General features: G+C 57.2%; 73 protein-coding genes and 1 tRNA gene (1 of these 74 cut by a window edge). 50 read left to right on the top strand and 24 right to left on the bottom strand.

Translation table 11 applies throughout. From position 1 onward, the window contains the following. A protein-coding gene (sohB, locus tag HP566_RS04810) for a protease SohB (RefSeq protein WP_249976126.1) crosses the window boundary here: on the top strand, positions 1-721 show its 3' portion. 326 nt of this gene lie to the left of the window's left edge; 721 of the gene's 1,047 nt are visible here — the last part of the coding sequence; its start codon lies off the left edge, out of view; its stop codon occupies positions 719-721. 16 nt (positions 722-737) lie between these two features. Here the strand turns inward: sohB and HP566_RS04805 are convergent, their stop codons facing one another. After that, positions 738-1,058, bottom strand: coding sequence for an ArsR/SmtB family transcription factor (locus tag HP566_RS04805; RefSeq protein WP_249976125.1), 321 nt, complete (start codon positions 1,056-1,058; stop codon positions 738-740). A 365-nt stretch (positions 1,059-1,423) separates the two neighbouring features. Here HP566_RS04805 and HP566_RS04800 point away from each other — a divergent pair, with 365 nt between their 5' ends. From HP566_RS04800 to HP566_RS04790, 3 genes are all read left to right on the top strand, one after another. Continuing rightward, the gene (locus tag HP566_RS04800) at positions 1,424-3,340 is read left to right on the top strand and encodes a propionyl-CoA synthetase (RefSeq protein ID WP_249976124.1); all 1,917 of its coding nucleotides are present in this window, start codon (positions 1,424-1,426) and stop codon (positions 3,338-3,340) included. Between the two features lie 151 nt (positions 3,341-3,491). Continuing rightward, positions 3,492-4,160 (top strand): 7-cyano-7-deazaguanine/7-aminomethyl-7-deazaguanine transporter, encoded by a 669-nt coding sequence (locus HP566_RS04795; protein ID WP_249976123.1) that lies wholly within the window; start codon positions 3,492-3,494, stop codon positions 4,158-4,160. 16 nt (positions 4,161-4,176) lie between these two features. Then, a complete protein-coding gene (locus HP566_RS04790) occupies positions 4,177-4,980 on the top strand; it encodes an alpha/beta fold hydrolase (protein WP_249976122.1) in 804 nt (267 codons plus the stop codon). A gap of 119 nt (positions 4,981-5,099) precedes the next feature. Here the strand turns inward: HP566_RS04790 and HP566_RS04785 are convergent, their stop codons facing one another. After that, on the bottom strand, positions 5,100-6,233 hold the full coding sequence (locus tag HP566_RS04785) for an ABC transporter substrate-binding protein (RefSeq protein WP_249976121.1): 1,134 nt from the start codon (positions 6,231-6,233) through the stop codon (positions 5,100-5,102). Between the two features lie 151 nt (positions 6,234-6,384). Here HP566_RS04785 and HP566_RS04780 point away from each other — a divergent pair, with 151 nt between their 5' ends. After that, the gene (locus tag HP566_RS04780) at positions 6,385-8,091 is read left to right on the top strand and encodes a potassium/proton antiporter (RefSeq protein ID WP_249976120.1); all 1,707 of its coding nucleotides are present in this window, start codon (positions 6,385-6,387) and stop codon (positions 8,089-8,091) included. Between the two features lie 58 nt (positions 8,092-8,149). Beyond that, a tRNA-Ser gene (locus tag HP566_RS04775) sits at positions 8,150-8,240 on the top strand. A gap of 42 nt (positions 8,241-8,282) precedes the next feature. On the opposite strand, the gene HP566_RS04770 is transcribed toward HP566_RS04775, so the two are convergent. The 20 genes from HP566_RS04770 to HP566_RS04675 form a co-directional block, all read right to left on the bottom strand. Then, positions 8,283-9,425, bottom strand: a complete 1,143-nt coding sequence (locus tag HP566_RS04770; RefSeq protein ID WP_249976119.1) for a tyrosine-type recombinase/integrase — start codon at positions 9,423-9,425, stop codon at positions 8,283-8,285. Continuing rightward, on the bottom strand, positions 9,332-9,640 hold the full coding sequence (locus HP566_RS04765) for a helix-turn-helix domain-containing protein (protein WP_249976118.1): 309 nt from the start codon (positions 9,638-9,640) through the stop codon (positions 9,332-9,334). The genes HP566_RS04770 and HP566_RS04765 overlap by 94 nt, the downstream gene beginning before the upstream one ends. Position 9,641: 1 nt before the next feature. Further along, positions 9,642-10,154 carry a hypothetical protein gene (locus HP566_RS04760; protein WP_249976117.1) on the bottom strand — a complete coding sequence of 171 codons (513 nt, stop codon included), beginning with the start codon at positions 10,152-10,154 and terminating at the stop codon, positions 9,642-9,644. Continuing rightward, entirely contained in the window at positions 10,151-10,870 is a 720-nt protein-coding gene (locus HP566_RS04755) for a hypothetical protein (protein ID WP_249976116.1), read from the bottom strand. Before HP566_RS04755 ends, HP566_RS04760 begins: the two co-directional genes overlap by 4 nt. Next, a complete protein-coding gene (locus HP566_RS04750; RefSeq protein ID WP_249976115.1) occupies positions 10,867-11,163 on the bottom strand; it encodes a hypothetical protein in 297 nt (98 codons plus the stop codon). The genes HP566_RS04755 and HP566_RS04750 overlap by 4 nt, the downstream gene beginning before the upstream one ends. Beyond that, positions 11,160-11,423 carry a hypothetical protein gene (locus HP566_RS04745; protein ID WP_249976114.1) on the bottom strand — a complete coding sequence of 88 codons (264 nt, stop codon included), beginning with the start codon at positions 11,421-11,423 and terminating at the stop codon, positions 11,160-11,162. The genes HP566_RS04750 and HP566_RS04745 overlap by 4 nt, the downstream gene beginning before the upstream one ends. Further along, positions 11,420-12,037, bottom strand: coding sequence for an HNH endonuclease signature motif containing protein (locus HP566_RS04740; RefSeq protein WP_249976113.1), 618 nt, complete (start codon positions 12,035-12,037; stop codon positions 11,420-11,422). Before HP566_RS04740 ends, HP566_RS04745 begins: the two co-directional genes overlap by 4 nt. Next, the gene (locus HP566_RS04735) at positions 12,034-12,717 is read right to left on the bottom strand and encodes a hypothetical protein (protein ID WP_249976112.1); all 684 of its coding nucleotides are present in this window, start codon (positions 12,715-12,717) and stop codon (positions 12,034-12,036) included. The genes HP566_RS04740 and HP566_RS04735 overlap by 4 nt, the downstream gene beginning before the upstream one ends. Then, entirely contained in the window at positions 12,710-13,009 is a 300-nt protein-coding gene (locus HP566_RS04730; RefSeq protein ID WP_249976111.1) for a helix-turn-helix domain-containing protein, read from the bottom strand. The genes HP566_RS04735 and HP566_RS04730 overlap by 8 nt, the downstream gene beginning before the upstream one ends. After that, positions 13,006-13,953 (bottom strand): recombination-associated protein RdgC, encoded by a 948-nt coding sequence (locus tag HP566_RS04725; RefSeq protein WP_249976110.1) that lies wholly within the window; start codon positions 13,951-13,953, stop codon positions 13,006-13,008. Before HP566_RS04725 ends, HP566_RS04730 begins: the two co-directional genes overlap by 4 nt. Before the next feature lies 1 nt (position 13,954). Further along, on the bottom strand, positions 13,955-14,140 hold the full coding sequence (locus tag HP566_RS04720) for a hypothetical protein (protein ID WP_249976109.1): 186 nt from the start codon (positions 14,138-14,140) through the stop codon (positions 13,955-13,957). Between the two features lie 82 nt (positions 14,141-14,222). Next, complete coding sequence (locus HP566_RS04715; RefSeq protein ID WP_249976108.1) at positions 14,223-14,435, bottom strand: hypothetical protein; 213 nt, start codon at positions 14,433-14,435, stop codon at positions 14,223-14,225. Beyond that, positions 14,432-14,749, bottom strand: a complete 318-nt coding sequence (locus HP566_RS04710; RefSeq protein ID WP_249976107.1) for a hypothetical protein — start codon at positions 14,747-14,749, stop codon at positions 14,432-14,434. Before HP566_RS04710 ends, HP566_RS04715 begins: the two co-directional genes overlap by 4 nt. Further along, positions 14,746-15,357 (bottom strand): hypothetical protein, encoded by a 612-nt coding sequence (locus HP566_RS04705; RefSeq protein ID WP_249976106.1) that lies wholly within the window; start codon positions 15,355-15,357, stop codon positions 14,746-14,748. The genes HP566_RS04710 and HP566_RS04705 overlap by 4 nt, the downstream gene beginning before the upstream one ends. A 7-nt stretch (positions 15,358-15,364) precedes the next feature. After that, positions 15,365-15,673, bottom strand: coding sequence for a hypothetical protein (locus tag HP566_RS04700; protein ID WP_249976105.1), 309 nt, complete (start codon positions 15,671-15,673; stop codon positions 15,365-15,367). After that, complete coding sequence (locus tag HP566_RS04695) at positions 15,670-15,975, bottom strand: hypothetical protein (RefSeq protein WP_249976104.1); 306 nt, start codon at positions 15,973-15,975, stop codon at positions 15,670-15,672. The genes HP566_RS04700 and HP566_RS04695 overlap by 4 nt, the downstream gene beginning before the upstream one ends. After that, positions 15,972-16,307 (bottom strand): hypothetical protein, encoded by a 336-nt coding sequence (locus HP566_RS04690; RefSeq protein ID WP_249976103.1) that lies wholly within the window; start codon positions 16,305-16,307, stop codon positions 15,972-15,974. Before HP566_RS04690 ends, HP566_RS04695 begins: the two co-directional genes overlap by 4 nt. Further along, complete coding sequence (locus tag HP566_RS04685) at positions 16,304-16,579, bottom strand: hypothetical protein (RefSeq protein ID WP_249976102.1); 276 nt, start codon at positions 16,577-16,579, stop codon at positions 16,304-16,306. The genes HP566_RS04690 and HP566_RS04685 overlap by 4 nt, the downstream gene beginning before the upstream one ends. Next, complete coding sequence (locus tag HP566_RS04680) at positions 16,576-16,911, bottom strand: response regulator transcription factor (RefSeq protein ID WP_249976101.1); 336 nt, start codon at positions 16,909-16,911, stop codon at positions 16,576-16,578. The genes HP566_RS04685 and HP566_RS04680 overlap by 4 nt, the downstream gene beginning before the upstream one ends. 393 nt (positions 16,912-17,304) lie before the next feature. Beyond that, on the bottom strand, positions 17,305-17,766 hold the full coding sequence (locus HP566_RS04675) for a hypothetical protein (RefSeq protein WP_249976100.1): 462 nt from the start codon (positions 17,764-17,766) through the stop codon (positions 17,305-17,307). A 168-nt stretch (positions 17,767-17,934) separates the two neighbouring features. Between HP566_RS04675 and HP566_RS04670 the strand changes: the two genes are divergently transcribed. From HP566_RS04670 to HP566_RS04490, 37 genes are all read left to right on the top strand, one after another. Beyond that, complete coding sequence (locus tag HP566_RS04670) at positions 17,935-18,222, top strand: carph-isopro domain-containing protein (protein WP_249976099.1); 288 nt, start codon at positions 17,935-17,937, stop codon at positions 18,220-18,222. Between the two features lie 13 nt (positions 18,223-18,235). Continuing rightward, entirely contained in the window at positions 18,236-19,096 is an 861-nt protein-coding gene (locus HP566_RS04665) for a DNA adenine methylase (RefSeq protein ID WP_249976098.1), read from the top strand. Further along, the gene (locus tag HP566_RS04660) at positions 19,093-20,100 is read left to right on the top strand and encodes a helix-turn-helix domain-containing protein (RefSeq protein WP_249976097.1); all 1,008 of its coding nucleotides are present in this window, start codon (positions 19,093-19,095) and stop codon (positions 20,098-20,100) included. The genes HP566_RS04665 and HP566_RS04660 overlap by 4 nt, the downstream gene beginning before the upstream one ends. Next, positions 20,091-20,822: a hypothetical protein gene (locus tag HP566_RS04655; protein WP_249976096.1), complete on the top strand. Its 732-nt coding sequence runs from the start codon at positions 20,091-20,093 to the stop codon at positions 20,820-20,822. Before HP566_RS04660 ends, HP566_RS04655 begins: the two co-directional genes overlap by 10 nt. A 63-nt stretch (positions 20,823-20,885) precedes the next feature. Beyond that, positions 20,886-21,392, top strand: a complete 507-nt coding sequence (locus HP566_RS04650) for a VRR-NUC domain-containing protein (protein ID WP_249976095.1) — start codon at positions 20,886-20,888, stop codon at positions 21,390-21,392. Between the two features lie 23 nt (positions 21,393-21,415). Continuing rightward, positions 21,416-22,039, top strand: a complete 624-nt coding sequence (locus HP566_RS04645) for a hypothetical protein (RefSeq protein ID WP_249976094.1) — start codon at positions 21,416-21,418, stop codon at positions 22,037-22,039. Between the two features lie 197 nt (positions 22,040-22,236). Next, on the top strand, positions 22,237-22,791 hold the full coding sequence (locus HP566_RS04640; protein ID WP_249976093.1) for a glycoside hydrolase family 24 protein: 555 nt from the start codon (positions 22,237-22,239) through the stop codon (positions 22,789-22,791). Positions 22,792-22,818: 27 nt separating this feature from the next. Then, positions 22,819-23,181, top strand: coding sequence for a hypothetical protein (locus HP566_RS04635; protein WP_249976092.1), 363 nt, complete (start codon positions 22,819-22,821; stop codon positions 23,179-23,181). Continuing rightward, the gene (locus HP566_RS04630) at positions 23,178-23,624 is read left to right on the top strand and encodes a hypothetical protein (protein ID WP_249976091.1); all 447 of its coding nucleotides are present in this window, start codon (positions 23,178-23,180) and stop codon (positions 23,622-23,624) included. Before HP566_RS04635 ends, HP566_RS04630 begins: the two co-directional genes overlap by 4 nt. Continuing rightward, on the top strand, positions 23,587-23,745 hold the full coding sequence (locus HP566_RS04625) for a hypothetical protein (protein WP_249976090.1): 159 nt from the start codon (positions 23,587-23,589) through the stop codon (positions 23,743-23,745). Before HP566_RS04630 ends, HP566_RS04625 begins: the two co-directional genes overlap by 38 nt. Beyond that, positions 23,738-23,917 (top strand): hypothetical protein, encoded by a 180-nt coding sequence (locus HP566_RS04620; protein WP_249976089.1) that lies wholly within the window; start codon positions 23,738-23,740, stop codon positions 23,915-23,917. Before HP566_RS04625 ends, HP566_RS04620 begins: the two co-directional genes overlap by 8 nt. Next, positions 23,917-24,279 carry an HNH endonuclease gene (locus tag HP566_RS04615; protein WP_249976088.1) on the top strand — a complete coding sequence of 121 codons (363 nt, stop codon included), beginning with the start codon at positions 23,917-23,919 and terminating at the stop codon, positions 24,277-24,279. The genes HP566_RS04620 and HP566_RS04615 overlap by 1 nt, the downstream gene beginning before the upstream one ends. Positions 24,280-24,385: 106 nt before the next feature. Then, complete coding sequence (locus HP566_RS04610) at positions 24,386-24,847, top strand: P27 family phage terminase small subunit (protein WP_249976087.1); 462 nt, start codon at positions 24,386-24,388, stop codon at positions 24,845-24,847. Between the two features lie 54 nt (positions 24,848-24,901). Next, a complete protein-coding gene (locus tag HP566_RS04605) occupies positions 24,902-26,569 on the top strand; it encodes a terminase large subunit (protein WP_249976086.1) in 1,668 nt (555 codons plus the stop codon). Beyond that, on the top strand, positions 26,570-26,752 hold the full coding sequence (locus HP566_RS04600; protein ID WP_249976085.1) for a hypothetical protein: 183 nt from the start codon (positions 26,570-26,572) through the stop codon (positions 26,750-26,752). Continuing rightward, on the top strand, positions 26,749-27,978 hold the full coding sequence (locus tag HP566_RS04595) for a phage portal protein (RefSeq protein WP_249976084.1): 1,230 nt from the start codon (positions 26,749-26,751) through the stop codon (positions 27,976-27,978). The genes HP566_RS04600 and HP566_RS04595 overlap by 4 nt, the downstream gene beginning before the upstream one ends. Beyond that, positions 27,975-28,574, top strand: coding sequence for an HK97 family phage prohead protease (locus HP566_RS04590; protein ID WP_249976083.1), 600 nt, complete (start codon positions 27,975-27,977; stop codon positions 28,572-28,574). The genes HP566_RS04595 and HP566_RS04590 overlap by 4 nt, the downstream gene beginning before the upstream one ends. Positions 28,575-28,583: 9 nt before the next feature. Beyond that, positions 28,584-29,819: a phage major capsid protein gene (locus tag HP566_RS04585; RefSeq protein ID WP_249976082.1), complete on the top strand. Its 1,236-nt coding sequence runs from the start codon at positions 28,584-28,586 to the stop codon at positions 29,817-29,819. Between the two features lie 11 nt (positions 29,820-29,830). Beyond that, positions 29,831-30,169, top strand: a complete 339-nt coding sequence (locus tag HP566_RS04580; RefSeq protein ID WP_249976081.1) for a head-tail connector protein — start codon at positions 29,831-29,833, stop codon at positions 30,167-30,169. Positions 30,170-30,177: 8 nt separating this feature from the next. Then, positions 30,178-30,561, top strand: a complete 384-nt coding sequence (locus tag HP566_RS04575; protein WP_249976080.1) for a hypothetical protein — start codon at positions 30,178-30,180, stop codon at positions 30,559-30,561. Beyond that, positions 30,562-30,903 carry a phage head closure protein gene (locus tag HP566_RS04570; protein WP_249976079.1) on the top strand — a complete coding sequence of 114 codons (342 nt, stop codon included), beginning with the start codon at positions 30,562-30,564 and terminating at the stop codon, positions 30,901-30,903. Next, positions 30,896-31,462 carry an HK97-gp10 family putative phage morphogenesis protein gene (locus tag HP566_RS04565; RefSeq protein ID WP_249976078.1) on the top strand — a complete coding sequence of 189 codons (567 nt, stop codon included), beginning with the start codon at positions 30,896-30,898 and terminating at the stop codon, positions 31,460-31,462. The genes HP566_RS04570 and HP566_RS04565 overlap by 8 nt, the downstream gene beginning before the upstream one ends. Before the next feature lie 10 nt (positions 31,463-31,472). After that, the gene (locus HP566_RS04560; RefSeq protein WP_249976077.1) at positions 31,473-31,838 is read left to right on the top strand and encodes a DUF3168 domain-containing protein; all 366 of its coding nucleotides are present in this window, start codon (positions 31,473-31,475) and stop codon (positions 31,836-31,838) included. Positions 31,839-31,850: 12 nt separating this feature from the next. Beyond that, complete coding sequence (locus tag HP566_RS04555) at positions 31,851-32,366, top strand: phage tail tube protein (RefSeq protein ID WP_249976076.1); 516 nt, start codon at positions 31,851-31,853, stop codon at positions 32,364-32,366. Next, positions 32,363-32,830 (top strand): phage tail assembly chaperone family protein, TAC, encoded by a 468-nt coding sequence (locus tag HP566_RS04550; RefSeq protein WP_249976075.1) that lies wholly within the window; start codon positions 32,363-32,365, stop codon positions 32,828-32,830. Before HP566_RS04555 ends, HP566_RS04550 begins: the two co-directional genes overlap by 4 nt. Next, a complete protein-coding gene (locus HP566_RS21830) occupies positions 32,764-33,018 on the top strand; it encodes a phage tail assembly protein T (protein ID WP_425348173.1) in 255 nt (84 codons plus the stop codon). The genes HP566_RS04550 and HP566_RS21830 overlap by 67 nt, the downstream gene beginning before the upstream one ends. 329 nt (positions 33,019-33,347) lie before the next feature. After that, complete coding sequence (locus HP566_RS04540; protein WP_249976073.1) at positions 33,348-34,217, top strand: phage antirepressor N-terminal domain-containing protein; 870 nt, start codon at positions 33,348-33,350, stop codon at positions 34,215-34,217. A gap of 15 nt (positions 34,218-34,232) precedes the next feature. Further along, positions 34,233-34,526 carry a hypothetical protein gene (locus HP566_RS04535; RefSeq protein WP_249976072.1) on the top strand — a complete coding sequence of 98 codons (294 nt, stop codon included), beginning with the start codon at positions 34,233-34,235 and terminating at the stop codon, positions 34,524-34,526. A gap of 254 nt (positions 34,527-34,780) precedes the next feature. Beyond that, the gene (locus HP566_RS04530) at positions 34,781-35,551 is read left to right on the top strand and encodes a hypothetical protein (RefSeq protein WP_249976071.1); all 771 of its coding nucleotides are present in this window, start codon (positions 34,781-34,783) and stop codon (positions 35,549-35,551) included. Between the two features lie 12 nt (positions 35,552-35,563). Then, complete coding sequence (locus tag HP566_RS04525; protein ID WP_249976070.1) at positions 35,564-35,866, top strand: hypothetical protein; 303 nt, start codon at positions 35,564-35,566, stop codon at positions 35,864-35,866. A 57-nt stretch (positions 35,867-35,923) separates the two neighbouring features. Further along, a complete protein-coding gene (locus tag HP566_RS04520; RefSeq protein ID WP_249976069.1) occupies positions 35,924-38,374 on the top strand; it encodes a hypothetical protein in 2,451 nt (816 codons plus the stop codon). Further along, positions 38,374-38,853 (top strand): hypothetical protein, encoded by a 480-nt coding sequence (locus tag HP566_RS04515; RefSeq protein WP_249976068.1) that lies wholly within the window; start codon positions 38,374-38,376, stop codon positions 38,851-38,853. The genes HP566_RS04520 and HP566_RS04515 overlap by 1 nt, the downstream gene beginning before the upstream one ends. 59 nt (positions 38,854-38,912) lie before the next feature. Further along, on the top strand, positions 38,913-40,934 hold the full coding sequence (locus HP566_RS04510; protein ID WP_249976067.1) for a hypothetical protein: 2,022 nt from the start codon (positions 38,913-38,915) through the stop codon (positions 40,932-40,934). Continuing rightward, a complete protein-coding gene (locus tag HP566_RS04505) occupies positions 40,927-41,697 on the top strand; it encodes a hypothetical protein (protein WP_249976066.1) in 771 nt (256 codons plus the stop codon). Before HP566_RS04510 ends, HP566_RS04505 begins: the two co-directional genes overlap by 8 nt. 7 nt (positions 41,698-41,704) lie before the next feature. Beyond that, positions 41,705-42,196, top strand: a complete 492-nt coding sequence (locus HP566_RS04500) for a DUF1833 family protein (RefSeq protein WP_249976065.1) — start codon at positions 41,705-41,707, stop codon at positions 42,194-42,196. Further along, entirely contained in the window at positions 42,093-42,599 is a 507-nt protein-coding gene (locus HP566_RS04495; RefSeq protein WP_249976064.1) for a hypothetical protein, read from the top strand. The genes HP566_RS04500 and HP566_RS04495 overlap by 104 nt, the downstream gene beginning before the upstream one ends. After that, entirely contained in the window at positions 42,596-45,292 is a 2,697-nt protein-coding gene (locus tag HP566_RS04490) for a host specificity factor TipJ family phage tail protein (RefSeq protein WP_249976063.1), read from the top strand. Before HP566_RS04495 ends, HP566_RS04490 begins: the two co-directional genes overlap by 4 nt. Positions 45,293-45,439: 147 nt before the next feature. Here HP566_RS04490 and HP566_RS04485 read toward each other — a convergent pair whose 3' ends face one another. Further along, positions 45,440-45,835, bottom strand: a complete 396-nt coding sequence (locus HP566_RS04485; RefSeq protein ID WP_249976062.1) for a hypothetical protein — start codon at positions 45,833-45,835, stop codon at positions 45,440-45,442. A gap of 254 nt (positions 45,836-46,089) precedes the next feature. Next, positions 46,090-46,368, bottom strand: coding sequence for a hypothetical protein (locus HP566_RS04480; RefSeq protein ID WP_249976061.1), 279 nt, complete (start codon positions 46,366-46,368; stop codon positions 46,090-46,092). 466 nt (positions 46,369-46,834) lie between these two features. Between HP566_RS04480 and HP566_RS04475 the strand changes: the two genes are divergently transcribed. The 7 genes from HP566_RS04475 (at position 46,835) to HP566_RS04445 (ending at position 52,492) form a co-directional block, all read left to right on the top strand. Continuing rightward, complete coding sequence (locus tag HP566_RS04475) at positions 46,835-48,118, top strand: tyrosine-type recombinase/integrase (RefSeq protein WP_249976060.1); 1,284 nt, start codon at positions 46,835-46,837, stop codon at positions 48,116-48,118. After that, on the top strand, positions 48,111-48,965 hold the full coding sequence (locus HP566_RS04470) for a hypothetical protein (protein WP_249976059.1): 855 nt from the start codon (positions 48,111-48,113) through the stop codon (positions 48,963-48,965). The genes HP566_RS04475 and HP566_RS04470 overlap by 8 nt, the downstream gene beginning before the upstream one ends. 72 nt (positions 48,966-49,037) lie before the next feature. Next, a complete protein-coding gene (locus HP566_RS04465) occupies positions 49,038-49,223 on the top strand; it encodes a helix-turn-helix transcriptional regulator (protein ID WP_249976058.1) in 186 nt (61 codons plus the stop codon). Next, entirely contained in the window at positions 49,220-49,663 is a 444-nt protein-coding gene (locus HP566_RS04460) for a hypothetical protein (protein ID WP_249976057.1), read from the top strand. The genes HP566_RS04465 and HP566_RS04460 overlap by 4 nt, the downstream gene beginning before the upstream one ends. Continuing rightward, the gene (locus tag HP566_RS04455) at positions 49,653-50,180 is read left to right on the top strand and encodes a hypothetical protein (protein WP_249976056.1); all 528 of its coding nucleotides are present in this window, start codon (positions 49,653-49,655) and stop codon (positions 50,178-50,180) included. Before HP566_RS04460 ends, HP566_RS04455 begins: the two co-directional genes overlap by 11 nt. Beyond that, positions 50,173-51,708 (top strand): YfjI family protein, encoded by a 1,536-nt coding sequence (locus HP566_RS04450; RefSeq protein ID WP_249976055.1) that lies wholly within the window; start codon positions 50,173-50,175, stop codon positions 51,706-51,708. Before HP566_RS04455 ends, HP566_RS04450 begins: the two co-directional genes overlap by 8 nt. Positions 51,709-51,853: 145 nt before the next feature. Next, positions 51,854-52,492, top strand: a complete 639-nt coding sequence (locus tag HP566_RS04445) for a hypothetical protein (protein WP_249976054.1) — start codon at positions 51,854-51,856, stop codon at positions 52,490-52,492. Positions 52,493-52,654 lie beyond the last annotated feature (162 nt).

The raw sequence follows: 52,654 nt of genomic DNA, 5'->3' as shown, positions 1-52,654 counted from the left end.
GGCGTCGCAAACGGAGCAGTTTGCCCAGGAAGTGTCTGCCATTATTGATGTTGCTGGAGCTGACGATGAAGTGATTGTACGCCTGGAGTCCGCCGGTGGGCTGGTTCATGCCTATGGTCTGGCGTCTGCACAGCTTGACCGCCTTCGTTCAGCAGGTTTAATAACCACGGTATGCATCGATAAGGTTGCTGCTAGCGGCGGTTACATGATGGCATGCACCGCCAATCACATTAAAGCCGCTCCGTTTGCGGTGATCGGTTCCATTGGTGTTGTCGCTCAGGTGCCCAATGTACATCGCCTGTTAAAGCGCCACGATATTGATGTTGAGCTGCTCACCGCTGGAAAATATAAACGTACGCTGACGGTGTTGGGAGAAAATACCCAGGAGGGGCGCGAGAAATTTATTGAGAATCTGGAAAATACACACCAGTTGTTCAAGGACTATGTTTCTGATCATCGTCCGGAAATGGATATCGATAAGCTGGCCACCGGAGAAATATGGTATGGCAGTGAAGCCCTTGAGCAGCAACTCGTTGACAGTGTAGGTACCAGTGAAGCGTATTTAGTAGAGCGAATGGCAGAAGCGGATGTGTACCACGTTAAACTGGAGCCGCCGAAAACCATCAGCCGTAAAGTAGGCCTGGCGATTTCGGCGGGTGTTGAGCAGGCCGTTATCAAAGGACTGGGCCTGATTGACGCAGCTGGCTGGCAACGTCGATGAGCTTAGGGTTGGCCTGTTAAGCGGCGTAGTGATGCGCCAAGGTATTGATAATTGCCTTGGCGCTTTCGCTGCTGAGGGAGTAGTAAATAGTTTGCGATTCCCTGCGGGTATTCACGAGCTGGTCACGACGCAAAATTGCCAGGTGCTGTGAAAGCGCTGATTGACTCAGTTCCAGCTGTTGATTGATTTGAGTTACCGAAAGCTCTTTTTCAGCGAGCAGGCAAAGAATTTGCAGGCGTTTTTCATTGGCCAGGGCTTTAAGCAAATTAGTGCCTGCTTCAATGGCATGGCAATTATGCTCAAGGAGGCGTGAGGCGGCGCTTGTAGAAGCTGACATGGGAGATCTCCTTGCCTACACTGTTGTGACAGCGTTGTTATGGTTGTTTAGGCACTTTTAGTTAGTCACTGTTTTATAGACGCTGTTGCGCCGTAAAGACTATATTCAGCGCGAAGACTATGTTGAAGACTATGGTTCATGAATATCTATGTTATTTAATGATCAGTAAATTAGCGGGTTTTGTCCAAACCCCAGTTTAACGATTTATCAATGGTAGGGTTCTTACCATATTTGTCGACAATTCCTGTTATCCTGTAAGGCTTTGGTCGCATTTCATCCCATAGTATGAGGGTATGATCAGTTTTTACTTTATAAAGTGTCAACAATCAGTTTCGCTTCGTTGACACTATAAAGACAAGGTCACCATGAGCCATTATCAGCGCACCTACCAGCCGTCTGTAAAGCACCCCGAAGCCTTTTGGTCAGAACAAATCAAACGGGTTCCGTGGTACACACCTCCCACCACCATCCTAAGTTACGATGAACAGCAGCATGCGCGTTGGTATGGCGATGGCGAGCTGAATATCTGCTATGCCGCTATCGATCACCATGTCGCACAGGGACGAGGCGAGCAGCCGGCTATCTTCTGGGACTCACCTGTTACTCAGTCCAAGCAGACCATCACTTACCAGGAGTTGCGTGATCGCATTGCTTGTTTTGCCGGTGGCCTTGAACGCTTGGGTGTTACTAAAGGTGATCGAGTCATCATCTATATGCCGATGGTGCCTGAAGCCTTGATTGCCATGTATGCCTGCGCACGTCTTGGGGCTGTGCATTCGGTTGTCTTTGGTGGTTTTGCATCTCACGAGTTGGCCGTGCGCATTGAGGATGCTGAACCCAAAGTGGTGGTAATGGCATCCTGTGGTATCGAAGTCGATAAGGTGCTGCCTTATAAACCGATAGTTGAGCAGGCCATTGCGCAGAGCAGCTTCAAGCCTGAAGCGTGTGTTGTTTACCAGCGAGATCTTCATCGGGCGGTTTTAGGCCCGGATGATTATGATTGGGATCAACTGATTACCGATGCTCCTTTTGTGGACTGTGTGCCCGTCAAGGCGACCGATCCGCTCTATATCCTCTATACCTCGGGGACTACCGGCAAACCAAAAGGAGTGATTCGGGATACGGGGGGCTATGCGGTAGCGTTGGCGTACTCAATGGAAGTCATTTATGCCTTGAATCCGGGTGATGTGATGTTTACTGCTTCGGATGTGGGCTGGGTAGTGGGGCACTCCTATATTGTCTATGCACCGCTGTTACGAGGATGCACGACGGTCATATACGAAGGTAAGCCGGTAAAAACCCCGGATGCGGGGAGTTTCTGGCGGCTCATTGATGAGTACAAAGTAAAAAGCTTTTTCACTGCGCCGACGGCTTTTCGGGCGATTAAAAAAGAGGATCCTGATGCCCGCCTGCTGGATTGTTACAATATCAGCTCGCTGCAGCACCTTTATGTCGCTGGAGAGCGTTTGGACCCACCGACATTCCACTGGTTGGAGGGTTTGCTGGATGTACCGGTGATTGATCACTGGTGGCAAACAGAAACCGGCTGGCCGATCGCTGCCAATCTGCCAGGCATTGAAGCCGTGCCCGTTAAGGCGGGTTCGGCAACTTACCCGGTGCCGGGGTTCAATGTGCAAATACTTGACCGGGATGGAGAACGTGCTGGGCCGATGCAGCAGGGCAGTGTAGTCATTAAACAGCCGATGCCTCCCGGTTGTTTAGCCGGTATATGGCGTGACCCTCAGCGCTTTCATAGTGCGTATATGGCTGCATTTCCTGGTTACTACCTAACTGGTGATGGTGGTTATTTTGATGAAGACGGTTATCTATTCATTATGGGTAGAACCGATGATGTCATTAATGTGGCAGGCCATCGACTCTCCACAGGTGAAATGGAGGAGGTTGTGGGTGGGCATCCTGCAGTTGCTGAGTGTGCGGTTATTGGCATTCATGATGAGCTAAAAGGGCAATTACCTATTGGCCTGGTGATCCCTAAGGATACCTTTGATGGAAATGACGTGACGCTGGAGGCGGAGTTGATTGCCCTCGTCCGTGATCGCATTGGTCCGGTAGCCTGCTTTAAGCAAGTTCTGGTGGTGAGCCGCCTACCCAAGACCCGCTCTGGGAAAATTCTGCGCAAGCTGCTGCGAAATATTGCCGATGGCAAAACCTATGGCATTCCCTCCACCATTGATGACCCCACCAGCCTGGAAGATGTATATGTCGCTATGTGTGAGCGCTCCGTTGGAGCTGCTGATCAGGCCAAGCCCATAGACCCCTAAAGTGGTCACTGTGCCAATCACAAAGCTGCCCAATTGATCGGGCGGCTTTTATTACATGTCGGAAGGCGTATAATGCGCGCCCCAGTGGCGTTAAAGACGCATTTGTGAGGGTTCCCTAACCCCTCGTGGCATTAATAAAAAGGTCGTCTGCATGTTTGCACTAACCGATACGCAATACCACCGTTGCCTGCTGGTGATGGTCACCTTTCATATTGGCATCATCGCTGCTAGTAACTATCTGGTTCAGCTACCTTTTACGCTGTTTGGTTTTCACACCACCTGGGGAGCGTTCAGCTTCCCCTTTATTTTTCTTGCCACCGACTTAACCGTACGGTTATTTGGCAAAGGCCCTGCACGCTCCATTATTCTACGTGTGATGTTTCCGGCATTGGTGATTTCCTATCTGGTTTCGGTTGTTTTCCCACGGGGAAGTTTTGCAGGCATTGAAGCACTGGGCGAGTGGAATATGTTTGTCGCCCGAATCGCTCTGGCCAGCTTTTTAGCCTATGTGTTAGGTCAGTTGCTGGATGTCCAGGTCTTTGACCGCTTGCGTCAGTGGTCATGGTGGGTAGCCCCTGTATGTTCAACGGTATTAGGCAATTTGGCGGATACCTTTGCCTTTTTTTCGACTGCCTTTTACAACAGCCCGGACCCCTTTATGGCCAAGCATTGGGTTGAAATTGCCGCTGTTGATTATGTGATCAAACTCGGCATTAGCCTGCTCTTCTTTTTACCTTTATATGGCCTGCTACTCGCCTGGCTAACCCGCCGTCTGGTGGTATGGACAAGTCAAGACGATGTGTCACCTCGCACCGCATAGCGGTTAAGGAGTCTGCATGACTGAATTTGCCACTGTTGATCTCCATGTGATCGATCAAATGAACGAGACAGCAAGCGAAGATCAGCTTCCATTAGTGGTAATTCATGGCCTGTTGGGCAGCGCTGATAACTGGCGGTCGCATCTCAAAGTGTGGCAACGTCGCCGCCGGGTCATTGCGGTCGATTTGCGTAATCATGGACGTTCACCCCATGCCGAGGGCATGAGTTATACCGTGATGAGCCAGGATGTATTGAAAGCGCTGGACAACCTGTCTATTGAGCGTGCTCATATTCTGGGCCACTCTATGGGTGGAAAAGTAGCGATGACGCTTGCCTGTATGGTGCCGGAGCGTTGTGCATCACTGATCGCTGCGGATATAGCTCCTGTGGCGTATCAACATGGCCATGATGATGTATTTGCCGCGCTTGAACGGGTAAGGAAGGGCAAGCCCACCAACCGCCGTGATGCAGATGCATTGCTTGCAGAGCATGTGGCGTCGAGACCGACGCGGTTGTTTCTTGCCACCAATCTGGTGCGTAACAGTGATGGGGAGATGACCGTACGGGTTGGGCTGGATGAAATCCAGCGCGGTTATGAGTCTATTATCGGCAAGCCCGATGGAGATCCCCCTTTCGAAGGGCCAGCGCTGGTACTGCGCGGAGCTGATTCTCGCTATGTCAGCGACGACATGTTGCCTGCGTTGCGCGGGGTGTTGCCCAAGGCTAGAGTCGTTACGCTTAAACAGGCTGGCCATTGGCTCCATGCCGACCAGCCTGAAGCATTCCAGCAGGCGGTTGAGGCATTTATTACCGCCCAGTAAGAGGGTTAAAGCGGCATAAGCGTTAAGTTTATGCCGCTCTAGTGGGTGTAAAAAACGATGCAAAATACGCATCCTCGAAGGAGGGACAACGTGGGTGTTCAGGTGCTTGATGTTAAACGCTATAGTGAATGTGGATCGATAGCCAGCCGAGAAATGGGCAATACCTCGTCGATAAGACCATTCTGCAGCAGAAAGCTTTCAAATGCCTTATAGCGTCTGGCGTCAAGCGCGGCGGGGCTTAGGGCCATCCGTCTCAATAGATCTTCCCAGGCAGCAGCATTGATAGTGTTATCCAATACGGGGTGGGAGGTGGCTAATAAAGTCCAGGCTGCATCAGGATTGTCAATAATCCAATAACTTGCTTCTTCCAACGCAATCAAAAAGCGTGCCCATGTAGGCGCCCTGCGAATCACTGAGTCACTATTGGCAAGCACAATTAACCCATCATGATGAGGTATTTCTACATCGTGGTATTGAATGACATGGGTAGTGATGCCTTCGGTGGCAAGCTGCGGGGGTAAGTAGTGGAAGTAGCCATCGGCAATGGCATCAATCCTGCCTTCCCGTAGTGGGCTGGCCGCATCAAAGTGAACGCTTTCGGGTGGAAGAAAACCATCTGTTTGCCTTATTGAGCGGGGCAATAGTCGCTCTATCACCACATCTCTACCCTCCCTGGTAGCAAACCCATAATGCAGGCCCGCTAGAAGAGTCGGGGTATCCTCTATTTGCTCTGAGCCTGCCACGATAACCGCATTTAGCGGGGTTTCAAACAAGGTGCCGATGCGGCTGACCGGCACGCCATCGTGGGCATTGAGATGAAGTAATGGCTGGCGTGATAACGCAAGATCCACTTCACCCGCTGCCAGTAATTTGATAGCAATGGAAGGGTCAGCAGGGGTTTGCAGTTCCACCTCCAGCCCTTGAGCTGCAAACAGTCCGCGTTCCTGCGCAACTATTAATGCCGCATGCTGGGGGCTCAGGTACCAGTCCAGCATCAACGTAAGTTGCTTGAGCGGCGGAGGCTCTAAAGGCGGTGGTGGTATTAACGCCATGGTTGGTGCTGCTTCATCAATAGAGTCCTCTGGCGGCTGCCAGAACGTTTCTGGAACCACTACCTCACTTTCGAGGCTGAGTATCTCAGTGGTGAGAGCTTCTTCATTGTTCTCTTCATTTGCGTAAACAATTGAATTTGAAAATAATAAGCATAGTGCTAGAAGCACCAGTGGCCAGGAGCGGGAAATAGAGTGCAACATAAACAGTAACTCCAAACGTCGTGACGGCGGAGTGTAGCCGGGTGATTAAGTGTCTGACCAGCCCTTTGATACGCAAACGATTCTAGATGACACAGTAAATTAACGGGTGACATGTAATAATAGGGCAGTATTGATGTAGAGATGGAGAGACATGGACGCAATTTATACGTTCTTTTTAGTTGGCGGTTCCCTCATGGCGCTCAGTATTTTAGCGAGCCGCCTTTCATCAATGGTGGGCGTGCCACTGTTGTTGATTTTCCTCGGGCTTGGCATGCTGGCCGGCGAAGAGGGCGTGCTGGGCGTTGTGTTCGATGATTACTCAATGGCCTTTACGATCGGCCACCTGGCGCTGGCCATGATCTTGTTAGATGGTGGCTTGCGTACCCGCTTAAAAACGTTCCGTGTTGGTTTCCGGCCTGCACTTTCTTTAGCTACTTTCGGGGTTTTTATTACCAGCGCCATCGTTGGCATTATTGCGATGTGGGTGTTTGACCTGACCCTGGTTCAAGGCCTGTTGGTCGGGGCCATTGTAGGCTCAACTGATGCGGCCGCCGTTTTCTCCATGCTTAGCGGCCGCGGTGTTAACCTTAACGAGCGGGTGGGTGCGACGCTGGAAATTGAATCGGGTACCAACGACCCGATGGCCATCTTCCTGACCTTGATGTTTGTTGAGCTGCTGGTGGGGGATATCGGTGGTGTCACCGAGACGACGTTATTCTTTATTGCTCAATTTGGTATTGGCCTGCTTGTTGGTCTGGGGGGGGGATGGGTAAGCGCGAAAATTCTGCGCTGGCTTGACCTCGCACCGGGCCTTTACTCCATGCTCGCACTGGCGTTTGGGTTCAGTGTGTTCGGCCTTACCAGCGTGCTGGGAGGCAGTGGCTTCCTGGCCATTTATCTTGCAGGTCTGATGATTGGTAACCAGCCTGGTCGCCATCTCAACTTTATTCTGCCGGTGCACGATGGCCTGGCATGGCTAAGCCAGATTGGCCTATTCCTGGTGCTGGGGTTGCTGGTAACCCCCAGTCAGTTGTGGGATGTCGCGTTACCCGCCAGTTTGGTAGCCCTGGCCCTTATTTTTATTGCCCGGCCATTGGCGGTGCTGATCACCATTAAGCCTTTTTTCAAGTTTCGTTGGCGCGAAACGCTATTCATTGCCTGGGTAGGGTTACGTGGCGCAGTACCTATTGTCCTGGCTATTTTCCCTGTGATTGGCGGGGTGGAAAATGCTTCGCTCTACTTTAATGTTGCCTTCGCAGTAGTGTTGATGTCGCTGCTGATACAGGGCGGCTCGCTAACGGTGATGGCGCGCTGGCTGAAGGTTGAGGTGCCGGTAGGCACCACGCCTGACCGCAGGGGGCCGTTAGGGGTCCTGCCTGAAAACGACTTTGAAATGTTTGTTTACGTGGTGGAAAACCAGGATCTGGAAGATGTACCCATCAGGCTGCTGCGTTTTCCATCAGGCGCGCTGATCTCTGCACTGTTTCGTAATCATGTCATGCTTCATCCCAAGGGCAGCACACGCCTTAAGTTAGGTGATGTCCTTTGTGTGATCGGGCGTTCGGAAGACTTGATAGCGCTAAACCGACTTTTCAATGGCGATGCCAAGCTAAAGCAAGAACGCGCGTTCTTCGGCACCTTTACCCTCGAAGGTACCGCCCAAATGCAGGATGTTGCTCAGGCGTATGGTTTAACGCTCAGTCCTGGCGAGCAGAATATGACACTGGCGGAATTCGTCTCTCTTCGCGTAGGTGGACACCCTGTAGTGGGTGATGACGTTGACTGGCATGGCATACACTGGGTAGTTAGTGAAATGGAGGGCGGAAGTATCACTCGCGTAGGTCTCAGGCTGTACTGATGTGCGCAAAAGGCGTTGACTTCCAAGGGAAAGCTGTTAGTATACGCACCCATAAGCCGGAGGGATGGCAGAGCGGTTGAATGCACCGGTCTTGAAAACCGGCATAGGTGAATAGCCTATCCAGGGTTCGAATCCCTGTCCCTCCGCCATATTGATACTAAAGCCTCGTTTTTACGGGGCTTTTTTCATTTCTAGGCTCTACGCTTCCTGTTCAATAGCCCTTCGATTAAATGTACCGGTTTTTCAGTGTGTCCAGATTGTGTCTGGGAATGCTCGACCACCTCTGCCGGTGTGCTGCCTGTTGTGCGTTTACCCAACTGATTAACTGCATCGCGGGCGCGGTGGGGTGCTAAGTGTGCATACTTCTCTGTCATCTTGATGGTCGAATGCCCCAGCACTTCTTTTACATCCAGCAGAGGGACGCCTTCGCTGACCATCCAGCTGGCGCAAGTATGTCTTAGGTCATGAATGCGGAAGTTCTTAATCAGCGCTTTTTTGCACGCACTCTTAAACCCTTCACGTAGACACCCAAGCCGCTCGCCGTTCGATTTTGCAAATACCCATTCGCTGTGCGGGCAGACATTAGCTACCCATGTCCAGCGCCGCTTTAATGCTGCTAATGCCGCATCGTTCAGCGGTATCGAGCGGCGCTTAGCGCTCTTGGTGTCTTCACCTTCCAGGTGAAGTAGGGCATTATCGAAGTCGACCCGTGACCAATTCATCTTTAACAGCTCGTTCATTCGAGCGCCGGTGTTCAGGCCCAAAAGAATGAAATCTGCAAGTCGCTCTCCGTTTCTCTGCATTTTGGCTTTTGCTACTAGCCGATCCGCTTCTGCATGAGTGATCCATCTCACGAGTCCCTCTGGCTCCTTGAGCTTCCTGCCGCGAACAGGATTGCTCATGGGCCACTCTAATTGCTCAATCGCGTGATTGATCATCGCGCTGAGAATCGATAGCTCCCGGTTAATAGTCGCAGGCTTAACGCCATCGGCTTGCCGAGCAGAGATAAACTCCCGCACGTCCTTTCCTGCCATCTCTTCCATGATTACGTCTGGCCCAAAGTGGTCATACAAGCGTCCGACGCGACGCTGTATATCCTTAAAGGTGCGCTTTTCCTTGCTGACCACTAAAAACTCGGTAGCAACCTCGGCAAAGCTGTGCTGGGGCGATTTACCCCAGGCATTCTGTTGGTAGAGTTCTGACCGCCACTTTGCTTCCAATGCTTTCGCTTCCCGGTAGTCTACCGTCCCAGTAGAGCGTCTAACCGGCGCACCGCCTCCCGGCGGGGTGATTTTGGTCCACCAGTACGGTGAACCCTTACGTTTGTGGGGCATGGTGTTTCTCCTTTCACCACGCCGGGCGCGTAATTAGTTTGCTGCCCAGCGCAGTCGGCGTCCAGTTTTTGCCGCAATCGCTCAGCGTGAATCATCCGGCGCTTACCCATCCGCACAACGGGAAGGGTGCCGTCATCCATCCAGCGGTACACGGTGGCCACCGACACGCTCAGCGCTTTGGATGCCTCTTTTGGGGTGTAGGTAAGCACCGACATATCAATCTCCTGTATACCGCTGGCCACCGGGGCCGTGCCCCTGACCGTCTCGCCATGCTTGTTCATTGCGCGCCGTGCTGTCGTTAACCACCTGCTGGCGCTGCTGTTCGATGATCGCTTGTACGGTGTCGTTGTCGGCGAGCTTGCGCAGTTGGTATAACTCAGCCTGCTGGCGCTCGATGATTAGTGCGGCAATGCCTGCCACGTCCCACATTTCAGTAGGCCGCGCGCCGTTATCCATCACTTTTCCCAGTCCGTAGCAGTGGCCGCAGGGCATCTTTGCGTTGCCTTTGATGTGATCGGTGCCGGTACCCATGCATACCGTGCAATCGTCTGGGGCGATTTCTCGCCAGTTTTCTAACCAATCCTCCTGCGTGGTCACGCTTTGTATGCTCAGGATCAAGTCTTCGTAGGCAACTAGCCACTGCCCCTCTAATGGGCCGGTTCCTTGGTACTGCTGCAACTCGGCGTATTTCCCACCGCTTTCGCGGTGGGTGTGGGTGGGCTGGGTCATTGATGGCCCTCGGCTTGCTTACGAAACTTCTTCTCTTCCCGTAGCAAATCATCAACGCAATGCCCCGCGCCCATCGCCTTGTTGCTGTACGGAATGCCGTATTCGTCAACGTATTCTTCCCCGTCAGGGGAGACCGCTTTGTGCATCCAGGCGAGGCTATTCTGGCCTTTCTGCACCTTGCGGCAGATGGCTGCCGCCTCAGTGAAGGCGTCGGCCTTTGTCATAAAATCACGGCGATCGAGGCTGGTTTCTGGCGCCGCCCCAAGGGCCGCTTCGGCATCACTCATCATCGCCCGGTGGTCGCGCGGCGGTGGATAGTCCGGGTCGGCATCCATCTCGTAGTTGCGCATTGCTGACACCAGCCTGCGCAGCAGCTCGGACTGCCGCTCTACATGCGCCGCCAAGGCATCGCGCTCCTCGACAAGCTCTCTCACCAGCGCTGGTTCTATGCCTACTACGGTGCTGCCCAGCGCCTGCTGGATGCTGCCCAGCGCCTGCTGGATGCTGCCCAGCTGCTGGCATGTCGCAGCAAACAGGCGCTTATGCCTGGCCAGCTCTTCCATCAGTGCATTCACCCCTTCATGGGCGGCGCCAATGTCGCCCGCGTTGCCTGTCATTTCAGCGATGACGGCTAAGTGGTTTCGGTATTCGTCGCGCTCGGCTTTCACTTCTTCCAGCTCTTTCAGAGCATCGGTGTACTGTTGATCCATGCTCATACCGTCATTGCCTCCTGGATGGCCTCGCGTGGCTCAGGCCGATTGACCACCTCAAAGCATTTGATGTGGGGGTCAGGCGCGTGGGCGTTGCAGATCTGCGTGGCGAACACCTGCACCCCGTGGCGGCTGCATTGGCCGTAGGGGGTGCGGCTGGGCTTGGCCAGCAGGCTGGTGCGCTGCTGAAAAGGGCAGTGCTTGTCTTCATCGAAGCCCTGGTGTTCGTAGCTCTGGCAGCTAACGCACGCCTTGGGCGAGTGCATGAAGGGCTCTACGTTGGGCTTTTGGTAGTTCACTTCCCGCCTCCCAGCGCGGGCAGGCCGTCGCCATTGATCAGTTCGCCGGTGGGCATGAAATCGCTACCAGGTGCGCGGCGCAGAAGCTTGAGCCGTTCGTTTTCGGCGCGGGCGCTGTCAACGATCTGGGCGGACACGTCGCTGACGGCCCGGGCGCGCTGGATCTCTTCTTTCAGCGCGTCGCCCTTGAGGTCTTCATCCCCCAGGCGCTCGAGCTGGGCAAACAGGTGGTTGCGTAGGTCGTCGATCTTGTTCTTCATGCCTGCTGGCTCCTGCGGTTGATCTTGCGGTTCAGGGCCCCGCGCAGCTGCACGATCTGGGGCAGCGGCTCGGGAAGGTTGAGGTAGCTGTTGCGGCGCATCAGGTCGGCACGGCTGATCAGCTCAAGGTTGCTGGGGGCGAAGTTGCGGCTGTTGCCGTCGCGGAACACTATGGCGTGGCCCTCGGGCACTGGTTTGCCGTGGTGCTTTTCCCACTCGATGTGGCTGACTGGCACCCAGTCGCGCGGCGGGTAGCCGGTATCGGTCATCTTGCGCTGCAGGTAGCCGTCCTTGGTGACCCGCTCGCTGCCGATTGGCTGCCAGGTATGTGGCTTTTGCCCTTTGCGGAAGCGTGTATGTTCGCTGCCCGGCGCGACGTAATGGGTGCCCTTGTTCCAGGGCGTTAGGCCAGGCTTGAAGCAGCCGGGATTTTTGGCCATGTGGGCGGCAGATTTACGCCAGCCGTGGTTGGTCGCCTGATTCTGGATGCTGGATTCACTGCGCCGGAAGATGCGCCCCAGGGTGGCGTTGTCGGTGTCTGGGTACACCTTCGCCAGCGCTTCCAGGTCTTCCGGAGACCAGGGCTTGCCATTGTGTGCGAGGTAGTCGGTCATTGGCGGGCCTCCACGTCTTCGGCGGTGATGATGTACTCCGTCACGTTGCCGATGGTGTAAAAGTCCGGAGTGCAGTAAGTCGTTGCCCATGCGTCGATCAACGCTTGCAGCACTTGCTCTTCATCCTTGCCTACTTCCGGATAACCTTCCCCCACTTCGCCTGCGTCGTCTTCGGCCTGCACCTGCATATTTTCAATTACCGATTCAGCCAGATTGATGGTGTGGTCGGTCGCCTGTGCGGGGCGCTTGGTTCCTGTGTATATAACGTCGCCCGCTTCGCGTTCTCGGTCTTCGATTAACTCCTGCAGGTCGCCATAGATGTCGCTTTGCCATTCATCGTCTGTAGAGAAAAGCTCGGGCGCTGTTGGCGATTCAGTAGCAGCCGCATCTGCCCGTTCGATGCGGTCATATTCAGCAGCCAACAGCGCCATGGCTTTGATGATGTTTCGCTTGGGGTCGGGGCTGGGTTTCCACCATGCTATATGCCAAGGCCAGTTAGCAGGCTGCGAATGACCAACTAGCTCAGGGTGATTCTGCTGAAATACTGAATGGTTAGCGTAAGCGGCCGCAGCGATTGCCATCTTCCCATCGGTATTATTATCGTCGTGTTTAGCGGTGAAGCCTTCTTCGTCAATCTGACGAAGGCGCTCTTCCATCGCTTTGATAATGGCTTTAGACATGATGTTTTCCCCCAACCATTTTGCTGGCGCTGGCAATATGCTTTATCGGGCGCAATAGGGCGGCGCTGTTAGCCTCGATGATGACCTGCTGGCGCTCGGCCTTGGCCCGCCATTCGGCGTGCTTGGCTTTGGCGCGATCTTCTTTGCTGGCCAGCGCGACCAGCTCGGTACCGCGATAGCCGCGACGGTACCGGCGTGACAGAGCACCAGTGGAGATGCCATAGCGGCGGCTCAACTCGCTGAGCGTGACGCTTTCGCCGTTGGCAGGGTCGTTGACGTAGATGGCAGTCATGACTGGCCCTCACTGTTCGCTGGCGCCTCTACCCGTTGCGTTTCACCGCCCAGCCATTCCACTAGCCGTTCGACGCTGGCGCGCAGGCAGCCCGACATGATGACGAAATCGCTTTCCATGCGAGCTAGAGCGTCGTCGTCATCTTCGGCAAAGTCGGCGACTTCTATCACTGAGTCATCAAAGCGAATGGACTTAAGCGCTAGATCGTCGTGCAGGATGAACGAAAGCTGGCCCTCGATACTCAGTGCAAGTTTGCTGGCTTGGAGTCCGCTTTCGAGCAGCTGCTGCATTTCGTCGCTGTCGAGATCCACCTGGCGCCCACACACTACGTCATCATCGCCTTTGGCTTTCAGCTCTACGTTATCGCCTAGCTGCAGGTCAGCAGGGCGGCTGGCCATGTCACCTAGCCACGTTGTCATAGCGCGGATGGGTAGCGTTTGCGTGGATAGCGGCGTGACCTTGAGGCTGCCCAGCGTTTCGCGTAGTAGGTCGAGCACGTCTTCAGCGCGTGCGCGGCTGCTGGTGTTGACGCCGATCAGCTGACGCTCGGTGTCCCACCACAAGTCTATCTTCTGGCTGCGCACGAAAGCGCGGGGGAGTAGCGCCTCTGTGACCTGTTCTTTGAGTGCCGCTTTCTCTTTGCGTGTGACCTTGCGGCCTTCTGTGGCCTCGATCTCTGCTACCTGCTCGTCGACTTCCTCTTTCACTACGGAGGCGGGGAGTAGGCGCTCTTGGCGTAGGGCGCTTATCAAACGGTGGCCTTGTATCTGGTGGAGCATCTGGCCACCACCCAAGCGCCCTGCTGGTGGCGTCCAGCCAAGGCGGCGAGCGTCGGCATTGCCAAGCGGCTTAGCCGAATGCTGTACAAGCAGCGCGTCCAGTTCGCCAAGGTTGTGAGGCAGCACGCCGTGCAGGCGGTAGAGGTGTAGGTTTTTGAACCACATGCTAGGCGTCCTCTTCTTCGAGTTCTTTTTTCACCGCTGGCCAGCAGCGCGAGCAGTAGTGATACCCGCCGTTATTAGGGTCACAATGCCAACCCGCAGCGGTTACGCTTGAGTCGTAGGCGTCTTCAATCTCGGTTTCTGCGTGGCATTTGAAACCGTCACATGTCACGTTGGTTGTAATGGTCATTTGTTTTCACCTGGCTTGTTCTGGTCAGCGCCCTTAGCTGGCGCTGGCTGTTTGAAAATTCGGTCAAAGGCGGCTTGGTCGATCATGTGCGGCTATCCAGTTCCGCCAGCGCATCGCCGCAACTAATGGCGGTGACTTCGCAATCTGGCGCGTGGCTGGGGCTCTCAAACAACGGGAAGGCTTCGACTGCTTGCTTGATGGCTGAGTCGGGGCTTTCGCTTCTCACTGCAACGATCACGGTTAAGTAGCGCGTGTTTTGCTGGCCGGTGTAGGGATGGAATTCGCTGGGCGTCATTGTGTGTACTCCTGCCAAACGGTTTTGGTAACGGGCTTATTGCGCTTCATGACCTGCACTTTTTTCGGGAACATGATGCGCAGGTCTCGCGCTCGCCCTGACCGCTTCGCGATCTCTATAAATTGCTTGGCGTACTGGGGCGCATCGAACGGCGCACTTAATGGCACCTTGCGCTTGCTTTCCATGATCACGTTGAAGCGCTCCATTACCCGTTCCTCGTATTCGCTCGCCGACTCCCCGGCTTGGGGGGGTAGAGCGCGGGCTAGCTGCAGGGCTTTGCATTCGGTCATGCCGTATACGCGGAAGGTGCTCATGCTGCCTCCTTAGCGGCGTCGTACTGCTGGATAGCCCAGACGATGGCGTAACAGCACCAGAGGTAGTGGCTTTTCCACTGCTTGCAGTCGACTTCCCAGAAGTCCTGAAACAGATATTTATCGTTGAAGCGGAATTCCAGAGCAGCGTTGATAGCGGTGTATTCGTTGTCCGCCTCGCTTAACACTTCGATCTCTACCTCTTCCCATGCTTCCCGCTTTTCTTCTTCTCCCCATTCCTCGGTGGCATCGTCAAACCAATCTTTGATCCTTGCTTGGAACTTTGAGGACGCCCATTCCTGGGCAAGATCGCCAGGTGCGGCACCTGGGCCTGCCTGTAGCTTTCCTGCCCAATAGCTGGCATTGATGCCTAGCTCTTCATTGCGGAAAAACTTGAACATGTCATCAGCGCGCTGGAAGACGTAGCAGCCCATATCACCGCTGATGCACAGGAAGCCCGGCCATGTAGTGATGTTGAAATATCTGTTGCTGCTTTGAGGACGAGCGCAGCGCAGGTGACGATGCAGGCCGTCATCGTGAATGATGGTTAACTGGTGCTCGCTAATGGATTCTTGGAAGCGCTCGAGGGGCGTTTTCTGAATTGCGGTCATCATCACCTCAAAACTGAACAATCTGGTTAACGGGAACGATGCTCGGCATCGCGTAATCATTGAGGGCGGGCAGGGCGGGGCGCATGCCTGGGCATTGCTGGGCTACATCAATACGGTTATCCCAGTCCAAGTGGCCTGCCCGCTGGTCACGCGGTACACCACGGGCCTTTTCGGCTTCCCAGATTGCAACGCCTTCGCAGTACATGAGTAGTGAGCGCTGGGCGTCTTCGGCTTCGCCCTCGGCGAGCATGCCTAGCGCGGCGATCACGGCTAGTAGGCCCACTGCCCACACGGTGTTAGTGCGTTGTTTGCTCATGCGGCTAGCCCCTGTGCTGTGCCATCGGTTTCAAGGGGGTGGCGCTGTAGGCTGATACGGTTCTCGATATGAGCGCCCCACAGCACGTCACGTAGCGCATTTCGTGCGGATAGCTCGGTGGGTAGCGGGACGTTCATGCGAACGATGATCTTTGTGCCTTCTTTGCCGATAAAAGCAGGCAGATAGCCCCCGCCTAACACCGCTTGGGCATAAATCACCGTGCTGTAGAGGGTGTAACCGTCTTGCATTGCGAATAGGCGCCAGTGATTGATGACGAATCTGAGGCTGATGACCATGCTCATTGGGCACCGCCTTGCACACGGGCATCGTTGACAACCTCTATCACGGCGCGTATCTCGCTCATGCCGATGGTGCAGCCCGTTTTTTCAGCGCTTTTGACGCAGCGCGCTAGGCTCTTCATGACGGTTTTTAGCCAAACCGTGTCGTCGTTGGTTAGGCGCTGTTCGTACTCAAACGCCACCGCGTCGCGGGCTTTATCGAGCAGGGCGGCGTGGTGCTCCAGCGCTACCGGCTCGATTTGCGCGCCATTGGTGCGCGCTTCTTCGGCCTCTTCGCGCAGCGTGCGCACGATGCCCGTTAGGCTCAGCAGCGCTTGTTGGGTGTGGTTGCTCATTGGGCACCGCCTTTGCGCGTGTAGGTGCGCACGTCTTCCAGCATTTTCTCCAGCCCTTCGAGCGCGCGCTGTGGCGTCATGCTCGGGGGAAGCGGGGTGTAAAAAGATGCTGGCAACGCATCCTCACGCTTTTCCCACAGCGACACGCCGTCGGCGGTAACAGTTAGCCCCGCTTTCCGCCCTTGCTTGATGTTCATTTCCATCACGATGTCGGAGAGGTCGTGAACGCGGTTAAGCACCAGCTGCCCGATGGTTTTGTCGGCGATGCTCATACGTACACGCTCCCCACGTCACGGCGTGAGACGTTGCGGCTTGTGCTAACGCGGGTTTGGGTGCGTGCAGGTGGGCGATGGCGAGCGGTGAGCGCGTCTGGGTTGATGCCGCTGATGAGTAGGGTGCAGACGATCATCAGGTGGATGAGCTTCTGAGCAACCGACAGTGCGACTAAGTGGGTGGTGTTGCGCGCTTGCAGCCGTTCTTTAGCAAGAAGGATGTGTCGCTGGACAGTGGCGACGGAGCGGTGAAGCGCTTCGGCGCACTGGTCAGCGGTATGGCCTTGAGCGAGGAGTAGGACTATCTGGGATTGCCGAGGGGTAAGGTTCATGGCTTGGCCTCAAATACTGTATATCTATAAAACTACGTAGATATACGTATTGAGTCAAGCATCGAACGTACTTTAAAGTTGTTGTTACGTACTTTGTCCGCCTGAAATGCTTATCAAGTCAGTATTTAACACGGTCTATAAAGGCGGCTATCGCCCTACGGCACGCAGGATCAATAGGAGCAGTGGTAGGCCGATGCTCTGATGCAGATTGTTTTTTTCCTTCTGAGATCTTCTTTTTAGTGCTTTTGATTATGGCCGGCATGCCCCTACCTCTAATGCCTGTATAGTGTATTTATATACAGTATATTGGAGTGCGTGAGAATGCCAGTCATGAAGCTAGAGACATAAAAAAACCCGCTATTTTAAGCGGGTTTAGGAAATGCTAATTTTTGGCTAGTCGGTAATATCTTCGGCTTCGTTTATGAGTGTGCCCAGTATGTAAGCTTGATTCTCGCCTTTTGAAAGCATGCTAATAGCTATAGAGCATAGCTTGGTCGCTTTTTTTGCATCGACGGGGCGGCTGGACTTTTCAATAGCCCTCTCAACTAGCGCCGCCATCACAACATTAATCTCGGAAGCGTCTTGAGGAGCTGCTTGGTCGGGGCTGTCAGTGAAACCGGCCAAATAACCGACGCCAACCTTATAGAGGTCTGCAAGCTTGGTAAGCTTTGCCATAGGGATAGGGGAGCGCTCCGCTTTCCAGTCTGACACGTACTGCGGTGAGGTTTGAGCGTCAATAGCAATAAGCTTCATGATGCCTCGCTCAATTGGATGACCATGATATTTCTGAGCACAGCTTTTGACACGCTCCCAGACCACCCCTCTATCAGGCTCCGAGAGTTTGTTGTCATCCATTCCGGCGCTACTCCTTAACCGAGCGTTATATAAAGAAGCGTTATTGCGTTATTTAACGCAGTCTAGCGGCTATAAGCGCACATGTAATTGCTCAAAAATACGCAATTCTTGCCTTAGTACGGTTATCTACGTATATTCTACGTATTAACTGTGATTGAGGCGCCTGCCGTGACTCTCCCTACTGAATCGCTAACGCCGATGATCGCTGATCACGACGTTCCTCTTCGACCCATCACTCTTTACGACGTAATCAAGGACTGTGGCGGCCCCAATGCCGTGGCGGATCTGCTTGGCGTCTCACCTAGCACGGTTACAGACTGGACTCGCCGTGGGCGCATTCCCGACTCAGACCTTCGCCTTGAGGGCGGTACGAACTACTCCGACCAGTTAGCCAAGATGCAGCAGGAGGGCAAGCTTTCGGCTGCCGTTATCCGTCGTCTTGGCCGTCGGCTTTGAGGAGGGCGAAACGATGCTAATGCTACTAAACCGCATTTCAACCGTAATTCGCCTGTCTCGCTCAGGGCGTGGTGAAGACCTTGACCGCGTTATGAGCGCAATGGAAGAGGGCGCACGGTTTGAGGGTGCCGCTGGCGTGCTGTTGCAGAAAGAACCTGCTGGCGCCGAGGTCTACAACGATATGGATAGCGAGATCGTTAACGTGTTTCGCGTCTTGCGTGATCCAGATAGCGCTAAACGCCTTTCTCATGCGTGCAGCTACACGCCGTATGCCCGTGAAGAGTTCAACCTTTCCCAAGTGCCGTGCGACGACCCGATCGAGCAAGCGCGCCGTACGCTGTTGCGTGCCTGGGCAAGCTTTGGAAGCGCTGGCGCTACTCGTGGGCGTTCAGGCATGCGCACTTACACGCGCCCAGATGGCAAGCATTCAGACGTAGCCAAGTGCTGGGCACGTATCCCGGCCGTGATCCCCCAGTTCAGTGAGCGGTTCCGAAACGTGGTTATCGAGAACCGCCCAGCCATGGACGTGATGGCGCAGCACGATACGCCCGAGACGTTACACTACATCGACCCGCCGTATCTACCGGAAACACGCAGCAGCGGCAGTACCGGCTATTACCGCCACGAAATGACGCTGGCTGACCATGAGGCGTTGTTGGAGTTCGTGAAAACCCTAAAGGGCTTTGTGCTCATCAGCGGCTACGATTCCACGCTCTACAACAACCGCTTGAGTGGCTGGCGCCGTGTAACGCTGCCCACGTCCGGAAGTTCACGCTATGGCAGCGTGCCGCGTACTGAGTGCTTGTGGCTGAGCCCCTGCATCGTTGAGCAAGAGCGTCAGTGCGACATGTTCGCGGCAGGGGGTGCGCTATGAGCGATGAGCGCGCCTTTCGTGGTGTCTGGATACCCGCCGAGATTTGGCTGAATCATGCCCTAACTATGCAAGAGAAAGTCATGCTAGTTGAGATAGACAGCCTGCAGCATCCCGAGAAGGGCTGTTTCAAGTCCAACAAGAAGCTTGCTGAGTTCTTCGGTTTGTCTCCTAACCGAATATCTGAGGTCATCGGCTCCCTCAAGAAAAAGGGCTGGATTCGCGTAGAGCAAATCCGCAAAGGCAAAGAAATTGTTGAGCGCCGCATCTTCATGAAGCGCCCGCTTGAGGCAGCGCCAAAGGGTACTCGGAAAACCGAAGAGGGGTATTCGGAAAACCGTGAGAACCCTATTCGAGATTCCGAAGAGGGGTATTCGGAAAACGGGGAGAACCCTATTCGAAATTCCGAAGAGGGGTATTCGGAAAACCGTGAAGAGAGGGGTTCAGGTTTAGGGGTTCAATTAGAGGGGTCCAGTATTAGTACTGTTGCACCGGGGGCAAGCCCCGATGCATCGGAGGGTGAATATCTGGGCGCTGACGAACCTGAACCCACCCCGCAAGCCTCGCAGGAATCTGCCGCTGATTTGCTGGCGCGTATTCCTGCCGACATGCCCGGTACCCGCGACCCGAAAGCCAAGACGTTCAAGGCGTGGGCGAACTACGCCTGTGCTTACCGTAAGCGTTATGGCACCTGGCCTGTGTGGAACCAGAAGACGGCGGGGCAGATGGCGCAACTGGTCGACCGCGTGGGAGGCAGGCTGGCGCCCAAGGTGGCGGCGTTCTACCTGCAGATGAACCATCAGTTTTACCTCAGCAAGGTACATGCCGTGTCGCTGTTGCTCGCTGACTGCGAGGCAATCGCCACCCAGTGCACCACCGGTGTGCAGGTCACACAGGCCCAGGCGCGTCAAGTCGATAGTACTCAATCCAACCTCAGCAATCTTGAGCAAGCGAAAGCCATGCTACGGCAGCGCCGCGCCCAGCAGGAGGGATTGTCATGCCACTAACCGACGCTCAGCACGAACAGGTGTTGGATCTTGTTTACGCCACAGCGGAAGTGCTCGGGCAGGAAATGCGGCCCTCTGTCGGGATGCTGATGGCGGAAGACCTGAGCGGCTACCCGTTTGATGAGATTTGCCGTGCACTGGCCCGCTGCCGTGCTGAGCTACACGGAAAGCTGACCCTGGCGGCCATCATTGAGCGTTTACCCAGTGCCAATGCACACCTGACTGGCAATGAGGCGTGGGCGCTGGCGCTGCATAGCACAGACGAGCAGGAGACGGTGGTTTGGACGCCTGAGATTGCCCGCGCCTTTGCCGTTGCTAAGCCGGTGCTGGCTGGTGGCGACAAGGTGGGGGCGCGTATGTCGTTTTTGGCGGCGTATGAGCGTGAGCTGGAGGCGGTGAAGGCAGAAGGGCGCCAGCCTGAGTGGGTGGTTTCGTTAGGGCATGACCCGCAGCGCCGCGAGATCGTCCTGAACGATGCAGTGAGTGCTGGCAAGCTGCCCGCCCCCAAGGTGGCGCATTTGCTGGCCCCGCCTGACAAGCCGGTGACAGAGGAAGGCAAGCAGCAGCGTAAGCGGGTGGTTAGCCATTTGCGTGAGCTGATCAATAAGCCCGCTGACCAGAAGGCTGAGCAGCGCAGAGAGGCCCGTGAGCGTGAAGAGGCACGGCGCCGTGAGCTGTTGGCGCAAGCGGGTGTGCCGTTGACAGTAATGGGAGGACGTTAATCATGGCTTTTTTCATTGCCGAGTGGGAGCGGATCGTCAGCGAGGGCAGCAGAGAGGTGCCGCATGACCATATTACAAAAACCGCGCCGCCCACGTGCGCTCACTAAGAGCGGTACACCCCGCAAACGCCCAGTTGATTGGGAAGGTAACGAGCAAGCTGTACTAATACGCTGGCTGATGGGCGAGAAGAAACGCGGGGAGCTGGTGGGGAAGCTATACGACGCTATCTATCATGTTCCTAATGGTGGCCAGCGCAGCAAGAGCACCGGCGCGGCCATGAAGCGCCAGGGTGTGAAAAGCGGTGTCAGTGACTTGGTGGTGATGGATGCTAGAGGCGGTTGGCACGGACTGTATATGGAGTTTAAAGCTTCTCCACCTCACACCGCGCCGCTTGCAGACAGCCAGCGTGCTTGGCTGGCGATGGCAGAGGCTCGCGGCTACTGCGCCGTGTTGGCCGTGGGGCTTGAAGAGGCAAAGCGTGTGCTTAAGCGCTATGCGGAGTTGATGCCTACGTATCGCCACCATGGTGAGCGACCTGCTGTAGGCGGCACCGAGTGGAGAAAGGGATAATGGTGTTGAAAGAGGTGGGGACGATGGCGCGCAACTATGAGCATATGGGGATTCGTGAGCTGCGCGAGCGAGCGCGGATCAGTCACCCAGAGCACGACCCGGAGGCAGGGCGTGTATTCGTGGACCGCATGCTGGACATGGAGGCAGAGCGCCTGACCTGGCATTGGCATGAGAATCAGGGTTACCAGCCCTTCAGTTCAGCCGCCACCCTGGGCGAGCAGCCCGGGGGCGGTACCGCGAGTGCCGACCCGCTGGCCATGGCGTATGACCGCGGTATCCGCATACACAGAGGCCATGAATATGCCGAGGCGTGGCTGGCGCAGGCGCGGCTACGCCCCCGCGCTCGCCTGGCGGTGCTGATACGGGCGGCCAAGCTGCACCCTATGCCGACCCAGCAGGGCCAGCCGTGGGCACGCCCTTATGATTTCATCGCCGAACACTTGCCGATCTATTCGCGCATGTTGCAAATGGGGTCGCTGGCAGTGATGGGGGATATTGCCAGCGTGGTGCTGGTTGAAAGCCCCGCGGGCATCAAGCGCCGCATCCCTAACCCGGCGCCGTCCGTGCCGATCTTCAAGAATGGCATGGCCATTAAGAACGCGGCCCGTGAAGCCAGGGTGCAGCTTTTGCTGCTGGCGCAAATTTAGGAATACCACATGTTGTATTAACTACACGATTGGCCTACCATGTTTCTAGGCTGGCGCTCAATGTCGCTAGCCGCCACACATCATGAAGCCCTGCTGGCCACCCAGCGGGGCTTTTTGCTTTCCGCTGTTCCCATTGCGTGCCACCTGGTGCGCCTTGCCCGGTCGTGCCGGGGCTTTCTTACATCAAGTGACTGCCCATGCCTGTTATCACTCCTGCCCAAGCGGGCGGCGTCAACGTGTGCGCCTTTCTCGATACCCTGGCGTTTGCAGAGATCGGCAAGCCCATGCTGAGCGACCCGCGCACCGATAACGGTTACCGGGTCATCGTGGGCTCGCTGCCCAGTAAATTGATTCTGATGGACGACTACGGCGACCACCCAAATCGTCTGGTGCGGATCCGCAAGGGGCTGAGTTCGACGGCGGCAGGGCGTTACCAGCAACTGTACCGCTACTGGGGTCATTACCGCGCCCTGCTGGCTCTGCCGGATTTTGGGCCGCTCAGTCAGGACCGGTGCGCTATTCAGCAGGTCCGCGAGCAAAAGGCGCTGCATCTGATTCAAGAGGGCCGCATTGCCGATGCCATCCACCGGTGCCGCAACATCTGGGCGTCGCTGCCCGGGGCGGGGTATGGCCAGCACGAATATTCATTGGAGCGCCTGCTGTACGAATACCAGCGGGCCAAGGGCGTCCTGTGTGACGCCGACAAGACCTGGTATGAGCGCGCTCTGCTGGAGCGTCGCCACCCTGCCTGACCTTCCCGCCCGCCGAGGTGGTCTCTCATGAGTCCGAAACGAAAAGAGAAGCGCATCATGTCAAACCGCGACCCGAGCAACTGGCAGTGGCTGTTGGATATGATGCCCTGGCTACAGCTTATTGCCGCAACATTCACTGTTGGCTTTATCACTGTACTGCACAACGGCGGCCCTTGGACAAAGGCTCTGATGAGCGCGACGGTGGGAACGATTCTTTCGCTATCACTATATCCAGTATTTCTCTGGGCAGCCGATTACTACGAAGTGCCGGATGCACTAGCCATGGCGCCATGCGTGTTTCTGTCGATCATGGGTATTGAGTGGGTGCGCAACAAAGCAGACGCGTTATATGAGGTGCTGCTGGCATTTGTTAAGAAGTGGCTCAAATGATTGCTTCGCTCAAGGGGCGGGTAATGGGTTGGGCGCTGGGTGGCTTGGCTCTGGCAAGCGCTTACCTCTACTGGCAGCACATCATCACCCAGCGGGACGCCTACCAGGGCGAGGCAGAGCGCCAGCGAGAGCGCGCCGAGATCCTGCGGGAGCACCAGCAATGGCAGCGCCAGCAGATTGAAACGCTCAACTCAGCCATGGCCGAGCGTGACCGCGCCCTGACTATCATTGCCGACGACATGCGCGCCAGCACTCGGGCGCTTGAACAACTGGGAGAGACCGATGCTGAATCGCGCGCGTGGATGGATAGCGATCTGCCAGCTGGCATTAATGACTGGCTGCGCGAGCTCCAGCGCCCCGGCGCCCTCGATGGCGTGCGACTGCCCGACGGTCCCGCATCACCTGGTGAGCGAGCTACCCGCGCCAAACCTGATACTCAATAGCAATCGCGGCCTGTTGCTGCTGTTGGCGGAGTATGAGGCGCTGCGGCGTCGTGCTAACGCGGATCGCGGGGCGGTGGTTGAGATAGTCGGTGTAGGTGATCGAGGTGTTGATGATGAGTGAATCAAGCGATATGGCAGCCCTGGTCGCTGCACTGCAGGCCCAGACCGAGGCCATTAATCGCCTGGCGGAGAGCAACCAGCAGGTTGTCGATTACCTGCTCTCTCAAGACGTTGACGTGACGGACGACGGCGCGGGCGGTCCGCAGTTCCTCGAACCTGACGAGATTGATTAATGCCAGCCCGTACACCCACCCCATGCCGCGACAAGCTGTGCCGCAAGACCACACGGCATGCCCACGGCTACTGCGATGAGCATGCCGACCAGGCTAAGGCGTGGAGTCGTGGCCGCGCTGGCCGAGGTCGCGGTGGTCGAGCATGGCGGCGAATGCGTGAAGCGGTGGCCGAGCGCGACCGCTACCTGTGCCAGGAGTGCAAGCGCAACGGCAGAGCCACTCCGTTTGAGTCGGTCGATCACATCAAGCCAGAGGCCGAAGGCGGGCTGACTGTGCCCTCTAACCTTGAGGCGCTATGTGGGCCTTGCCACAAAGCCAAGACGCAGCAGGAGGCGCTACGCGCCCGCCACCGCGGCGGCTGACAAGGGGGGAGGGGGGGCAAATCTCTACAGGCATCGCCAGCGGACACCGCACCCCCAGGCTTATTTTTTTACGCGAGAAATAACGAAAATTTTTCCGGAGGCACGGATGGGAAATGCCGCGCCCGTTCGGGCATCGGGTGGTGGTCGAAAACGCAAAACCTCGATGCAGCACCAAAGCTCGATTTCACGCATCGCCCCGCCGCCAGAGCTGATTGATGAAACCGCCGTCAAGCTGTGGAAGAGCCAGAGCAAAATACTCATCGAGCGCGGTACGTTTGAGCCAGAAGACGCGCCATTGCTCTTGGCTTACTGCAACAGCTTCGCCTACATGATCAAGGCCGACCTGAAAATAACCGACTGGGCGGCTAAGGACGGCGGCATGGTAGTGACCACCGCCGACGGCAGTATTAAGAAGTCGCCCTATGTCGCTGCCCGTAACGATTACATTGCGCAGCTATCGCGCCTCGGCTCATTGCTCGGCCTAGATCCGCTCACGCGCCTGCGCATGCTGGGTGCTGGTAGCAGTGAATGTGGGGGCGAAGAGGGTAACGAATTCGACGAGTTCTAATCTATGGCCGCATATCCCAACGTCAACGCGGCGCAGAAGTACGCGCGAGACGTGGTGGGCGGCAAGATTCCCGCATGCCTTTACGTTAAGCAGGCCTGCGCTCGACACCTCAACGACGTAAAAGCCAGCAAGGCCAAAAGCTACCCTTATCGATTCGACCGCGACAAGGCCGAGCGGGTGTGCAAGTTCGTCCAGTTACTACCCCACACCAAGGGCGAGTGGGCGCGAGGTAACCAGCGCATCACGCTTGAGCCTTGGCAGTTGTTTAGCCTTGCCATGGTCTTCGGATGGGTTCGCAAAGCTGACGGCCTGCGTCGCTTTCGAGAAGTTTATGAAGAGGTGCCGCGCAAGAACGGCAAGTCGATCAAGGTGGCTGGCGCAGGGCTTTATGCATTCTGTGCAGATAACGAATACGGGGCTGAGGTCTACTGCGGCGCGACCAGCGAGAAACAAGCCTGGGAGGTATTTAGACCAGCGCTAAAGATGGCCCAGCGTCTACCGAGCTTGCGCAAGCGCTTTGGCATTGTGCCTTGGGCTAAGAAGCTGCAGCGTACAGATGGCAGCGTTTTTGAACCGGTAATTGGTGACCCCGGCGACGGCTCCAGCCCATCGCTGTCGCTGATTGACGAGTACCACGAACACACCGACTCACGTCTTTACGACACCATGATCACCGGCATGGGTGCCCGATCCCAGCCGCTTGTATGGGTAATAACAACGGCAGGCTTCGATATAGCCGGGCCCTGTTACGAAATGCGCGACCGCGCCATCGAGATGCTGGAGGGTATCAGCGTAGATGATGAGCTGTTCGCCATTATCTACACCATCGATGAAGGCGACGACTGGACCACTGACGAGGCGATCTTGAAGGCCAACCCCAATGCTGGGGTTTCCGTAAAGCTGGACTACCTGCGTAGCCAGCGTGACAAGGCAGTGGCACGCGCTCGCCTTGCCAACAAGTACAAGACGAAACACCTCAATATCTGGGTGTCGTCAAAGGGCGGCTTCTTCAACATGGAAGCCTGGCGCAAGTGCGAAGACCGCACGCTAACCATCGAAAAGCTCCAGGGCGTTGACTGTTACTACGGTTTCGACCTGGCGCGAAAGCTGGACCTCACCGGCATGGTTCGCGTGTTCACCAAACAGATCGATGGCAAAGCCCACTACTACTGCGTAGGGCCAACGTTTTGGGCGCCCGAGGAGACCGTATTTAACGACGAGGATCGCCGGACAGCAGAGCGGTACCAGGGATGGGTAGAAGCGGGGCAGCTGGAAAAAACCGAGGGCGCGGAGATCGATTACCGCGAAGTGCTGGCGCAAGCGACAGAAGCCCACGAAGAGGCCCCGGCTAAAGAGTCGGGCATCGACCCACACGGTGCTGCCAACCTGTCGCACCAACTGGATGACGCGGGCATGAACCCGGTCACTATCCAGCAGAGCTACACGCACATGTCGGACCCCATGAAAGAGCTGGAGGCGGCGATTCTGACAGGCCGATTCCACCACGACGGCCACCCCATCATGACCTGGTGTGTTGGCAACGTTGTGGGCAAATACCTGCCAGGCAATGACGACGTGGTGCGCCCTATCAAGCAGGGCAGCCACAACAAAATCGATGGCGCGGTGGCGCTGATCATGGCCATCGGCCGCGCGATGAATGCGGCCCAGGAAGGTGGCAGCGTTCTCGAATCCCTTACAGACGACGACATTCTGGTGATGTGAATGCGCCAATTTCTACTAGACACCCTGGGCCTGATTGGCTTCGGGGCGCTCAACTACGGCCTGTTTTTGCGGTACGGCCTAGCTGACGCCTTGATCTATGGCGGCGCGCTGCTGCTATTGCTGGCGTTGGCGGCAACCCGCGCGGCCAAGCGCCGCGCAGGGGAAAAGGAGCGTGGCACATGATTCTGGACAGCCTGTTCTCATCGCCCAGCCAACGTAACAGTATCGAGAGCCCAAGCACGCCCCTGACCGGCCAGAACCTGGCGGAGTATTTTGGCGGTGACATGGCTATCACGGTGAACAACCTTTCCGCCATGCGGCTGGCAGCGGTTTACGCCTGCATCTATGTGCTGAGCAGCTCCATTGCGCAGCTGCCCCTCGGGGTCATGCGCAAGCAAGGGGGAAACATCGAGGCCGCCAAGGACCACCCCGCGTACTGGCTGCTGCACGACGAGCCCAATATTTGGCAAACCAGCTACAAATGGCGCGAGACCAAGCAGGCCCACGTACTGGGCTGGGGCAATGGATACACGCAAATCATCCGTTCCAACCGAGGCGAGCTACGCGAGCTGGTCAGCCGCTACCCGTGGGAGACCGATCTGGTCAAAAACGGTAACCGCTGGATCTACACCAATCACGACGAAGACGGCAGCCGCGCCATACAGGTCGAGGACATGATTCACGTTCGCGCCCTGGGCTCGTCGTTTCGCGTAGGCAAAAGCCTGATTAGCCAGCACCGCGACACCATCGGCCTTGGCCTGGCGGCGCAGCGATACGGAAAAGAGTTCTTCGAAGGTGGCGGCCGCCCCACGGGCATTGTGGGCGTGAAGACCCAGTTGCAAAAGGACAGCTGGGAGCGCCTCAAGGAGGCCTGGAAAGAGTCGGTAGCCCGATTGCGCAGCAGCGAAAACAAAACGCTCATGCTGCCTGCCGACCTCGACTACAAGTCGATCACGGTGCCACCCGAAGACGCCCAGTTCCTCGAAACCCGTAAGTTCAACCGCTCGGAAATCGCCGGCATCTTCAACGTGCCCGCGCACATGATCAACGACCTGGAAAAAGCCACTTTCAGCAACATTAGTGAGCAGGCCATTCAGTTCGTGCGGCACACCATCATGCCCTGGGTGAAGAACTGGGAAGAAGAGATTAACCGCCGCGTGTTTACGCGCAGTGAGCGGGCGGCGGGTTACTACGTCAAGTTCAACGTCGCAGGCCTGCTGCGCGGCACCCCGAAAGAGCGCGCCGAGTTCTACCACCGCGGCATCACCGACGGCTGGCTGGACCGTAATGAAGTGCGCGCCCTCGAGGACATGAACCCCCGCGATGGCCTCAGCGACATGCTGATGAGCGTCAACGCCCAGCCGCTTAGCCAGCTTGGCCAACCCAACGAAGAGGAACCCACCTCATGAGCGAGACCGAAAAGCGCGCGCTGGCCTGTGAGGTGCGCGCGGAAATCGAAGAAGGGCAGCCCGCCCGCATCATTGGCCACGGCGCTGTGTTCAACAAACGCTCTGAAATGATCATGGGCCTGTTCAAGGAGGAGATCGCCCCCGGCGCGTTCGATGACGTACTGGGCGATGACGTGCGGGCACTGTTTAATCATGACGCCAATTTTGTATTGGGGCGCACCCGAAGCAGCACGCTGGCGCTATCGATTGACGCCGAAGGCCTGCGCTACGAAATCACTCCGCCCGACACTCAGACCGTCCGCGACCTGGTGCTAGCGCCCCTGAGTCGCGGCGACATTACCGGAAGCTCCTTTGCGTTTCGCGTTGCCCCGGACGGCGACGAATGGCGCGAAGACGAAGACGGCTTGATCGTGCGCACCATCAACCGATTCAGCCGCCTGCTGGATGTGTCCCCCGTGACATATCCGGCCTACCAAGACGCGGGCGCCGCAGCGCGCTCCTTAGAAGCACGCTGCAGCGAGATCAAGGGTCTTGCTCAGCGTGCCATCAACCAGCGCCGCGCCCGCGAGCGCTTTTTAGACATGATCGGAGCTTGAGGCCAAACCATGACACTCGCCGAACTGAAAGCCAAATACAACGCCATTGCAAAAGACATGCGGGCGTTGAACGAAACCATTGGTGACAACGCTTGGACCGATGAACAGCGCACCACCTGGAAGCAGATGAAAAGCGACATCGATGCGCTGAACGCTAAGATCGAGCGCGAAGAAGAGCTGCGCGACGCCGACAACCGCTTTGCCGAAGAGTTCCGCCGCCAAGGCGGTGCTAACGGCGGCGAAAGCGGCGACGAGCACGGTGCAGGCGGCAGCGCGGACGAGCAGCGCGCCCAGGCGTTCGATGCGTTCCTGCGCCATGGCGCGGCAGAAATGACGCAAGAGCAGCGTCAGATCCTGCAGGAAATGCGCGCTAACGCCACAAACCCCAACGAAAAGGGCGGCTACACGGTCCCCCGTGAAATGCTCAACCGTATTCACGAAGCCATGAAAGACTATGGTGGCCTCGCAGGGGTGGCGCAGATCCTCACGACGGACAGCGGCAACCCGCTCGACTGGCCCACCAGCGACGGCACGGCGGAAGAGGGCGAACTGCTGGGCGAAAACACAGAAACCACCGAGCAGGACGTTGAGTTCGGTACAGTGGTGCTGGGCGGCAAAAAGCTCAGCTCCAAGGTCATTCGCGTGTCCAACGAGCTGCTGTCAGACAGCGGCATCGACATTGAGGGCTTTCTGGCCTCTCGCATTGGCTCACGCCTGGGTCGCGGCGAAGCCCGCTACCTGGTGAAGGGCACTGGCGCTGGCACGCCGCTCCAGCCGAAGGGTCTGGAGGCGTCCGTCACGCAAGTGACCACGGCGGCCGCCACTGACGAATTCACCTGGAAAGAGGTGAACGGTCTGATTCACTCGGTTGACCCTGCCTACCGTCGCGCCCCTGGATTCCGCATCGGCATGAACGACAACACGCTCAAGCTGATGACGGAAATGGAAGACCTGCAAGGCCGCCCGCTGTGGCTGCCAGCGGTCGCAGGCGTGGTGCCTGCCACCATTCTCGGCAAGCAGTATTTCATCGATCAGGCCATTGCCGACCTGGCAGCCAACGCCAAGTTCATGTACGCGGGCGACTTCCAGCAGTTCATCATCCGCCGCATCCGCTACATGGTGCTGAAGCGTCTGGTTGAGCGTTATGCCGAGTTCGATCAGACCGGCTTCCTCGCCTTCCACCGCTTTGACTGCGTACTGCAAGACGTGGCGGCCATCAAGGCGTTACGCGGCGCGGCTGAATAACGGAGTCGATCATGCTCGAGCTGGACATCATTAAGCAGCACGTCCGGCTTGAGCCGGACGACGACGAAGACGATGCGCTGCTGGAAACCTACAGCGGGTCCGCCGCCCGTATGGTCGAAAACCACACAGGGCGAACGCTCTACGCCACCGCCTCGGCAGTGCCCAAGGATGCGAGCGGGAACCCGAACAATCCTCATGCCCTGGTGCTCGATGACGACATCAGTACCGCCATGCTACTGCTGATTGGCCACTGGTACGCCAATCGGGAGAGCGTGGTACACGGCACCACCTCAGAGCTACCCATGGGCGTGAAGGCACTGATTGAGCCTTACCGCCACTACTTCTTTTAGGAGGCCCCATGGCTGCCAAGAAAGAGACTGCCCAAGCGACGAAGCCTGCCGCCAAGACCGAAACTGCCACCGTTCAAGCTGCCCAAACGGCCGCGCAGTCAGCAGGTCAAACCGCCGCCGACCCGGCAGCAGAAACCGCTACCGAGACGACCAGCCCCGAAAAACCCGCACCCCCAGAAGGCGCGGCGCCCGAAGATGAGCCACCCCCAGCGCCGCCTCCTGAAAATGTGCCGCCTCCCCCAGCATCCGCCAAGAAGGGCACGGCTGGATGGGTGTGGGCCACGCTGAAAACCCGCCACTGTGACGGCGGCGTGTGCAAGGAAGCGGGCGAGAAAATGCGCCTCACACGCGGCACCTACGAACGCCTGAAGAAATACGGTCGGGTGGAGTAAATGCAAGCCGGAAAACTCTGCCACCGCGTCACCATCGAACGCCCCGGCAACGAAGAGCAAGATCCCGACTCGGGCGCCATGGTCAAGGGCTGGGTCGAGGTTGGCAAGGCGTGGATGGCCATTGAGCCTGCCAGTGTGCGGGCGTTCATGGCAGCGCAGGCGGCGCAGAGCGAAGTAAAAGGGCAGTTGGTCATGCGCTACCGCCCAGCGCTGCAGGTGGATAGCACCATGCGCGTGCGCAAGGGCAACACGATCTACAACATTGAAGGCGTGCTGCCCGACAACCGCAGCGGTCGGGAGTATTTGACGCTGCCGTACAGCGAGGGAGTGAACGATGGTTGACCCCGTCACCGCCAACGTCGAGGGCCTGGAGCCGCTGCTGGCGCGCATGGACGGCATCAGCTACGACCTGCGCCGAAAGGGTGGGCGCTTTGCCATGCGCAAGGCGTCCAACCTGATTCGAGATCGAGCAAGAGAGAATGCTCGTCGGGTTGATGATCCCGAAAGCCCGGAGAGTATTGCCGACAACATAGTCGTTCGATTCTCGCCAAAGGATTTTCGCCGCTTGGGCGACCTTGTGTTTCGAGTGGGCGTGCTGGGCGGTGCTCGTGGCTATGCCGCCGCCAGCGGCGAGGTGAAGGGAAAGGGCGCAGGTAATCCGGGAGGGGATACCTTTCACTGGCGCTTTATCGAGTTTGGCCGTGGAGCGGTTCAAGCCAAGGGAGATGGCGCCTTGGCCAACATTGAGTCAGGAGAGTTCTTTGGAAAAGAGGTGGCACCAGCGCCTGCTCAACCCTTTATGCGCCGTGCCCTGAGCGAAAACATCCAGGCTGCCACCAGCGAATTCATCACCGCCTACAACCAGGCACTCGACCGCGCCATCAAGCGCGGGCAGCGCTAAAGGAACCACTATGCCCCCACTGTTTGCCATTTGCGCCGCCAACGCGGGGGTAACCGCGTTGCTGGGCGTTGGGCCGACACGGCTCTTCCCGTTCGGCAAGGCTCCTGAAAACGTCGCCACGCCCTACGCCGTGTACCAGGTGTTGAACGGCGTGCCTGAAAACTACCTGGACGAGCCGCCCGACGTGGATGACTGGAACATCCAGATCGACATCTACGGCACCACGCCCGCCAGCGTGACCGCCGTGCTCAACGCGCTACGGCGCGCCCTGGAGCCCCACTGCTACATCGAACGCCTCGGCGGCACGTCCACCGAGCCCAACACCCAGCTCGAAACCACCAGCTTTGATGTGAGCTGGTACCACCCCACGCAATAAGAGGAACACCCCATGCTCACGAAAGGCACCAGCGTATTTTTTCAGCACCCGGAAACGGGCGAAATTGTACGCCTGAAACGCTGCACCGCGTTCAACCCGGGCGGCAGTCCGCGCAGCCAGGTAGAGACCACCGACCTGGAAGAGCTGGACGCCATGCAGTACGAAGCGGGGCTGGCGCAGCCTGGCCAGGGCACCATGTCCATCAACGCCGACCCAGGCGAAGAATCGCACCGACTGCTGCAGGAACTGGCCGAGGGCTCCGCCACGCCCACCATGAACTGGTACGTGGGGTTCTCCGACGGTACGCCAGACATCGCCCCCACCATTACAGGCTCGGGCGAAAGCGCTGAGGTGACGATCCCCACGACCCGAACGTTCTATCACTGCCGCGCCTACGTCGCCGACTTCCCGTTCGATTTCCAGCTTAATGCCAACGTGACCGTTTCCGGCAGCCTGCAGCGCAGCGGGCGCGGCACCTGGCATTACAAGAACGGCGACAGCAACGGCAGTGGCGGGGGTGAAGAATGACACCGTTCAATCTGGAAACGCTGGCCGCCCAGAGCGGCTTCGTGTCGCGGCAACCGGTGCAAAAAGAGATCCAGTGGAAGCACGAAGGCCAGGAGTTTCAGGCCACGGTGTTCGTGCTGCCGCTCTCTTACGCCACCGCCAAGAGCGACATCGTCTACACCCAGCTCCAGGGCGACCCGCTGGCCGCCCGCATCGCCCACTGCATCGTGGACGAAGCAGGCAAACCGGTAATGACGGTGGCCGACGTGCTGGGCGAGGCCGACCCATCACGCGGCCCCCTGAGCGCACCGCTCACCAATGAACTGCTGCGAGTGATTGGCGAAGTGAGCGGGCTGGGAAAGCCCCGCCAGAGCTCGACGACGAAGACGAGCTCTGGCACGAACTCGTCCTCAACGGCATCGGCGGCAACACCATCGAAAAAGCGCAAGTCACGCTCAGCCACCCCGAATACCTCGGCTGGGTAGCGTACCGCCGTAAGCGGGGCAGCCTGCACCCCGGCATGCGCATCGAACGCGCCGCCGCCCTGTTGGCCTGCCAGCAGGCCAACATGCACCGCAAGCAAGGCAGCCCCGCCATCAAGCTCACAGAGCTGATGCCCCACGCCGACCAACCCGAAACCACCATGGAATATGCCATGGAGAACTGGGGGTAGCTGTGGATGTAAACAGGTCAATACGTAGGGTTGGGAACGGCCCGCAACGCCGCCATAATGAACAGGCAGCTTGACGCCTGCGCCGAGTTGGGCCAACATTCCCTTGCCGCTGCAAAATCAGTGGCTCGGGTGTAGGAACCCTGGCAAAGCAAAAGGCGCACAGCGCCCAAAGGCGCTTTTTTTGTGCCCGTTATGGCGGGCCGTGCGTGGGACACCTTCGGGTGTGCCGGGTTTCCTTTTGCTCCGGTCTTCCTACCCCGCGTACGGTTCGCCTCCATTCTGTAGGAAGGTTGGTGGCGGACTCTTTACTAAGCAAAAGGAGTCTCACCATGTCAGCACTTGCAGCTTCTCCAGTTTCTATCAACTTCCATGGCGCCAAGATCCCCACCTTCAATGTTGAGGGAGTGGTGCGTGTAGCCATGAAAACGATTTGCCAAAGCATCGGTCTTGATTGGCGCTCACAGCGTCAGCGTATCCTGCGCCATCCTGTGCTTTCCAAAGGGGTGGTTATCATAACCACCCCTTCAAAAGGCGGTCTTCAGAAGTCCCTAACACTGCCGCTCACCAAGCTGAATGGCTGGTTGTTTGGTGTGGATGCTTCACGCGTAAAGCCAGAAGTGCGTAGCAAGCTGGTCGAGTACCAGGAAGAGTGTTTCGAGGTGCTCAGCGATTACTGGCAGAAAGGCCAGGCCGTCAACCTGCGCACCGCCACCCCCGACGAGCGGGCGGGCCTTCGCGCGGCCTACAGCCTGGTGCACCACCGGTTCAATGTGGAGCACATCGACGAACTGACCCCCGAGCAACTGCCCGAGGCCGTCGAGTACATCCACCGCATGACGCTGGAAGGCGAGTACCTGGGCAAGGCCGCGTTGCCAGCGCCCACCGCCGAGCAGATCGACTACCCGCTCACGCGCCCATGGAACGAATGGCAGGAACACCACCTGGTGGGGATGGATGCGATGTACTACTCCGACATTCGCCGCCTCATCAAGCAACTGCTGGAAGCCGCCCGCACCGGTGCCACTCTGAAAGTGGGCAATGTGGCCGGTATTCAGGAAGAGCTGAAAGCCCTCACGCACCTATGCCAAACCCGTGGCATCCAGCAGCGCAAGGCAGAGGAAAAGCTGGCGCACATTCAGAACTTCGTCGGCTCGCTGGCCAAAACCACCACCTGCCTGCAAACCACGCTGGCGCGGTAATCAGGAGACAACGGCATGCCGAACTACGAAGCCATTGGCCGCTGCACCAAGTTGAAAGAAGAGATCGACGCGCTAACGCTGGCGCGGAATCAGGCCGTTGTCGCCATCCGCCGCCAGCTCCACGGCACCCTGGGCGCCAACGCGCCCAGCCAGGTCGTGTACACCCTGGATGCCGAGCAACTGCACCGCCATACAAAGGCGCTGGAGCAGGCCAACGCCAAGCTGATGGCTGCCATTAGCGAGTACAACGAATACGCGGCAGAAGGCGAGGGCAAGCCCTACCAGGTGCTGGAGCCTCGCAACAACTAGCCAAACTTAACCAATTGCGCTACGTTCCCTGTTGGGTTGACTCAACGGGGGCTTGTCGTGGCTGAATACTGTCGAGATTGCGCTGCTAGCCTGTTTGGCGAGAAGGTGGCAGCAAAGCATTTTCGCGGGCTCTGCAAGCCGGGCGAGACCTATATGGAGCTTTGCGAAGGGTGCGGTGGCTGGGTTGAGTTGAATCACTTGGGCTGGCGCACAGATAGCAAGCGGTGCAATGAAGGTGAAAGCGGGGGTGGTAAATGGGCATCGTTTGGAAGATTGTTGCGGCGCTGGTGGGAGGGCTGAAAAAGGACTTTCGGAAAATTGCGGTCTGCATTGCTCTTGCTTCTCTTGCGCTGGGTCAAAGTTCGCTTGTGCTTGCGGAAGGTGGTAATGAGGTCGAGGAGGCTTTCAATGCATCTATTTCTGAGATGCTAGACGGCATGAGCGAATCAGAGGCAATAGCTTTTCAGCAAGGGCTTGCTTCGCTAATGTTATCTAAAGTGATGGGTGAAAGGTCATTTATTGAATTTGGAAATATGTCTGAATCTGAGATAGAGATTGCACAAAATGAAGCAATGTCAGAAATATTGGAAATGACTGCGTCAGAGATCATGGGTTCTGCCATCAATATTAACGATCAAGAGCCTGAAAGAAACAATGATATTTTGAGCGCGAGTCTTGATGGCTTCATTGTTCAGGAGGCAGTGTTCTATTTCAGAGAAGGCATGTATGGCAAAAACCCTGTTATTGAACTTACGGTAACAAATAGAACGGGACATGCGGTTTCAAGAGCTTATTTCGAGGGTGTGCTAAAAAGCCCCGGGCGAAGCGTGCCATGGGTGCGGGAGAGCTTTAATTACACTATACCGGGCGGGATTGAGCCGGGGGAGACTTTAACTTGGACTTTGTCACCTAATAGCTTTGGGCCATGGGCAAATCCTTCAATACCTGAAGATGCAGAGCTATCAGTTACAACCGTTCGTCTTGATGATGCTGATGGTGACAGTATTGTATCCCAAGAAGAATAGTAAGGTGACCAGATGGAAGGCTTGAAGAAAAAATGGCGCTGGATGGTCACCATGGCTTGGATCGTCGCCGCCGCCTCGGTCATTGCCTCGGTGTGGCTTGGGCTTCAGTTTGGCACGTATCAAGCGGTTGAGCTTAACGCTCATCTTCAAAGTGAGGCCGTCACAAAGATCAATATGGCGGTCATTATGGCGTGTGTTGTTCAGGCGATGGCGTCTGTTCTTTTTGGGGTGATGTTTACGGTGCTGAATGAAATATATGAAGGCACCATTGACATATACATGCAGAACCAGCGCGCCATTAGAAACAACAGTTGACGCTGACTGAAAACCATAAAACCCGCTTCGGCGGGTTTTTTTACGCCTGGAGTTTGTATGTCCGTCAGATCGCTTGGCAGTCTAACGCTGGACATGGTGCTGAAAACGGGGAATTTCCTGGGACCGATGGACCAGGCGCAGCGCCGCACAAGACGCACCACCAATTCCATGGTGAATGACTTCAAGAAAATAGCGGTGGGGGTGGCAGCGGCGGGTGCAGCGGCGGGTGCAGCGGCGGGCGGCATTGCAGCCATGACCCGTGAGGGAATGACGGCGATTGACGCTCAGGCCAAGCTCGCCAGATCTCTCGATGGCACAATTGATGGGTTGCGCACCCTCAACATTGCGGCATCAGACTCGGGTATTGACGGGCTGGAGGGCTCGCTCAACCGCATGAACCGCCGCCTGGGTGCGGTAGAAATGAACGGCGGGCCTGCGCTGCGCACGGTAGAGCGCCTGAAGCTCAACCTGCAGGAGATGCGTGACATGGATGTGGACGAGCGGCTGGCCTACGTGGCCGACCGCATCCGCGATTCTGGCGTATCGTCTCAAGAGGCCGCGCGCCACCTGCAGCAGCTCGGTTTCGAACAGCGCGGGGCCACGGAGATGTTCATGCGCGGAGGCGATGCTATTCGTGCCGCCCGCCAAGAGGTAGATGATTTCGGGCTATCCGTTTCCATGGTGGATGCTGCTGCCATCGAGGCCGCCAACGATGCGCTAAGTCGAAGCGGCCGCCTGGTAGAATCGACCCGAAACGCCTTGGCTGTCGAGCTGGCCCCTATCGTTCTTGAGGTGGCCAACTACTTCAATGACGCTGCTCGCTCTGTCGGTGGCATGCAGTCCGCCGTGCAGCAGGGCGTCGATACGTCGATCATCTACCTCGGCACGTTCCTCGATGCCGTATGGCAGATCGATAATGCCATTCAAACCGCTGGCATTACGACCCGGGAGTTTTTGCTGGTGGTAGTGCGCTCGATGGCCTCGGCGGCCACAGCGATTGTCGAGGGGCCGGTTAACGCCCTGAACAACCTGATTGGCACTCTCAATCGTATCCCGGGCATCGACATCGATTTTGCCAACCAGCCCGACTTGGTTTACGGCATGCGTGACCAGGTAGAGACGCTGGAGCGCGCTATTCGAAACGCCCGAGCAGAACTGAACGAGCTGGCGGCAGGTACTGCACCCTCTGAGCGGCTAAACGCATTTATCGCGCAGGCTCGGGCCGCTGCTGACGAGTTGGCGGCGGGCATCAGTAATGATCCCGGGCAGTTCATCGGCGGTGACGGCGGCGACATCGGCGACACTGCCCCCAGCAGCAGCTCGGCCCGCAGCGCCGTCGATGCCATTGCCAATCAGGTGGCCGCGCTCGAGCGTCAGGCGGCCACCCTGGGCATGACACAAGAGGCCGTGCGCCTGTTCGAGCTGGCGCAAGACGGCGCCACCGACTCCCAGCTCGCCGCCGCCCGTGCCGCGCTGGAGGCCATCAGCGCTTACGAATCGCAGGAAGAAGCCGCCCAGGCCTACCAGAACCTGCTGCTGGACCTGCGCACCAACGAAGAGCGCCTGACCGATCAGATGCGCGAGCGCCTGGCGGTGCTGGATGCTGTCAATGTCTCCAGCGAAGAGTATGCCGATGTTGCCGCGCGGATTGCGGCGGCATCGTTTGATAACGAGCCCAGCTTCGGCGGCCTAAGCCCGGTGGTGGGCGGGCCGTTCAGCGAGCTGGCGCGCATCGGCGAGGCCGAAGAGCAGTTGCAAGAGTGGTACGACGCCCAGCTCGGCATGCTGGCGCAGTATCGCCAGGAGCGGGCCGACCTCAACGAGCAATGGGACGCCCAGGAGCGCGAGTTGCAGGAGCGACACCAGGCCGAGCTGGCGCGCATCGAGCATGCCCGTCAGATCGCCCAGCTGGCCGCCGCTGAATCGGTGTTTTCCGACCTCACGGATATTACCCGCACGTTTGCAGGCGAGCAGAGCGGCATCTACCGCGCCATGTTCGCCGTGCAGAAAGCGGCGGGCATGGCCCAGTCTATCGTGGCCATCAACACCGGCATGGCCATGGCGGCTGCAAACCCATGGCCCGCCAACTTGGCTGCGATTGCCTCGGTGGCCTCCGCCACGGCGGGTCTGGTCTCCAATATCTCCGGCACCCAGCTAGTGGGGCAGGCCCACGACGGCATCATGTCGGTGCCCGAAAGCGGCACCTGGAACCTGCGAAAAGGCGAGCGGGTGACTACCCCCGAAACCAGCGCCCGCATGGATGCCGCGCTCGACAATACCGATGCCCTGCTGGCGCGGGTAGAACAGCAGCTCAACCGCCCGGGAGAATCCTCGGGTGGCGTGAGTGTGAACCTCTACGAAAACCCCCGCCGGGCTGGCCAGGTCGAAGAACGCAACGGCCCAGACGGCGAGCGCATTATCGACGTGTTCGTCGCCAACATCATGGGCGACGGCAAGGCGCACAAAGCGCTGGCCAGCAAATACGGACTCAACACCAGGGCGACCTAATGACGATCAGCTACCCCAGCGGCCTGCCTATGCCCCTGCGGGCCGATTACGGCCTCCAGCACACCGATAACGTGCTGCGCACCGCGCTGGGCAATGGCCACGCCCGTAAGGAGATCCTGCACGCCCCGGGCCCCACGCGCATCACTGCCAAGTTCCGCATACGGCCGAGCCAGGCCCAGGTGTTCGAAGGGTTCTACTGGCGCACCCTGAACAGCGGCGTGCTCACGTTCAGCATGCTGCTGCTGACGCCCCTGGGCATCCAGCAGTATGACGAAGTGGAGTTCGCCGAGCTGTACACCGGCCCCACGCCGCTGGCCAACTCGCGCGGCGGCAACGGGCGACTCTGGGAGTTCACCGCGCAGCTGCAGATGAACCGCCCGCCCATCATCAGCGCCGAAGAGGCCCAGTTCCCCGACGAGGTCCTCTACAGCAGCATCTTCGACCGCAACATGAACCGAGATTGGCCGCCCAGCGACTGACCGCAGACCCGATTAAACACCCGCCCACCGAGGCGGTTTTTTTATGCCTGGAGATACGCATGAGCCGTTTTAACACCGGAAACCCCATCGACAGCGACGACCCCCGCGACAGGTCGGATAACACCAAGAACCTCGATCAGACGATGAATAGCCAGAGCGCAACATGGAGGGATAGATTCGGTGTAGAGCGCCCCACACTAAAATCGGCTATTGACCCTACAGGACTGGCTCATAGGGCTGCCGAGTCAGCAGCTGAGGCCAAATCAGCTAGAGACTCGGCGTTCATTGCCGCAGAAACCTACGAGACGCTGGCAGATGGTTTAGCTAGTGGAAACCCTCAGTTCAACGTGGCAGAAGGGGAGTTGATTGTTCGGTACGAGAACGTTTCGGGTGAGGCGGTTAAACGCTTTGAAATTCTGTCGTCAGCGTATTTTGATCGCGTATTAAAAGAGGTCGATGAAGACGAGAGCGGCATTCGAGCCATTGTGTTAGACGCGCTGGGGCAGATACTGATTGGCGTTAAGGAGTCGGATGGCTCGCTAGTGGCTGACATTACCCAGTTGTTAGTGAATTACATGGGCAATGCGGGTATCGAGCTCAATTTTTCATCCGATGAGAATTTTGCCTTAGCGATCAGCGATGACATGGGCGGTGTCGTCTGGGGAGTGCGCCGCAATGGAACGTTATTTACTGAGTCACAAGTTCGGACGGGTGTTGCACCGTGGCTATATGCCGACGAGCAGTTTGCACTAGCAATTGCAGACAGCTATGGATCTGTGCTGTGTGGCATCAAACATGATGGCGTGCTGTACCTACCAGGTGTCTCTGAGCCACCAAGCGTGAGCGAACCCGTACTCTATTTGCCCCCCGTGGCTGACTGTCTCCACATCACAATTTCTGGTCAATCACTTTCAAATGGGCAGTCTGGCTCGCCTGCATTAAGCCCTGTCGATCCTTTTGGCAATCAGATGTTTGTCTCAGGTATTCGCCAGGAAGAGCTGATGGAGAATGAGCCCAACTATCCCGAAAACGGTCAGTTAGATTCATTGGTTCCACTGCAGGAAGTGGACCGAGAAACGCCCGCCAGTGGCCTTGCTGCCCAATTGTCTTTAATGACCGGCCGGACATCCCTGATTAGCTCCAATGGCGTGGGCGGTTCTCGCATCGAGACTCTGCTACGGGACGGTGTGCGTTATCGGCCTACCGGAGAACGAACGTACTACCCATACAAAGCTGGCATTGCGCAGGCAAAAGCGGCCCTGGCGATCACTCAAGCGGAAGCGAGAGTGTATGGGGCTTATCCACTGGTATGGATTCAAGGGGAAAGTGACGACGCCTCCCATCTAGCCCCTGAAGATTATGCGCGCCTGCTGATCGAGTTGAAGCAACAGTGGAATACGGACGTGAGAGCGATTGCCTCACAGGCTGCCCGTATTCCTCTGGTGACGTACCAAACAGCAGGGGCTACGTATTACGGCGAAAGCCATGTGCGTGCGTCGATTGGGCAGCAACTGGCAGCCGAACAAGACGGCGACATTGTGATTGCCACTCCTATCTACCACTTAGAAACTTTCGGCGGTGTGCACCTTACGAACCATGGGTATCGCTGGATGGGCGCGCTCATCGGGAAAGTGCTCGCCAACATCACAGTGGCTAATAGCCAACGTTTACAGGAGGTCTGGCGCCCACTATCACCGCGTCGAATCACTCGGCAGGGTCGAATCATTCAAGTGGAGTTCTGGATTCCCGAGGCACCTCTGGTGCTGGATACCGAGATGGTGACAGATCCTGGTGATTACGGGTTTGAAGTGTGGGACCAAACCGGCCGTATCGGTATTTCAGATATTCAACTTATCGACGATCGCATCCGCATCCTCACCGTTAACGAGCCCGTGGGTGATGTGCGGGTTAAATATGCTTATTCAGGCATCCCCGGTAATTCGGCTGGCCCGACTACTGGCGCAAGAGGCTGCTTGCGTGACTCCGATTCAACTGTGAGTCATTTCACAGACGCAATTGGAAACCCTTACCCGCTCTACAATTGGCTTATTCACTTCGACAAAGGAGTCGATCATGCTTAAAACAGCCGCCTTTCAACTGACAGGTGTGAGTGTTACTAACCCAGCATTGCCTATTCTGACCCCATTGGTGCCAGGTGTGCAGTACCGGTATCGCATGCTCCCTGTGGGGGCAGTCGCGCTGGAAGACAGCAGCCCTGCTGGCAATAATGCAGCGCTATTTGGTGGTATTTCTCCCGACACCAACGGACTGCTGTTTAGCGGTGATTCCTCGCAGTATGCAGATACAGGCGTTTTAACAGAGGGGTCGTTTACTATTTTGGGTGTTGTCCGTCCAAGCATTCCAGGCGCTGGCGTCCCGATCGGAACATTTGAGCTTAATAGCGCTATCAATTTTCGAGTTGGCACCAATGTTTGGTTCGCATTGTCCAGTGGAAATCCTGCGCTTTCTTGTGCGATAGCGGTTGTCCAGCCAGGCAGCCCTTCGACACACCGCAACTTTGGTCTCAGCATCCCTGGCGTCAGTTATACACCTGGCCAATGGCTGTTGTTTGCGCATCAATATGATGTTGCCAGCCGCACCCAGCGCTTCTTTGTTGGGAGTACAGACAATTTCCGCTCAGAGCAACACCCATCAAATGAAGCTTTTGTGCCTTCTGAAAAAACAACTCGCATCGGTCGAGTGCCTGGAGCGCCTAGCTACGCGTTCAATGGAGATGTTGCTTACGCCGCTCAATGGAACTCGATGTTAAGCCTAGATGATCTTGCTCAGCAGTTCAGCGCGGTTCGTTCCGATCTTGCACGTCGCGGTATCAATATACCCTGAGGCAGCTATGACCATCCTCTCCCAAATCCACAGCGGCCACGACCCCACGATCTACCGCATCCCTTGCCTTGAACTTACATGCCCCGCGTGGCCCGATGCGATACGCTATTGCCCCGGCTGGGACGATATAACCGTAACCCACGAGGGTGGCCAGCAGGCCACCTATGTGGGCTCCGGCCTCGATATTGCCCTGCCTGCGCGTAACGACAGCGGCCAGCAGCGGCTGGTGTTTGCTATCGGCGGCGTCACTGCCGATGCCGAGGAACTGGTCGAGGCGGCAGTCGAGGCGGGGGAGATCATCACGCTGACGCTGCGCATGTACGCCTCGAACGACCTGAGCGCCCCCGCCCAGCGGCCCAAGGTCATGACGGTAGATTCGCCGGAATTCCTGCCGGATGGAACGCTGCAGGTGCCCTGCACCTACCGCGACATTCTATCCCGTCGTTTCCTGCAAGGGCGCTTCACGGCCCACGATTACCCAGGCGTCGCCCTGTTCTGAGGTGTTCATGCTCGATCACTACCGAGATGCCCGCTACCACGACGGCGGGCGTGGCGAGTGCGTGGGCGGCGTTCGGCGGTTCGATTGCTACGGCCTGGTGCGCGCCGTGCGGGCTGAGCAGTTCGGCCTGGCGACGCTGCCGTGCTATGCGGGTGTGGCCACCACGGATGCCCGCCGTGTGTCTCGCTCGCTGGTTGAGGTGCGCGATGGCCTACAGCCCTGCGAGGCGCAGGCGGGGGCCATGGCACTGTGCTACACCGGTGCCCTGGCGCTGCACTGTGCAGTGCTGGTGGCCGTGGGTGGCCGTCTGGGCGCGCTGGAGTGCACCGTCGATCAACACGTTCGGTGGCAGCCGCTACGGCAATTCTGCCGCGATTTTTCCCGCGTGGAGTTCTATACATGAGTGAGATTCGGGTGTACCCCTCGCTGCTGCGCAGTGATGCGCGTGGGGCCACGCTGCCCCTGGAAATGCACCAGGTGGCCGAGGGCACCCTGCTGGAGTGGCTGCTGGCCAATGTGCCCAGCTACGCCGACAACCCCCAGCACAACCCGTGGGAGGTGGAGTTAGAGACGGCGCGGGGGCAGGTGGTGCCGCCGGAGCAATACGGCGCGGTATCGCTCGGCGGCGATGCCGTCGTGCATCTCTACATCAATCCACAGCGTCGGGCGATCAGCAGCGTGTTCAATGCCGTCGTTGACCTGTTCAGCTCGGTGTTCAGCTGGCTGATGCCCGACATCCCCACGCTCAACGCGAACGGCAACATCGAGCAGGGCGCGCAGTTGAACGATCCCAGCGTGACCGTCAATCGGCCCAAGCTCAACGGCGTTATCAATCAGGTGGCAGGGCAAACCAAAATCGCACCCTACTACCTGGCCCCGCCGCGCTCCTATTTTCTGGACCCCCGCGTCAAGGCCGTGGATATTCTGCTGTGCGTGGGCTGGGGCCCCTACCTGCTGCCCGCGTCGCAGATACGCGTCGGGGAAACCCCGATCACGGCGTTCGGCGATGACATCAACTGGCAGGCGTTCGGCCCTGGAGAGAACATCACCGGCCACTCAGCAAGCCAAATCTGGTACGTCGCGCCCGAGGTGGGCGCGGCAGGCAACGGGCAGGCAGGGCTCAAGCTCCAGAGCATCAACAACATCACCGACCGTTTGACGGCGTCATACATCGACGTGGACGCCAGCGAGATCACTGTGCTCGCGCCTGCTGAAATCCCTAGCGACTGGGACGTCGGCGTATTGCTCAACATCCTGATTCAGCGGCAGGTGGTGGCCTCGGCACCCACTGCGCCGGATGTGAGAGCCGTCTTCACGGGCCAGTTTGCTGACCTGGGGCTGGCTGTGGGTGACAGCATCGTCATGAGCGACAGCGGCATCGAAGGCGAGTACGTCGTGCACAGCGTCACGTCCACGCAGCTGACGCTCAGCTACCCCGACCTCTCGCCTGTGACGGGGCCGACGGCAGGAACGTACCAGGTGACCGTAGACCGCCTGGGCGCTCGATACCGCATCATCGGCATGTCTGGCCAGTCGATCACGGTTGAAAAATTGCTGGCGAACGGCAGCCCCGACACGGCCTGGTTGGGCTGGAGCGCGACGCGCTATCACCGCAACTGGCGCGTAGTCGTAGACAGTATCTATTCAGAGGGCCAGTGGCTGGGGCCATTCCAAGCCCAAAAGGCCGGCACCCTGGTAGACCGCATCGAGGCCACCATCATCGCACCGCGTGGGTTCGGTTATGGCCGAGACGATGGCGGGGTGGATTACAGCGAGCAGCAGGTGGAGCTGCAGTGGCGTGAGATCGGCACCGAGACCTGGAATTTCCAGCAGCAGGTGATAGGCGGCCAGACCCGCGACCAGTTGGGCTTCACCGTGGGCGTTGACCTGCCAAACCCCATGGCGGTTGAGGCCCGCCTACGACGGATGAACCCCGAAAATACCGACGTGCGCGCCTTCGAAGAGCTGCACTGGACCCAGCTAAGCTCTCGGCTCTCGGAATACCCCAGCAGCTACGCCGACATCACGGTGCTGGCCATGACGATCATTGGCAGTGACGCACTCTCGGCCCGCAGCGAGAACCGCATCACCTGCGTGCCCACGGCGATTCTGCCGACGATGGAGGGGCCAACCCAACCCACACGGGCCATCGCGGATTGGGTGCGCAACGCGGCTAACCAGGTGGGCATCACCGACGACGACATCGACATGGACGAGCTGCAGCGCCTGCACGAAACCTGGACGGCCCGTGGCGACACGTTCGATTACAACCACGATAGCGACGACACGGTGAAAGCCGTCCTGCAACGCGCCTTGCAAGCAGGCTTTGCCGAGCTGACCTGGGACGAAGTGCTGGTGCCCGTGCGCGACGAGCCACGCACCCAACTGGAGCAGATGTACAGCCCGCAGAACATGCGCGCCGATGCGCTGCTGACAAAATCCGTTCGGACGATCCGGCCCGACGATTACGACGGCGTTGATGTGGAGTACCAGAGCGCTGCCACCGGTACGGTCGAAACCGTCGAATGCCGTCTCTCCTCCGCCCCGCCGGAGCGCGTCGAGACGATCCGTGTAGAGGGCGTCACCGACCGCACCCGAGCCTGGCGCCATGGAATGCGCCGCCTGATGTGGCACCGCCATATTCGCAAGGGGTACTCATGGGGCACCGCGACCGACGCGCTCAACAGCCGCATGGGCAGCTACTGCCCCGTGGTCGGCCCGATCCCCAGCCGCGCACAATCCGCGCTCATCGAGCAGGTGGTGGTGAACAGCGAGGGCGTGCACCTGCTGTGCAACGAACCGCTCAAATGGCAGGAGATCGAGCAGCAAGTCGTGTACTGGCGCGACCCCGACGGCAAATCACACGGGCCGTACAGCGCGACCAGGGGCGAGAGTGACTATCACGTCATTGCCGCGATGGGCAGCGACCCGGTGCCGGAGGTAGACCCCACGAAAGAGCCGCCGCATTTGCTGTTTGGCCATGTCGAGCGCGTCATCATCAAATCCATCTCGCCCAGCGGGATGAGCGCCGTAACGGTGGAAGCGGAGGGGTACGATGAACGGCTGTATCAGTATGATGATGCGACGCCTGGGTAATCGTGGGCCGTGAAGCGCTTTGGTCGCAGTTTGGTCGCAGACTGAGCGCGACCAATGCGCTGTGTGTAAGCATGGTAAAAAGGTAACGTACTGTTTTTGCTGAAAAGCCTTGTGCAAGCGCGGCTTTTGAAAACAGGCTGCGCGGGTTCAAAATCCGCTGCGGCTAAAAATAGGCCATCGAGGTTTAGTAATGACACTTAGGCGTTCCCAGTGGCGATCTATGGCTTTAAGTTCTGCGTCTGTTAATTCGCGTAGCACTGGGTAAGAGCCTGTCGATGGATCATAGTTACCAAGCTCTTCAAGGCCTTTGATTCGTGATATTTCGCGTGCGGATGCATTAAATCTCGCCCATTCTCTCTCGCTAACAACTGCTTGATAAGAGGTTAACATTTGAGGGTGAGGCATAATGCGCTTTTGAATTTCAGTCCATATGCTCTCTCTTGCTTTGTTTCTTTGAGCGACCATGTCTTTGCCTATTGCCAACCAAGTACCTAGCAATAAGCCGATACCAGTTCCCATTGCTCCAAAAGCCCATTCGATCAAAGCAGAATCCTCTCAATGCGTGGTTGCGGTTTGGTTGCTGACTCACTGCAACCAATATAAGGAATGTAAGCATAGGAAGGTAGGAGACGTGCGGTTTAGGCGGGAGGCCGCATGGCAGGCGCGACCGTGGTTGATGCTGCTTTGCACTCATAATCCCATGCGAGAGACGGAGCTATTCAGCTGAAAACTAACGTGTAACCTGTTGAATGGGGTTGCAAGGAGTAGGGCTGACCAAGGCCAGCCCTAAAGGCGAATTAGTGATGAGAAATCTCCAGCTCTCCTTGTGGGAACATCTGCCAAGAACCGTCATCTTCAATGATTCCAGTAAATTGTGCAGTGCCTTTACCTATGCCCAAATATTCATCATTTTCATATACCGGTGCGGTCATTAGATAGGTATATTTTGGCTTAATTAGCGAGGTGTCAGCACCTTCATCGGGTTTGAATGATGGTGTGTATTCATCTTTTTTAGGTCTTTCAAAACGACATACGTCAAATTGGCCACTACCTGGAATACCATTAAAATCTGTCATTTGTTTCTCCTCATGTTTTAGTTTTAAGAATCATTCTCGATTCAGTGGATATGACAATATGAATTTTCAGGTTGTTGCATCAATTGGTGTTGGAAGACGGTGTGTCCAGAATGTGCCACAGACCTGCATATTAATGTGTCTAGCTGCCTAATTTTGAGAAAATCGATTAATATGTGCACACTGCGCCCAGCGTGTTTATGTTTTAAATTCAGCGGGTTAGGGAGCTATCTTCCTTAAAGAGTAGGTCTTGAAAACCGGCATAGGTGAATAGCCTATCCAGGGTTCGAATCCCTGTCCCTCCGCCACAACGCTTCAAAAGGCCCGCTAATCGCGGGCTTTTTTTCGTCTGTACTCCGCATAATCAATAGCTTACGTTCGCATAGTGTTTTATCGGGTTGCACGCCATCGCACACAAGCGCAGAATCTATGTTGGGTGGGATGTTGGGTAAAGAGTTAGGAGCCCGTTATGCCAAGACAGACGAAGCCATTAACAGCGCTGGAAGTGAAGCGACTCACGCAACGGGGACTTTATGCTGCTGGTGAAGTGCCTGGCCTTTATCTTCAGGTCGCCAAAACGGGTACTCGGTCGTGGGTGCTGCGTTACGCCACTGGTGAGACACGCTTAGCTGCATCCGGAAAAGCGTTCAAAGTGCGCCGTGATATGGGGCTGGGGAGTTACCCCGGCGTCACACTGGCACAGGCCCGCGACAAGGCCCGTGCAGTTCGTGAAAAGCTGGATGCTGGCATTGATCCAGTTACCGAGCGCAAAGCCGCTGGACAATCACGCCGCGCTGCTGAGCTGGCGCTTATCACCTTCACCGATGCCGCCGCGGCTGTTATCAAGATTAAGCAGGCAGAGAGCCGCAACAGCAAACACGGCAAGCAGTGGCAGTCCACGCTAGAAACCTACGCCTTTCCGATACTTGGCAAGATGGCCGTTTCAGATATTGAGCTGGTGCACATCAAGCAAGTGCTACAGCCAATCTGGGAAACCAAAACGGAAACCGCTACCCGCGTCAGGCAGCGCATTGAAGCGGTATTGAGTTGGGCAACTGTCAACGGCCACCGAAGCGGCGATAACCCAGCTCGCTGGAAAGGCAACCTCGACACCATATTGCCGTCCCCTTCCAAAGTGGCGAAGGTGGAACACCACCGCGCCATGCCGATCGACAACATGCCCACGTTCTGGCAATCCCTCGAGCTGCGCACCGGTGACGCGGCCAAGTGCCTGGCGTTTACGATCCTGACCGGCTGCCGTTCTGGTGAAACCCGTGGCGCTCGCTGGGATGAAATAGACCTGGCCAACGCCACATGGACGATACCCGCCAGCCGCATGAAGGCAGGCAAGGAACACCGCGTCCCCTTATCCGCGCCAGCATTGGCCTTGCTCAAAGAGCAGTCTCAGGCGCGGGAATACGTCTTTCTAAGCCCCCAAGGCAAGCTGCTGTCTGATGCAGCCATGACTGCCTTACTCCGCCGCATGAAAGAGGATCACCGGGCAACGGTTCACGGTTTCCGGTCAACGTTCAGGGATTGGATGGCAGAGCGCACCGGCACGCCTCACGAAGTAGCAGAGGCAGCGCTGGCGCATAGCATCCGCAACGGCACAGAGGCGGCTTACCGCCGTAGCGACCTATACGCCAAGCGTGCCCGCGTCATGGATCAGTGGGCCGTGTTCATCACCAAGCCTGCACCGGCTGGCGCTGGCAACGTTGCACCGATCCGAGGAGAGGTGGCCACCGATGGATAGTGAACTAAAGGCGATCCAAGACGACTTGGACAGCGTGCTAGAGCGGCTAGCTAATTACATGGGAAAAGAAAGCCAGGTAAGCGAGGGCATAGATCCGCGAACTTACAGCAAGCAAGACGCAGCCCGCGCGGCGTTGAGTTATCTGGAAGTTGAAGGCGTCACGCTAGAAACTTCACTTCGTGTCGGACGCTTTAGAGAGAAACGACTTAACGAGAGTCATCCTGAAGGGACAATGCTTCACCAACACGCCAATAGTGAGGGGGAGGTATCCTCATTGATAGAAGCGCTTAGAGCCATGGAGGACTGGCTTTTAACCGCGTGGCCCCCCGAGAGTTGCCATTTAGAAATCTTAGCTAGAGCTGTAAACGAGTGGTCAAGCAAGCGTGGTCGTTTTATTGGTGAAAGCATGGGGCTTCCAATCACGTCTGGGCGCTTAGATTCAAACAAAGACGCGAAGCAAATGGCGGTTGCATGCGTATTCGCATTAAACAAAGTTAACCCTAAAGTATATCCAATAGACGTGGCTTTGTTTGAATTTGTAGGTGAGCAATTTGGAGGCATGGGCGAAAGAACCGTATCCCGAGCCTTTTACAATGAAGAAGGAAAAGTGGCGCGTGAAGTTTATGAAGAAGTTTTAAGCGACCCTAATCTAAGGGAAGCCCTAATGCCAATGGCTTTAGAGATGTTTGGTGAAGCGCTAGATGACAGTCATGGAAAAATAACGTATTGGAAAATGGCTATGGATCCATGTTCATGGAGGGTATTCCCAGATGCTCCACGGTTGAGGCTATCGCCAGACGAAGAAGAGTTGTTATTTGCCCCTATCGACTTGTCAGAAACTGACTAAAACTGACAATTACTACAATCTATCACTTCGCCATGCTTTACCCCGTCACCCAATACGACGAGGTAAAGCAACATGGCAGCGAAAACGAAACCCCAAGCATCCGCCAAGCCCGGCAATGAGTTCCTAAGCGCTGAACAAGCGGCTAATCGATATGGAGTCCACCGCGCCAGCATTTACCGCTGGGCAAAAGAGGGCGACTTCCCGACACCCCAAGAGCAGGAAACCCGCAAGGCCGCTGGCGCTGGGGGTGATGCATGAATACCCGCCAAACACACCTAACCCTAGACCAAGTAAGCGCTTTGATAGCCATTGGCGATAAGGTGGACGACCTAGCCGATGAGCTTGAAGCCGATGGCGTAGATGCTGAAGCCGATGGCGTAGATGCTGAAGCCGTGGCCCACTATGCCCACGCTTGCCAACACATATCGGATGCGGCCAACGCGCTAATGGAAGTGATGAGCCTTACCCAGCACCCAATCACTCAGGCGTCAAAGCGTGTGGTGCTGTCGCTGTGTGCTGACGATGCTCACGATCTAGCGCACCTGCTGAAAGAAACCGCTAAACAGCTCGATCAAGGCCCACGTGAGCTGAGCGTCACCGCTGAGGATGCAGACCTTCGCATGGGGCGTGATGGGCTTATGGTGGGCACGCTCAAGGTGGCCGAAGCCGATAAGTCAGGGGGCAACGATGCAAGCTAACGCCCAAAATAAAGCAGCCCAGCGCAATGGCCGGGCTGTCGCGCCACCTACCAAAGTAAACGCGAAGTATGAGCATAGCACGCGCCCTGACGTTTACGCCTTGCTGACTCGTTTGGACAAGGTAAAGGAGAATGGGCCCGGTCGTTGGTTGGCGTGCTGCCCAGCCCACCAAGACCGATCACCTAGCCTTGCAGTACGTGAGACGCCAGACGGCACCATCCTAGTGAAGTGCTTTGCTGAGTGCCCTACAGCTGACGTATTAGCCGCCGTGGGTCTAGAGCTGAAAGACCTGTTCCCACAGTGTGACCAGGATGACTACCACGCCAGTAAGCGCCCTGGTGAACGTTGGGTACCCCGCGACGTGCTAAGCGCCATCGCACAAGAGGCACTGATTACCCTGTTGGCGGCGGAAGCCACCCATCGTGGTGAACGGCTGGCGCGCGCGGATCTTGACCGACTGGCCACCGCTGCCGGTCGTTTGCGTAACGCAGCAAGGGAGGTGGGTTGTCATGTATGAGGCCGCACAAGTAAGAGGCGCTACCTGGCTTGATGATTATGCCCAGAGCCGTCAGCCCGGAGCGCCAAAGCCATTGCTATCGTTGCCTAGCGCTTTGGCCCCGGTGGCCTCGTTTCAGTCTGACATGCTGCCTGATGCGATCAGCGCTTATGTGATGGACGTAGCCGACCGCCAACAGTGCCCGCCTGACTTTGTAGCCGTAACGGCAATCTGTGCGCTGTCTGCGCTGGTGGGCCGTAAGGTGCTGGTATGCCCCAAACAGCGGGATGATTGGACAGTTACACCCAACCAATGGGGCGCGATCATTGGCCGCCCCAGCGCCATGAAAAGCCCCAGCATGAAAGCCGAGCTTGCCCCGCTGGTGCGTATCCAGCAAGACGCCAGCGACAGCCATAGCCAAGCCCTTCAGCAGTACAAGGCAGAGCAAAAGCTGTCGGAACTGGAAAAGAAGGCCACAGAGGACAAAGCCAAAAAGCTACACCAGCAGGGCAAGCGAGAGGAGGCGCTAGCCGTTTTGGTAGAGGCCGAGCGCGAAGCACCGCCCCCAGGCAAGCCGCGCCTTATCGTTAATGACGCCACCGTGGAAAAGCTGGGGGAGCTGCTAAACGAGAACCCCAACGGCCTTATCTTGGTGCGTGATGAGTTAGCGGGCTGGTTAGGTAAGCTGGCGCAAGATGACTACCAAAGCGACCGCGCCTTTTACCTCGAGTGCTTTGACGGTAACGGACGCTTTACCTATGACCGCATAGGCCGGGGCACCATCGAGATAGAGAACTGCACCTTATCCATGATTGGCGGCATTCAGCCCGACAAGATAGCCCCTATCGTGCGCAGCGCCAGTAATGGTACAGCCAACGATGGATTGGTTCAGCGCCTTCAGCTAGCCGTGTGGCCCGACGATCTGAGGCAATGGCGCTGGCGCGACCGTGCCCCGGATCCACAGGCACGGCACGCATACGAGCAGACCTTTTTCAGGCTGCAAGGGCTGGCGCTAGAAACCGATGTCGAAGGCGATCCGCCCGCGTGGCGCTTCACCCCAGAGGCACAGGCGCTATTCATTGAGTGGATGGAAGGTATCAACGCTGAAGCCCGTGAAAGCGATCTGGCACCAGCGCTAGAAAGCCACCTACTCAAGATGCCCCAGACCATTGCAGGACTGGCGCTACTGTTTGAGCTGATAGAAGGGGAAGGTGGGGCCGTGGGCATAGTAGCCGCTGCACGGGCTTTAGAGTGGGCCGACTACCTAAAGACCCATGCAGAGCGCCTGTATAGCGCTGCCACCAACCGAGGGGCCATAGGGGCTGCGCTGATAGTCAAACGCCGGGATAAGCTGCCAAGCCCGTTCACCTCGCGGAACGTGCGCCGCAAGCAGTGGGCAGGACTGGACAGCACAGAGGCCGTGCGTGATGCGCTTGATGTACTGGTGGAACACCATCACCTGACCGCGCTGGAAGTGCCGACCACCACCAAGCCTAGAACCGATTACCACTGGCACCCAGAACTGGTACCGGTTGGGGAGGTGCGCTAATGGGACGTTGGCTATCTAAAATCCAGAAAACCCTATGTGTGCAACTGACAAAACTGACTTATCTGAATCTGTCAGAAAAGTCAGTGACACAACTAGGGCATTCACCGAAATGGCAAGCGATACCGCTTCAATCCAGAAAAGCCCTATGTGTGTAACTGACAAAACTGACTTATCTAAATCTGTCAGTAAAGTCAGTGACACAACTAAGGCATTTCAGGAAAAACGGGGGGGAGGTGCTGGCGATGTAGACGCCATGCTAGGCACGCTGAAGGTCATAGGTCGTGACCTGGGTGACGATCTTGAGAGGCTGGCGCGTGAAAGGCTGATGCTGTTGGCTAACCCTGTGCGTGCTGAAGTTATCGCAGTCCTAGACGATGCGTTCACGGTAGCACCTGACCTACCCAGCGCCCGTAAGCAGTGCCGCCACCTGCTAACCGATATGGGCACTATGGACGCCGCCAAAGCCTGCTGGCCTGCACTGCCTGAACCTGTTGGCGAGGTGCCCGACACAATCCGCCGGCAAACCGTCACGCCCATCATAGAACCATGGCTGGCGATGATAGAGCGGCATTGCCCGCTGGTGCCTGAGGATAAGCGCTTTATCCGCGTGAGGCTGGTTACACTGGCCCCAGGTCACGCCATGCGCCTAGCCCGCCAGTACGTTGAAGCGTGGCAACAGGCAGAGCAGCAAGAGCCACGCAGCCAGGCTAAAGACAACGCAGGCCGCCGCGCTGCTAATAACCACCTGCTGATGAGTGGCCATAAGTCTAAGCGCCTTCAGTAACCAAGGCTTATCGAGCGATACAACTCTGATCCACTCGACGTCACCCCCAGATTGAGTAGCGCTACACTTTAGAGTCCGATCCTATGGGTAAGGAGGTTGGACATGAAGAAGCGTTTCAGCGAAGAACAGATCATTGGTTTCCTGGGCGAAGCCGAAGCGGGA

Source organism: Vreelandella olivaria, from assembly GCF_023507745.1.
Taxonomy (GTDB): domain Bacteria; phylum Pseudomonadota; class Gammaproteobacteria; order Pseudomonadales; family Halomonadaceae; genus Vreelandella; species Vreelandella olivaria_A.
Note: the sequence above shows the minus strand (reverse complement) of the source record. Positions and strands in the feature narration are given on the sequence as shown.

Coding starts and splice junctions, on each gene's coding strand:
- HP566_RS04780 (WP_249976120.1), top strand. CDS start 6,385: ATGGACGCAATTTATACGTTCTTTTTAGTTGGCGGTTCCCTCATGGCG.
- HP566_RS04490 (WP_249976063.1), top strand. CDS start 42,596: ATGAGTGAGATTCGGGTGTACCCCTCGCTGCTGCGCAGTGATGCGCGT.
- HP566_RS04575 (WP_249976080.1), top strand. CDS start 30,178: ATGGCTGCCAAGAAAGAGACTGCCCAAGCGACGAAGCCTGCCGCCAAG.
- HP566_RS04755 (WP_249976116.1), bottom strand. CDS start 10,870: ATGAGCATGGATCAACAGTACACCGATGCTCTGAAAGAGCTGGAAGAA.
- HP566_RS04675 (WP_249976100.1), bottom strand. CDS start 17,766: ATGGATGACAACAAACTCTCGGAGCCTGATAGAGGGGTGGTCTGGGAG.
- HP566_RS04450 (WP_249976055.1), top strand. CDS start 50,173: ATGTATGAGGCCGCACAAGTAAGAGGCGCTACCTGGCTTGATGATTAT.
- HP566_RS04765 (WP_249976118.1), bottom strand. CDS start 9,640: ATGTCGGTGCTTACCTACACCCCAAAAGAGGCATCCAAAGCGCTGAGC.
- HP566_RS04705 (WP_249976106.1), bottom strand. CDS start 15,357: ATGACCGCAATTCAGAAAACGCCCCTCGAGCGCTTCCAAGAATCCATT.
- HP566_RS04665 (WP_249976098.1), top strand. CDS start 18,236: ATGCTAATGCTACTAAACCGCATTTCAACCGTAATTCGCCTGTCTCGC.
- HP566_RS04550 (WP_249976075.1), top strand. CDS start 32,363: ATGACACCGTTCAATCTGGAAACGCTGGCCGCCCAGAGCGGCTTCGTG.
- HP566_RS04640 (WP_249976093.1), top strand. CDS start 22,237: ATGCCTGTTATCACTCCTGCCCAAGCGGGCGGCGTCAACGTGTGCGCC.
- HP566_RS04455 (WP_249976056.1), top strand. CDS start 49,653: ATGCAAGCTAACGCCCAAAATAAAGCAGCCCAGCGCAATGGCCGGGCT.
- HP566_RS04805 (WP_249976125.1), bottom strand. CDS start 1,058: ATGTCAGCTTCTACAAGCGCCGCCTCACGCCTCCTTGAGCATAATTGC.
- HP566_RS04785 (WP_249976121.1), bottom strand. CDS start 6,233: ATGTTGCACTCTATTTCCCGCTCCTGGCCACTGGTGCTTCTAGCACTA.
- HP566_RS04615 (WP_249976088.1), top strand. CDS start 23,917: ATGCCAGCCCGTACACCCACCCCATGCCGCGACAAGCTGTGCCGCAAG.
- HP566_RS04470 (WP_249976059.1), top strand. CDS start 48,111: ATGGATAGTGAACTAAAGGCGATCCAAGACGACTTGGACAGCGTGCTA.
- HP566_RS04645 (WP_249976094.1), top strand. CDS start 21,416: ATGGCGCGCAACTATGAGCATATGGGGATTCGTGAGCTGCGCGAGCGA.
- HP566_RS04655 (WP_249976096.1), top strand. CDS start 20,091: ATGCCACTAACCGACGCTCAGCACGAACAGGTGTTGGATCTTGTTTAC.
- HP566_RS04565 (WP_249976078.1), top strand. CDS start 30,896: ATGGTTGACCCCGTCACCGCCAACGTCGAGGGCCTGGAGCCGCTGCTG.
- HP566_RS04595 (WP_249976084.1), top strand. CDS start 26,749: ATGATTCTGGACAGCCTGTTCTCATCGCCCAGCCAACGTAACAGTATC.
- HP566_RS04635 (WP_249976092.1), top strand. CDS start 22,819: ATGAGTCCGAAACGAAAAGAGAAGCGCATCATGTCAAACCGCGACCCG.
- HP566_RS04685 (WP_249976102.1), bottom strand. CDS start 16,579: ATGAGCATCGCCGACAAAACCATCGGGCAGCTGGTGCTTAACCGCGTT.
- HP566_RS04740 (WP_249976113.1), bottom strand. CDS start 12,037: ATGACCGACTACCTCGCACACAATGGCAAGCCCTGGTCTCCGGAAGAC.
- HP566_RS04620 (WP_249976089.1), top strand. CDS start 23,738: ATGAGTGAATCAAGCGATATGGCAGCCCTGGTCGCTGCACTGCAGGCC.
- HP566_RS04465 (WP_249976058.1), top strand. CDS start 49,038: ATGGCAGCGAAAACGAAACCCCAAGCATCCGCCAAGCCCGGCAATGAG.
- HP566_RS04445 (WP_249976054.1), top strand. CDS start 51,854: ATGTGTGTAACTGACAAAACTGACTTATCTAAATCTGTCAGTAAAGTC.
- HP566_RS04525 (WP_249976070.1), top strand. CDS start 35,564: ATGGAAGGCTTGAAGAAAAAATGGCGCTGGATGGTCACCATGGCTTGG.
- HP566_RS04690 (WP_249976103.1), bottom strand. CDS start 16,307: ATGAGCAACCACACCCAACAAGCGCTGCTGAGCCTAACGGGCATCGTG.
- HP566_RS04475 (WP_249976060.1), top strand. CDS start 46,835: ATGCCAAGACAGACGAAGCCATTAACAGCGCTGGAAGTGAAGCGACTC.
- HP566_RS04680 (WP_249976101.1), bottom strand. CDS start 16,911: ATGAACCTTACCCCTCGGCAATCCCAGATAGTCCTACTCCTCGCTCAA.
- HP566_RS04710 (WP_249976107.1), bottom strand. CDS start 14,749: ATGAGCACCTTCCGCGTATACGGCATGACCGAATGCAAAGCCCTGCAG.
- HP566_RS04725 (WP_249976110.1), bottom strand. CDS start 13,953: ATGTGGTTCAAAAACCTACACCTCTACCGCCTGCACGGCGTGCTGCCT.
- HP566_RS04650 (WP_249976095.1), top strand. CDS start 20,886: ATGACCATATTACAAAAACCGCGCCGCCCACGTGCGCTCACTAAGAGC.
- HP566_RS04520 (WP_249976069.1), top strand. CDS start 35,924: ATGTCCGTCAGATCGCTTGGCAGTCTAACGCTGGACATGGTGCTGAAA.
- HP566_RS04720 (WP_249976109.1), bottom strand. CDS start 14,140: ATGACCATTACAACCAACGTGACATGTGACGGTTTCAAATGCCACGCA.
- HP566_RS04495 (WP_249976064.1), top strand. CDS start 42,093: ATGGAACGCTGCAGGTGCCCTGCACCTACCGCGACATTCTATCCCGTC.
- HP566_RS04590 (WP_249976083.1), top strand. CDS start 27,975: ATGAGCGAGACCGAAAAGCGCGCGCTGGCCTGTGAGGTGCGCGCGGAA.
- HP566_RS04480 (WP_249976061.1), bottom strand. CDS start 46,368: ATGACAGATTTTAATGGTATTCCAGGTAGTGGCCAATTTGACGTATGT.
- HP566_RS04660 (WP_249976097.1), top strand. CDS start 19,093: ATGAGCGATGAGCGCGCCTTTCGTGGTGTCTGGATACCCGCCGAGATT.
- HP566_RS04695 (WP_249976104.1), bottom strand. CDS start 15,975: ATGAGCATGGTCATCAGCCTCAGATTCGTCATCAATCACTGGCGCCTA.
- HP566_RS04800 (WP_249976124.1), top strand. CDS start 1,424: ATGAGCCATTATCAGCGCACCTACCAGCCGTCTGTAAAGCACCCCGAA.
- HP566_RS04760 (WP_249976117.1), bottom strand. CDS start 10,154: ATGACCCAGCCCACCCACACCCACCGCGAAAGCGGTGGGAAATACGCC.
- HP566_RS04730 (WP_249976111.1), bottom strand. CDS start 13,009: ATGACTGCCATCTACGTCAACGACCCTGCCAACGGCGAAAGCGTCACG.
- HP566_RS04540 (WP_249976073.1), top strand. CDS start 33,348: ATGTCAGCACTTGCAGCTTCTCCAGTTTCTATCAACTTCCATGGCGCC.
- HP566_RS04770 (WP_249976119.1), bottom strand. CDS start 9,425: ATGCCCCACAAACGTAAGGGTTCACCGTACTGGTGGACCAAAATCACC.
- HP566_RS04795 (WP_249976123.1), top strand. CDS start 3,492: ATGTTTGCACTAACCGATACGCAATACCACCGTTGCCTGCTGGTGATG.
- HP566_RS04610 (WP_249976087.1), top strand. CDS start 24,386: ATGGGAAATGCCGCGCCCGTTCGGGCATCGGGTGGTGGTCGAAAACGC.
- HP566_RS04790 (WP_249976122.1), top strand. CDS start 4,177: ATGACTGAATTTGCCACTGTTGATCTCCATGTGATCGATCAAATGAAC.
- HP566_RS04745 (WP_249976114.1), bottom strand. CDS start 11,423: ATGAAGAACAAGATCGACGACCTACGCAACCACCTGTTTGCCCAGCTC.
- HP566_RS04560 (WP_249976077.1), top strand. CDS start 31,473: ATGCCCCCACTGTTTGCCATTTGCGCCGCCAACGCGGGGGTAACCGCG.
- HP566_RS04535 (WP_249976072.1), top strand. CDS start 34,233: ATGCCGAACTACGAAGCCATTGGCCGCTGCACCAAGTTGAAAGAAGAG.
- HP566_RS04570 (WP_249976079.1), top strand. CDS start 30,562: ATGCAAGCCGGAAAACTCTGCCACCGCGTCACCATCGAACGCCCCGGC.
- HP566_RS04715 (WP_249976108.1), bottom strand. CDS start 14,435: ATGACGCCCAGCGAATTCCATCCCTACACCGGCCAGCAAAACACGCGC.
- HP566_RS04555 (WP_249976076.1), top strand. CDS start 31,851: ATGCTCACGAAAGGCACCAGCGTATTTTTTCAGCACCCGGAAACGGGC.
- HP566_RS04700 (WP_249976105.1), bottom strand. CDS start 15,673: ATGAGCAAACAACGCACTAACACCGTGTGGGCAGTGGGCCTACTAGCC.
- HP566_RS04500 (WP_249976065.1), top strand. CDS start 41,705: ATGACCATCCTCTCCCAAATCCACAGCGGCCACGACCCCACGATCTAC.
- HP566_RS04505 (WP_249976066.1), top strand. CDS start 40,927: ATGCTTAAAACAGCCGCCTTTCAACTGACAGGTGTGAGTGTTACTAAC.
- HP566_RS04460 (WP_249976057.1), top strand. CDS start 49,220: ATGAATACCCGCCAAACACACCTAACCCTAGACCAAGTAAGCGCTTTG.
- HP566_RS04515 (WP_249976068.1), top strand. CDS start 38,374: ATGACGATCAGCTACCCCAGCGGCCTGCCTATGCCCCTGCGGGCCGAT.
- HP566_RS04585 (WP_249976082.1), top strand. CDS start 28,584: ATGACACTCGCCGAACTGAAAGCCAAATACAACGCCATTGCAAAAGAC.
- HP566_RS04530 (WP_249976071.1), top strand. CDS start 34,781: ATGGGCATCGTTTGGAAGATTGTTGCGGCGCTGGTGGGAGGGCTGAAA.
- HP566_RS04630 (WP_249976091.1), top strand. CDS start 23,178: ATGATTGCTTCGCTCAAGGGGCGGGTAATGGGTTGGGCGCTGGGTGGC.
- HP566_RS04580 (WP_249976081.1), top strand. CDS start 29,831: ATGCTCGAGCTGGACATCATTAAGCAGCACGTCCGGCTTGAGCCGGAC.
- HP566_RS04735 (WP_249976112.1), bottom strand. CDS start 12,717: ATGTCTAAAGCCATTATCAAAGCGATGGAAGAGCGCCTTCGTCAGATT.
- HP566_RS04600 (WP_249976085.1), top strand. CDS start 26,570: ATGCGCCAATTTCTACTAGACACCCTGGGCCTGATTGGCTTCGGGGCG.
- HP566_RS04510 (WP_249976067.1), top strand. CDS start 38,913: ATGAGCCGTTTTAACACCGGAAACCCCATCGACAGCGACGACCCCCGC.